Origin of the sequence: Streptomyces sp. P1-3 (assembly GCF_050613155.1) — a bacterium.
Lineage (GTDB): Bacteria > Actinomycetota > Actinomycetes > Streptomycetales > Streptomycetaceae > Streptomyces.
Genome location: NZ_CP192512.1, coordinates 6318920 through 6376590, shown reverse-complemented (window position 1 = coordinate 6376590; position 57671 = coordinate 6318920). Strand labels below are relative to the sequence as shown.

At 70.5% G+C, this 57671-nt stretch carries 43 protein-coding genes and 1 tRNA gene (2 of these 44 running past the window's edge); 19 read left to right on the top strand and 25 right to left on the bottom strand.

Annotated elements, in window-relative coordinates:
* Positions 1–235 carry the 5' end (the start) of a site-2 protease family protein gene (locus tag ACQUSR_RS27205; RefSeq protein WP_431045250.1) on the bottom strand. Its footprint begins 1016 nt before the window's first position, so only the first 235 of its 1251 coding nucleotides appear in the window; its start codon is at positions 233–235; its stop codon lies beyond the left edge, outside the window.
* Between the two features lie 81 nt (positions 236–316).
* Between ACQUSR_RS27205 and ACQUSR_RS27200 the strand changes: the two genes are divergently transcribed.
* Together ACQUSR_RS27200 and ACQUSR_RS27195 are read left to right on the top strand one after the other, a co-directional pair.
* Entirely contained in the window at positions 317–1291 is a 975-nt protein-coding gene (locus ACQUSR_RS27200) for a RecB family exonuclease (RefSeq protein ID WP_431045249.1), read from the top strand.
* Positions 1292–1304: 13 nt separating this feature from the next.
* On the top strand, positions 1305–1976 hold the full coding sequence (locus tag ACQUSR_RS27195) for a response regulator (RefSeq protein WP_431045248.1): 672 nt from the start codon (positions 1305–1307) through the stop codon (positions 1974–1976).
* A gap of 112 nt (positions 1977–2088) precedes the next feature.
* Here the strand turns inward: ACQUSR_RS27195 and ACQUSR_RS27190 are convergent, their stop codons facing one another.
* Complete coding sequence (locus ACQUSR_RS27190; RefSeq protein ID WP_431045247.1) at positions 2089–3693, bottom strand: ABC transporter substrate-binding protein; 1605 nt, start codon at positions 3691–3693, stop codon at positions 2089–2091.
* Positions 3694–3809: 116 nt separating this feature from the next.
* Here ACQUSR_RS27190 and ACQUSR_RS27185 point away from each other — a divergent pair, with 116 nt between their 5' ends.
* On the top strand, positions 3810–4046 hold the full coding sequence (locus ACQUSR_RS27185; protein ID WP_431045246.1) for a hypothetical protein: 237 nt from the start codon (positions 3810–3812) through the stop codon (positions 4044–4046).
* Here the strand turns inward: ACQUSR_RS27185 and ACQUSR_RS27180 are convergent.
* Both ACQUSR_RS27180 and metH read right to left on the bottom strand, forming a co-directional pair.
* Positions 4030–4731: an HAD family hydrolase gene (locus ACQUSR_RS27180; RefSeq protein ID WP_431045245.1), complete on the bottom strand. Its 702-nt coding sequence runs from the start codon at positions 4729–4731 to the stop codon at positions 4030–4032. The genes ACQUSR_RS27185 and ACQUSR_RS27180 overlap by 17 nt on opposite strands.
* Positions 4732–4875: 144 nt before the next feature.
* A complete protein-coding gene (gene metH / locus ACQUSR_RS27175; RefSeq protein WP_431045244.1) occupies positions 4876–8379 on the bottom strand; it encodes a methionine synthase in 3504 nt (1167 codons plus the stop codon).
* 245 nt (positions 8380–8624) lie between these two features.
* On the opposite strand from metH, the gene ACQUSR_RS27170 reads away from it, so the two are divergent.
* From ACQUSR_RS27170 to ACQUSR_RS27150, 5 genes are all read left to right on the top strand, one after another.
* Positions 8625–9389: an IclR family transcriptional regulator gene (locus ACQUSR_RS27170; protein WP_431045243.1), complete on the top strand. Its 765-nt coding sequence runs from the start codon at positions 8625–8627 to the stop codon at positions 9387–9389.
* Positions 9390–9705: 316 nt separating this feature from the next.
* Positions 9706–10497: an MIP/aquaporin family protein gene (locus ACQUSR_RS27165; protein WP_431045242.1), complete on the top strand. Its 792-nt coding sequence runs from the start codon at positions 9706–9708 to the stop codon at positions 10495–10497.
* A 46-nt stretch (positions 10498–10543) separates the two neighbouring features.
* Positions 10544–12091, top strand: a complete 1548-nt coding sequence (gene glpK, locus ACQUSR_RS27160; RefSeq protein ID WP_431045241.1) for a glycerol kinase GlpK — start codon at positions 10544–10546, stop codon at positions 12089–12091.
* A 4-nt stretch (positions 12092–12095) separates the two neighbouring features.
* Positions 12096–13709 carry a glycerol-3-phosphate dehydrogenase/oxidase gene (locus tag ACQUSR_RS27155; protein ID WP_431045240.1) on the top strand — a complete coding sequence of 538 codons (1614 nt, stop codon included), beginning with the start codon at positions 12096–12098 and terminating at the stop codon, positions 13707–13709.
* A 160-nt stretch (positions 13710–13869) separates the two neighbouring features.
* Positions 13870–15417 (top strand): PLP-dependent cysteine synthase family protein, encoded by a 1548-nt coding sequence (locus tag ACQUSR_RS27150; protein WP_431045239.1) that lies wholly within the window; start codon positions 13870–13872, stop codon positions 15415–15417.
* A gap of 28 nt (positions 15418–15445) precedes the next feature.
* Here the strand turns inward: ACQUSR_RS27150 and ACQUSR_RS27145 are convergent, their stop codons facing one another.
* Positions 15446–16444: an NADP-dependent oxidoreductase gene (locus ACQUSR_RS27145; RefSeq protein WP_431045238.1), complete on the bottom strand. Its 999-nt coding sequence runs from the start codon at positions 16442–16444 to the stop codon at positions 15446–15448.
* Between the two features lie 103 nt (positions 16445–16547).
* Between ACQUSR_RS27145 and ACQUSR_RS27140 the strand changes: the two genes are divergently transcribed.
* The 3 genes from ACQUSR_RS27140 to ACQUSR_RS27130 all read left to right on the top strand — a co-directional run bounded on the left by ACQUSR_RS27140 (position 16548) and on the right by ACQUSR_RS27130 (position 19554).
* Positions 16548–17486: a LysR family transcriptional regulator gene (locus tag ACQUSR_RS27140; protein ID WP_431045237.1), complete on the top strand. Its 939-nt coding sequence runs from the start codon at positions 16548–16550 to the stop codon at positions 17484–17486.
* A 39-nt stretch (positions 17487–17525) separates the two neighbouring features.
* A complete protein-coding gene (locus tag ACQUSR_RS27135) occupies positions 17526–18197 on the top strand; it encodes a FadR/GntR family transcriptional regulator (RefSeq protein WP_431045236.1) in 672 nt (223 codons plus the stop codon).
* A gap of 259 nt (positions 18198–18456) precedes the next feature.
* A complete protein-coding gene (locus ACQUSR_RS27130) occupies positions 18457–19554 on the top strand; it encodes a PAC2 family protein (protein WP_431045235.1) in 1098 nt (365 codons plus the stop codon).
* Between the two features lie 255 nt (positions 19555–19809).
* Here the strand turns inward: ACQUSR_RS27130 and mshC are convergent, their stop codons facing one another.
* The 4 genes from mshC to ACQUSR_RS27110 form a co-directional block, all read right to left on the bottom strand.
* Complete coding sequence (gene mshC, locus ACQUSR_RS27125; RefSeq protein WP_431045234.1) at positions 19810–21039, bottom strand: cysteine--1-D-myo-inosityl 2-amino-2-deoxy-alpha-D-glucopyranoside ligase; 1230 nt, start codon at positions 21037–21039, stop codon at positions 19810–19812.
* Between the two features lie 130 nt (positions 21040–21169).
* Positions 21170–22111 carry an SCO1664 family protein gene (locus tag ACQUSR_RS27120; protein ID WP_431045233.1) on the bottom strand — a complete coding sequence of 314 codons (942 nt, stop codon included), beginning with the start codon at positions 22109–22111 and terminating at the stop codon, positions 21170–21172.
* Positions 22081–22665: a DUF3090 domain-containing protein gene (locus ACQUSR_RS27115; protein ID WP_431045232.1), complete on the bottom strand. Its 585-nt coding sequence runs from the start codon at positions 22663–22665 to the stop codon at positions 22081–22083. The genes ACQUSR_RS27120 and ACQUSR_RS27115 overlap by 31 nt, the downstream gene beginning before the upstream one ends.
* A 102-nt stretch (positions 22666–22767) precedes the next feature.
* Entirely contained in the window at positions 22768–23478 is a 711-nt protein-coding gene (locus ACQUSR_RS27110; RefSeq protein ID WP_431045231.1) for a histidine phosphatase family protein, read from the bottom strand.
* Between the two features lie 109 nt (positions 23479–23587).
* Between ACQUSR_RS27110 and ACQUSR_RS27105 the strand changes: the two genes are divergently transcribed.
* Entirely contained in the window at positions 23588–24571 is a 984-nt protein-coding gene (locus ACQUSR_RS27105) for a magnesium and cobalt transport protein CorA (RefSeq protein ID WP_431045230.1), read from the top strand.
* Positions 24572–24598: 27 nt separating this feature from the next.
* Here the strand turns inward: ACQUSR_RS27105 and ACQUSR_RS27100 are convergent, their stop codons facing one another.
* Both ACQUSR_RS27100 and ACQUSR_RS27095 read right to left on the bottom strand, forming a co-directional pair.
* Positions 24599–25387, bottom strand: a complete 789-nt coding sequence (locus ACQUSR_RS27100) for a ferritin-like domain-containing protein (RefSeq protein WP_431045229.1) — start codon at positions 25385–25387, stop codon at positions 24599–24601.
* 328 nt (positions 25388–25715) lie between these two features.
* Positions 25716–26765 (bottom strand): LLM class F420-dependent oxidoreductase, encoded by a 1050-nt coding sequence (locus tag ACQUSR_RS27095; RefSeq protein ID WP_431045228.1) that lies wholly within the window; start codon positions 26763–26765, stop codon positions 25716–25718.
* Between the two features lie 126 nt (positions 26766–26891).
* On the opposite strand from ACQUSR_RS27095, the gene ACQUSR_RS27090 reads away from it, so the two are divergent.
* Both ACQUSR_RS27090 and ACQUSR_RS27085 read left to right on the top strand, forming a co-directional pair.
* Positions 26892–27875 carry an aldo/keto reductase gene (locus ACQUSR_RS27090; RefSeq protein ID WP_431045227.1) on the top strand — a complete coding sequence of 328 codons (984 nt, stop codon included), beginning with the start codon at positions 26892–26894 and terminating at the stop codon, positions 27873–27875.
* Positions 27872–30631, top strand: coding sequence for a helix-hairpin-helix domain-containing protein (locus tag ACQUSR_RS27085; protein ID WP_431045226.1), 2760 nt, complete (start codon positions 27872–27874; stop codon positions 30629–30631). The genes ACQUSR_RS27090 and ACQUSR_RS27085 overlap by 4 nt, the downstream gene beginning before the upstream one ends.
* Before the next feature lie 92 nt (positions 30632–30723).
* Here ACQUSR_RS27085 and ACQUSR_RS27080 read toward each other — a convergent pair whose 3' ends face one another.
* On the bottom strand, positions 30724–31413 hold the full coding sequence (locus tag ACQUSR_RS27080) for a hypothetical protein (RefSeq protein WP_431045225.1): 690 nt from the start codon (positions 31411–31413) through the stop codon (positions 30724–30726).
* A 47-nt stretch (positions 31414–31460) separates the two neighbouring features.
* Between ACQUSR_RS27080 and ACQUSR_RS27075 the strand changes: the two genes are divergently transcribed.
* Positions 31461–31649 (top strand): DUF5703 family protein, encoded by a 189-nt coding sequence (locus ACQUSR_RS27075; RefSeq protein ID WP_018537156.1) that lies wholly within the window; start codon positions 31461–31463, stop codon positions 31647–31649.
* Positions 31650–31857: 208 nt separating this feature from the next.
* On the opposite strand, the gene ACQUSR_RS27070 is transcribed toward ACQUSR_RS27075, so the two are convergent.
* The 3 genes from ACQUSR_RS27070 to ACQUSR_RS27060 form a co-directional block, all read right to left on the bottom strand.
* Entirely contained in the window at positions 31858–32679 is an 822-nt protein-coding gene (locus ACQUSR_RS27070) for a chaplin (protein WP_431045224.1), read from the bottom strand.
* Between the two features lie 165 nt (positions 32680–32844).
* Positions 32845–32964, bottom strand: a complete 120-nt coding sequence (locus ACQUSR_RS27065; RefSeq protein WP_431045223.1) for a chaplin — start codon at positions 32962–32964, stop codon at positions 32845–32847.
* A gap of 134 nt (positions 32965–33098) precedes the next feature.
* Positions 33099–34436 (bottom strand): M20/M25/M40 family metallo-hydrolase, encoded by a 1338-nt coding sequence (locus ACQUSR_RS27060; protein ID WP_431045222.1) that lies wholly within the window; start codon positions 34434–34436, stop codon positions 33099–33101.
* Positions 34437–34661: 225 nt separating this feature from the next.
* Between ACQUSR_RS27060 and ACQUSR_RS27055 the strand changes: the two genes are divergently transcribed.
* A tRNA-Leu gene (locus ACQUSR_RS27055) sits at positions 34662–34746 on the top strand.
* Between the two features lie 866 nt (positions 34747–35612).
* A complete protein-coding gene (locus ACQUSR_RS27050) occupies positions 35613–36281 on the top strand; it encodes a hypothetical protein (protein WP_431045221.1) in 669 nt (222 codons plus the stop codon).
* A gap of 61 nt (positions 36282–36342) precedes the next feature.
* Here the strand turns inward: ACQUSR_RS27050 and ACQUSR_RS27045 are convergent, their stop codons facing one another.
* The 3 genes from ACQUSR_RS27045 to ACQUSR_RS27035 form a co-directional block, all read right to left on the bottom strand.
* On the bottom strand, positions 36343–40479 hold the full coding sequence (locus ACQUSR_RS27045) for a NocE (protein ID WP_431045220.1): 4137 nt from the start codon (positions 40477–40479) through the stop codon (positions 36343–36345).
* A gap of 106 nt (positions 40480–40585) precedes the next feature.
* A complete protein-coding gene (locus tag ACQUSR_RS27040) occupies positions 40586–41038 on the bottom strand; it encodes a hypothetical protein (protein ID WP_431045219.1) in 453 nt (150 codons plus the stop codon).
* Between the two features lie 17 nt (positions 41039–41055).
* Positions 41056–41604 (bottom strand): hypothetical protein, encoded by a 549-nt coding sequence (locus ACQUSR_RS27035; protein ID WP_431045218.1) that lies wholly within the window; start codon positions 41602–41604, stop codon positions 41056–41058.
* 537 nt (positions 41605–42141) lie between these two features.
* Here ACQUSR_RS27035 and ACQUSR_RS27030 point away from each other — a divergent pair.
* Entirely contained in the window at positions 42142–45903 is a 3762-nt protein-coding gene (locus ACQUSR_RS27030) for an AAA family ATPase (RefSeq protein ID WP_431045217.1), read from the top strand.
* 191 nt (positions 45904–46094) lie between these two features.
* Here ACQUSR_RS27030 and ACQUSR_RS27025 read toward each other — a convergent pair whose 3' ends face one another.
* The 3 genes from ACQUSR_RS27025 to ACQUSR_RS27015 all read right to left on the bottom strand — a co-directional run bounded on the left by ACQUSR_RS27025 (position 46095) and on the right by ACQUSR_RS27015 (position 48825).
* Entirely contained in the window at positions 46095–46616 is a 522-nt protein-coding gene (locus tag ACQUSR_RS27025; protein ID WP_431045216.1) for an isoprenylcysteine carboxyl methyltransferase family protein, read from the bottom strand.
* Between the two features lie 7 nt (positions 46617–46623).
* Complete coding sequence (locus ACQUSR_RS27020; RefSeq protein WP_431045215.1) at positions 46624–47706, bottom strand: type III polyketide synthase; 1083 nt, start codon at positions 47704–47706, stop codon at positions 46624–46626.
* Between the two features lie 165 nt (positions 47707–47871).
* Complete coding sequence (locus ACQUSR_RS27015; protein ID WP_431045214.1) at positions 47872–48825, bottom strand: UbiA family prenyltransferase; 954 nt, start codon at positions 48823–48825, stop codon at positions 47872–47874.
* 183 nt (positions 48826–49008) lie between these two features.
* Here ACQUSR_RS27015 and ACQUSR_RS27010 point away from each other — a divergent pair, with 183 nt between their 5' ends.
* Complete coding sequence (locus ACQUSR_RS27010; protein WP_431045213.1) at positions 49009–50028, top strand: NAD(P)/FAD-dependent oxidoreductase; 1020 nt, start codon at positions 49009–49011, stop codon at positions 50026–50028.
* 164 nt (positions 50029–50192) lie between these two features.
* Here ACQUSR_RS27010 and ACQUSR_RS27005 read toward each other — a convergent pair whose 3' ends face one another.
* The 4 genes from ACQUSR_RS27005 to ACQUSR_RS26990 form a co-directional block, all read right to left on the bottom strand.
* Positions 50193–51251: a zinc-binding dehydrogenase gene (locus ACQUSR_RS27005; protein WP_431045212.1), complete on the bottom strand. Its 1059-nt coding sequence runs from the start codon at positions 51249–51251 to the stop codon at positions 50193–50195.
* Positions 51252–51260: 9 nt separating this feature from the next.
* Positions 51261–52949 carry a phytoene desaturase family protein gene (locus ACQUSR_RS27000; protein ID WP_431045211.1) on the bottom strand — a complete coding sequence of 563 codons (1689 nt, stop codon included), beginning with the start codon at positions 52947–52949 and terminating at the stop codon, positions 51261–51263.
* Positions 52950–53014: 65 nt separating this feature from the next.
* A complete protein-coding gene (locus tag ACQUSR_RS26995; protein ID WP_431045210.1) occupies positions 53015–54682 on the bottom strand; it encodes a phytoene desaturase family protein in 1668 nt (555 codons plus the stop codon).
* A protein-coding gene (locus tag ACQUSR_RS26990) for an amino acid adenylation domain-containing protein (RefSeq protein WP_431045209.1) crosses the window boundary here: on the bottom strand, positions 54672–57671 show its end. Its footprint extends 6462 nt past the window's final position; only the last 3000 of its 9462 coding nucleotides appear in the window; the start codon falls outside the window, past its right edge; its stop codon occupies positions 54672–54674. The genes ACQUSR_RS26995 and ACQUSR_RS26990 overlap by 11 nt, the downstream gene beginning before the upstream one ends.

The window sequence follows — 57671 nt, the reverse complement described above, 5'->3', positions numbered from 1 at the left end:
GGTACCGGGCGGCGCCGAGCTCGGGCAGCACGCGGTCGAGCTGGTCGCCGAAGACCCAGGTGATCAGGGCGGCGACGAGGAACCAGCTGGGGGCGACGTAGACCGGGACGCCGAACGGCCGGCCCATGAGGAAGCCGCCGCCCACCTCCCGGGGGCGCTGCGGCCGCTCACCGTGGGGTCCGGCAGCGCGGTCGGCTTCCTCGCTGTCGGGCTGGCGCTGCCCGCTGTTGTCCACGGTGTCCCCTCGTCGGATACATCCCCCCGCACCCGTTTGGTACGGTCCCACGATCATGCAGTGCGAGGGCCTCTGCCGTCGATGGTATGCGGCCCACTGTCAGTGGCGGGCCGTAGGGTCTTCGCCATGGGAACCGTCACCGGGACAGCCGAAGAGCCCTCAGCGGCCGGATCCGCCGCCGCCCGCGCCGCCGACGCCGCGCGGCCTACGTCTCTGTCGCCGTCGCGGGCGGCCGACTTCATACGGTGTCCGCTGCTCTACCGCTTCCGGGTGATCGACCGGCTGCCGGAGAAGCCGAGTGCCGCGGCGACGCGCGGGACCGTGGTGCACGCGGTCCTGGAGAGGCTCTTCGACTCCCCGGCGGCGGAGCGGACGGCGCCGCGGGCCCGCGCGCTGGTGCCGGGCGAGTGGCAGCGGCTGCTGGCGGGGCGCCCGGAGCTGGCGGAGCTGTTCGCGCGGGAGGACGGCGGCCAGGACCCCGAGCGGCTGGCCGAGTGGCTGGGGGACGCGGAGCGGCTGGTCGAGCGGTGGTTCTCGTTGGAGGACCCGACCCGGCTGGAGCCCGCCGAGCGCGAGCTGTACGTGGAGACGGTGCTGGAGTCCGGGCTGACGCTGCGGGGGTTCATCGACCGGGTGGACGTCGCGCCGACCGGCGAGGTGCGGATCGTCGACTACAAGACCGGCAAGGCACCCGCCCCGCAGTACGCGGGAGAGGCGCTGTTCCAGATGAAGTTCTACGCGCTGGTGCTGTGGCGGCTGCGCGGCACGGTGCCGCGCCGGTTGCAGCTGGTCTATCTGGGCAGCGGCGACGTGGTCACGTACGACCCGGACGAGAACGATCTGCGCGGGGTGGAGCGCAAACTGCTCGCCCTGTGGGAGGCGATCCGGCTGGCCACGGAGTCCGGTGACTGGCGGCCGCGCCCGACCAGGCTGTGTGACTGGTGCGATCACCAGGCGCGGTGCCCGGAATTCGGCGGTACTCCCCCGCCGTACCCCTTGGAGATCATCCCGACACCGTCCGGCGGGGCGGGCCAGGGCAGAATGGGGCAGGTCTAGCGAAGGAGACCCCGTGGCTATCCGCGTTCTGCTCGTCGATGACCAACCACTGCTGCGTACCGGCTTCCGGATGATCCTGGAGGCCGAACCGGATCTCGCGGTGGTGGGCGAGGCCGGGGACGGCCTGCAGGCCCTGGACCAGGTGCGGGCGCTCCAGCCCGATGTGGTGCTGATGGACATCCGGATGCCGCGGATGGACGGTGTCGAGGCGACCCGGCAGATCACCGGCCCCGGGCGGGACGGGCCGGCGAAGGTGCTGGTGCTGACCACGTTCGACCTCGACGAGTACGTGGTGGAGGCGCTGCGCGCCGGGGCCAGCGGCTTCCTGCTCAAGGACGCCCCCGCCAACGAGCTGGTGCAGGCGATCCGGGTGGTGGCGGCCGGCGAGGCGATGCTGGCGCCGAGCATCACCCGCCGCCTGCTGGACAAGTACGCGGGTCATCTGCCGTCCGGCGAGGAGCCGGTGCCCGACACCCTGCACACCCTCACCGACCGTGAGGTCGAGGTGCTCAAGCTGGTGGCGCGGGGGCTGTCCAACGCGGAGATCGCCGCGGATCTGTTCGTCAGCGAGACCACGGTGAAGACGCACGTGGGGCATGTGCTGACGAAGCTGGGCCTGCGCGACCGGGTGCAGGCCGCGGTGTACGCGTACGAGAGCGGGCTGGTCCGTCCCGGGGCGCAGTAGCCCGGCCGTCCATCCGCCGACAGCGCGAGGGGCGCGGGTCAGGTGTGTACCGCTTGCGCGGTGTGCACCCGACCCGCGCCCCTGGCGCGTCGGTCAGCCCGTGGCGTGTCCGTCAGCCCTTGACGCCGCGGCTCAGCTCCCACAGCTGGAGCATGGCGGCCGAGTCCAGGGCGTACTCGATCCCGGTGATGTCGTCCTGGGCGGCCACGTACTGCTTGACCTGCCACAGCGGCAGCAGCGGCACGTCCTGCGCGACCAGGTTCTGGATCCGCTGGAGGTCCCGGACGGCCATCGAGCGCTGCGCCTGCTGACGGGTGCGGGGCAGCAGCTGGTTGTCGATGGCGTTGTTGCGGTAGGGCATCTTGAGGAAGTTCTGCTTGCCGACGAACGGCGCGATGTAGTTGTCCGCGTCCGGGAAGTCCGGGAACCAGCCGATGCCGAAGGCGGCGTACTTGCCCTCACCGGCGGCCGGGCGGAACTCGGTCCACTTCACACCCTTGATCTTCACGGAGAACAGGGCGCTGGCGTTGAGCTGGTCCCTGAGGACCGCGTACTCCTTGGCCGTGGACGGGCCGTAGTGGTCGGTGGAGTACGTCAGAGTCAGCTTCACCGGGGTCTGGATCCCGGCGCGGCTCAGCACCCGGCGCGCGGCGGCGATGTCGGGCTCACCGTACTCGTTGTGGAAGGAGTTGGTGTGGGAGAGGGTGCCGGCCGGAACCACTGAGTACAGGGCGTCACTGGTGCGCTTGTGGACGTCGCGGACCAGGTTCTGGCGGTTGATGATGTGGGCGATGGCCTGCCGGACCGCCTTGTTCCGCACGGGTGCGGCCTCGGTGTTGAAGGCGAGGTAGCGGACCGCCTGACCGGCGGACTCGGTGACCCGCACGCCCTCGACCTCGCCGGACTCCAGCTTCTCGATCTGCTCGGGGTTGAGCTCGCGGTTGGCGAGGTCGACCTCGCCGTCCGTCAGCCCCTTCTCCAGCTGGGCGGAGTCGTCGTAGAAGCGCATCTCGATCTTCGCGCTCTTGGGCTCCAGATCGCCCTTGTACTCCGGGTTCTTGGTGAAGACGGCCTTGACGACGCGGTTGTCCTGCTCTTCCGTCTCCACCTGGTACGGGCCGGATCCGGCGATCTCGAAGCCCTTGAGCAGGCTGCCCTTGGGGTAGACCTCGCTGTCGACGATGGCGGCGGCCTGGGTGGTGAGCTTGGAGGGGAAGGTGGCGTCCGGCGCGGAGAGGTGGATGACGACCTCGCGCTCGCTGGGGGTCTCCACCTTGTCGATGCTGGACAGCAGCGTCTCCGGGCCGCTCTCGTGGTGGATGTTCCGCACCCGGTCGAGGGAGAACTTCACATCCTCGGAGGTCAGCGCATGACCGCTGGCGAACTTGAGTCCGGACCGCAGCTTGCAGCGGTACTGCTCGCTCTGCCGGTCCTGGAAGCCGCAGCTCTCCGCGGCGTCGGGGACCGGCTCAGTGCCCGACCGCGGCAGCCGCATCAGCGTCTGGAAGGTGTTGTGCATGACGGACCACGCGGCCGCGTCGTAGGCCTGGGCCGGGTCCAGCGGCGCCGGGCCCCCCGAGGTGGCCTCGATGCGGTCGGTGGTCCCGACGACGATGGTTCCGCCATCGGAGCCTGACTCGTCCGTCCCCCCGCAGGCGGTGAGTACGGATGTCAGCAGGCCCGCTATGGCCGGCAGCACCAACGTCTTGCGCTTCATTGTCGGGAGTCTCCCTGCGGTCGTACAACGTGCTCGCGACGAGATTAGTCGGCGCTGCCAGGACCGCTGGAACACATTGGAGTTGAGGGGAAATCACGCGGCGATAACGTCACCGGATGATCGATATCCGAACGCTGGAACGTTTCGCGCGAGCCGCCACCAATCAGGACACAAAGGGGTACGTCTCCCCCGCCAAAAGGGGTGCGCAGCACATCACGGCCGCCCTGTCGATTCAGAACGCCGTGAGAAACGTCACGGAACCGGGGCGTGTCCCGATCACCGGAATTCGGCCGCCGCATTCCTTCGGCGAATACGGCGGCACGCGCCGTACACGACTCAACACATTAGCGTGATCAGCTCGTGCAGAAAAGGAAGGTCCACTTCTTCCAGTGACCTGACGACCGCACGGCCGGGGGCGGGCTCGATGGGCACCACCGACGGCACCGCGACCACCGGGCAGCCGGCCGACTCCGCGGCCGCCACACCCGTCAGCGTGTCCTCGACGACCACGCAGCGCCCAGGATCCGCGCCCAGTCCCGCGGCGGCCAGGAGGTAGGGGTCCGGATGCGGCTTCGTCCGCTCGACCTCGTCGCCCGCGACCGTCAGGTGGAAGTGCTCGGTGCCGATCGTGCCGAGGATCCGGTCCATGACCCGCCGGTGCGAGGCGGAGACCAGGGCTGTCGGCACGCCGTGGGCGACGAGCTCCGCCAGGAGCCGCCGCGCCCCGGGCAGCAGGGGCACATTGCCGTCGATCAGCTCGGTGAACCGGCTGTTCAGGAGTGTGGTGAGGTCGGCGAGCGCGATGTCCGCCCCGGTGGCCTCGATCAGGTATGAGGCGCTGCGGGTCATCGGGCCGCCGACGACGACCGCCCGGTGCTCCTCGGGCAGCACGTGCCCCAGTTCGGCGAAGATGGCGACCTCGGCGTCCCACCAGATGCCCTCGGTGTCCACCAGGGTGCCGTCCATGTCCAGCAGCACGGCCTGGAGCTCGGAACCTCCGGCCGGGCGGGTGGCGACGGCGGGGATGCTGCTGGTCATCCATGCACCTCCGTGAAGGGACGCGAAGGCCGGCCGCCATTCCACGTACGGAAGGCGACCGGCCTCTACCGGATCGTCCAGTTTACGTCGCGCCCTTCGGTCGCGCCCGTCAATTTCCGCGGGTGCGGCACGGCTGCCGGGCGTTCACCGGGCGTTGAAGTACTTGGCCTCCGGGTGGTGGATGACGATCGCGTCGGTGGACTGCTCCGGGTGGAGCTGGAACTCCTCCGACAGCTTCACCCCGATCCGCTCCGGCCGGAGCAGATCGGCGATCTTCGCGCGGTCCTCCAGGTCGGGGCAGGCGCCGTAGCCCAGGGAGAAGCGCGCGCCGCGGTACTTCAGGTCGAACATGTCCGCCACGTCCTCGGGGTCCTCGCCGCCGAAGCCCAGCTCGGCGCGGACCCGGGCGTGCCAGTACTCGGCCAGTGCCTCGGCGAGCTGGACGGACAGGCCGTGCAGCTCCAGGTAGTCCCGGTAGGAGTCGGCGGCGAACAGCTCGGCGGTGGCCTCCCCGATCCGGGAGCCGACGGTCACGACCTGAAGGCCCACCACGTCGGTCTCGCCGGAATCCTCCGGCCGGAAGAAGTCGGCCAGGCACAGCCGGCGGCCGCGGCGCTGGCGCGGGAAGGTGAAGCGGGTGAGCTCGCCGCCGTCCTCGCCGAGGAGGACCAAGGTGTCGCCCTTGGACACGCAGCGGAAGTAGCCGTAGACGACGGCCGCTTCGAGCAGGTTCTCGGTGTGCAGCTTGTCCAGCCAGCCGCGCAGCCGCGGCCGCCCCTCGGTCTCGACCAGCTCCTGGTAGCTGGGGCCGCCGGTGCGCGCCTCCTTGAGTCCCCACTGCCCCTTGAACAGCGCGCCCTCGTCCAGCCAGGAGGCATAGTCGGCCTGCTGGATGCCCTTGACGACGCGGGTGCCCCAGAACGGCGGCTCGGGGACGGGGTTGTCGGTGGCCACGTCGGAGCGCACCGGGCCCTGGTCGGGCTCCGGCTCGGCGACGACCGCGGCACGCTTGGGCACGCGGCGCTGCTTGAGCTCGGGCAGCGCCGCGCCGGGGACGCCGCGCTTGACCGCGATGAGGGCGTCCATGAGCCGCAGGCCCTCGAACGCGTCGCGGGCGTAGCGGACCTCGCCCTCGTAGATCTCGTGCAGGTCCTGCTCGACGTAGGCGCGGGTGAGGGCGGCGCCGCCGAGGATGACCGGGTAGTCGGCGGCCATCTTCCGCTGGTTCAGCTCCTCCAGGTTCTCCTTCATGATCACCGTGGACTTCACCAGCAGCCCGGACATGCCGATGACATCGGCCCGGTGCTCCTCGGCGGCCTCCAGGATCGCCGAGACCGGCTGCTTGATGCCGAGGTTGACGACGTTGTAGCCGTTGTTGGAGAGGATGATGTCCACGAGGTTCTTGCCGATGTCGTGGACGTCGCCGCGGACGGTGGCGAGCACGATGGTGCCCTTGCCCTCGGCGTCCGACTTCTCCATGTGCGGTTCGAGGTGGGCGACCGCGGTCTTCATGACCTCGGCGGACTGGAGGACGAACGGCAGCTGCATCTGGCCGGAGCCGAAGAGTTCGCCTACGACCTTCATGCCGTCCAGCAGCGTGTCGTTGACGATGTCGAGGGCGGGGCGGTCCGCCAGCGCGTCGTCGAGGTCCGCTTCGAGGCCGTTGCGCTCGCCGTCGATGATGCGCCGCTTGAGCCGCTCTTCCAGGGGCAGCGCGGCCAGCTCCTCGGCCTTGCTCGCCCTGAGGGACTTGGTGGTCGCGCCCTCGAACAGCTCCATGAGCTTCTGGAGGGGGTCGTATGCCTCGGTACGGCGGTCGTAGATCAGGTCGAGGGCCGTCGTCACCTGCTCCTCGTCGAAGCGGGCGATCGGCAGGATCTTCGAGGCGTGCACGATCGCCGAGTCGAGCCCGGCCTTCACGCACTCGTCCAGGAACACCGAGTTGAGCAGGATACGGGCGGCCGGGTTGAGGCCGAAGGAGATGTTGGACAGACCGAGGGTGGTCTGGACGTCCGGGTGGCGGCGCTTCAGCTCGCGGATCGCCTCGATGGTGGCGATGCCGTCCTTGCGGGACTCCTCCTGACCGGTGCAGATGGTGAAGGTCAGGGTGTCGATGAGGATGTCGGACTCGCGGATGCCCCAGTTGCCGCCGAGGTCGGCGATGAGCCGCTCGGCGATCTCGACCTTCTTCTCGGGCGTACGGGCCTGGCCCTCTTCGTCGATGGTCAGCGCGATCAGCGCGGCGCCGTGCTCCTGGGCGAGCCGGGTGACCTGGGCGAACCGCGACTCGGGGCCGTCGCCGTCCTCGTAGTTGACGGAGTTGATGACCGCGCGGCCGCCGAGCTTCTCCAGCCCGGCCTGGATCACGTCCACCTCGGTGGAGTCCAGCACGATGGGCAGGGTGGAGGCGGTGGCGAACCGTCCGGCCAGTTCCTCCATGTCGGCGACGCCGTCCCGGCCGACGTAGTCGACGCACAGGTCGAGCATGTGGGCGCCTTCGCGGATCTGGTCGCGGGCCATCTCCACGCAGTCGTCCCAGCGGCCGGACAGCATGGCCTCCCGGAACTTCTTCGACCCGTTGGCGTTGGTCCGCTCCCCGATCGCGAGGTACGAGGTGTCCTGACGGAACGGGACGGCCTGGTAGAGGGAGGCGGCGCCGGGCTCGGGGCGCGGGTCACGCGGGCCGGGGGTGAGGTCGCGGACCCGTTCCACCACCTGGCGCAGGTGCTCCGGGGTCGTACCGCAGCAGCCGCCGACCAGGGACAGCCCGTACTCGCGGACGAAGGTCTCCTGGGCGTCGGCCAGCTCCGACGCGGTGAGCGGGTAGTGCGCGCCGTCCTTGCCGAGGACCGGCAGACCGGCGTTGGGCATGCAGGACAGCGGGATCCGGGACTGCCGGGCCAGATAGCGCAGGTGCTCGCTCATCTCGGCCGGGCCGGTGGCGCAGTTCAGCCCGATCATGTCGATGCCCAGCGGCTCCAGCGCGGTGAGCGCGGCACCGATCTCGGAGCCGAGCAGCATGGTGCCGGTGGTCTCCACCGTGACCGAGCAGATCACCGGCAGGTCGGCGCCGGTGGCCTCCAGGGCGCGGCGGGCACCGAGGATCGCCGCCTTGGTCTGGAGCAGGTCCTGGGTCGTCTCCACCAGCAGGGCGTCCGCGCCACCGGCGATCATGCCCTCGGCGTTGGCCTGGTAGGCGTCACGCAGGGTGGTGTAGGGGGCGTGTCCGAGCGTGGGGAGCTTGGTGCCCGGGCCCATCGAGCCGAGCACCCAGCGCTGCTGTCCACCGGTCGAGTACGCGTCGGCGGCCTCGCGGGCGATCCTGGCGCCGGCCTCGGAGAGCTCGAAGACCCGGTCGGCGATGTCGTACTCGCCGAGTGCCGCGTGATTCGCGCCGAAGGTGTTGGTCTCCACGCAGTCGACGCCGACCGCGAAGTACTCCTCGTGCACCGAGCGGACGATGTCGGGGCGGGTGACGTTCAGGATCTCGTTGCAGCCTTCGAACTGCTGGAAGTCCTCCATAGAGGGGTCCTGCGCCTGGAGCATCGTGCCCATCGCCCCGTCGGCCACCACCACACGGGTGGCGAGTGCCCGGCGAAGCGCGTCGGCTCGGCTGCTGCTGGTGGACGGCGGCGTCTGTGCGGCCATGGAATGGACTCCCTGAGGTGCGACGGCTGTCGGCTTTGCGGCTCCGCGAGGAGGCGCACCTGGCCAGGGTAGCTGCCAGGGATGCCGCCGGCTCGGGTGTTCCACCACGCGGGACACTTAGGGCCCGCCCCCTTGACTGAAACGCGGCCGACCTTGATCGTCCGCGGCTCTCCCAGCTATCAAGAGGTCGGCATGGACCGATAGTGTTCAGCATTGTCGAACCGCATACCTGGGGAGGTTTCGCGATGGCACGGACCATCCAGTCGCTGGAGCGCGCGGCCGCGATGCTGCGTCTGCTGGCCGGCGGCGAGCGCCGGCTCGGTCTGTCCGACATCGCGTCCGCCCTGGGGCTCGCCAAGGGCACCGCGCACGGCATCCTGCGCACCCTCCAGCAGGAGGGTTTCGTGGAGCAGGACGCGGCCTCGGGCCGCTATCAGCTCGGGGCCGAGCTGCTGCGCCTGGGCAACAGCTATCTGGACGTGCACGAGTTGCGCGCCCGGGCCCTGGTGTGGGCGGACGACCTGGCGCGGTCCAGCGGGGAGAGCGTCTATCTGGGCGTACTGCACCAGCAGGGGGTGCTCATCGTCCACCACGTCTTCCGGCCGGACGACAGCCGCCAGGTGCTGGAGGTCGGCGCGATGCAGCCGCTGCACAGCACGGCCCTGGGCAAGGTGCTGTCCGCGTACGACCCGGTGGCGCACAGCGAGGCGGCGGAGGGCGAGCGGAAACCGTTCACCCCGCGCACGGTGACCGATCTGGAGGAGTTCGAGAAGGTCCTGGACCTCACGCGGGCGCGCGGCTGGGGCGCGGACGTCGAGGAGACCTGGGAGGGCGTCGCGTCGGTCGCGGCCCCCATCCACGATCGGCGGCGAATGCCGGTGGGCGCGGTGGGCGTCACCGGCGCGGTGGAGCGGGTCTGCGTGGCCGGCGAGCTGCGGTCCGAGCTGGTCGCGGCGGTACGGGACTACGCGCGGGCCATCTCGCGCGATCTGGGCGCCAGCCGCTTCTGAGCCCGCACGCCGCCTGGAGCATCCCCTTCGCCCGGTTTCCGAACGGCCTCGACTCTGCTTTCGGCCACCGCTCGGCCTGCTCCGGCCGGATCATCACGGTTGGGTTACCAGCGGGTTTTCGCTTCTCGCGACCCTTGACGCTCTCTTCACGGTGCAGAAAACTGCCGTTCATCGGTCGGCATTGTCGAACACCTGACGACAATATTCGCTATGGTGGACTCGCCGCGGGCCGACCAACGCCCTCACCGAGAGGGCGCGGACCACCGGAGGGACCCGGGGTTCGCCTTCCCCTGGACGAAGGACAAAGGAGTCGCGGGTGTCCAGCTCCGACATCTTCATCGGCGAGACCATCGGTACCGCCATACTCATCCTGCTCGGTGGCGGCGTGTGCGCCGCCGTCACGCTCAAGAGCTCCAAGGCCCGCAACGCCGGGTGGCTCGCCATCACCTTCGGGTGGGGCTTCGCCGTGCTCACCGCCGCGTACATCTCCGCCCCCCTCTCCGGCGCCCACCTCAACCCTGCCGTCACTCTCGGCCTGGCGATAGAGGGCGGTACGGAATGGGGCGACGTCCCCCTCTACATCGCCTCCCAGATGCTGGGCGCGATCGTCGGCGCCGCACTGGTCTGGGTCACCTACCAGGGCCAGTTCACCGCGCACCTGACCGATCAGGAGATCGTCGGCGGTCCGGGCGCGCAGGACACGGCGGCGGCCCTCAAGCAGCAGGCCGGCCCCGGCCCGGTGCTCGGCGTCTTCTCCACCGGCCCCGAGATCCGCAACACCGCGCAGAACCTGGCCACCGAGATCATCGGCACCGCGGTGCTCGTCCTCGCCATCCTCACCCAGGGGCTCAACAACGAGGGCAACGGCCTCGGCGTCCTCGGCGTGATGGCCACCTCGTTCGTCGTCGTCGGCATCGGCCTGTCGCTGGGCGGCCCCACCGGCTACGCCATCAACCCGGCCCGCGACCTGGGCCCGCGCATCACGCACGCCCTCCTGCCGCTGCCCAACAAGGGCGGCTCGGACTGGGCCTACGCCTGGATTCCCGTCGTCGGCCCGCTCGTGGGCGCCGCCCTGGCCGGCGGCCTCTACAAGCTGGCCTTCGTCTGAGCCCGACGCCCCCGTTCCCACAGACTTCGCAGGAGAGCGACACACCATGACCGAGACACACACCACCGGCGCCACCTCGCACGGCCACGGCCCGTTCATCGCGGCGATCGACCAGGGCACCACCTCCAGCCGCTGCATCGTCTTCGACCGCGACGGCCGCATCGTCTCCGTCGACCAGAAGGAGCACGAGCAGATCTTCCCCAAGCCGGGCTGGGTGGAGCACAACGCCACCGAGATCTGGCAGAACGTCCAGGAGGTCGTCGCCGGGGCGATCAGCAAGGCCGGGATCACCGCCGCCGACGTCAAGGCGATCGGTATCACCAACCAGCGCGAGACCACCCTGCTGTGGGACAAGGCGACCGGCGAGCCGGTGCACAACGCCCTGGTCTGGCAGGACACCCGTACCGACGCGCTGTGCAAGGAGCTCGGCCGCAACGTCGGCCAGGACCGCTTCCGCCGCGAGACCGGGCTGCCGCTCGCGTCGTACTTCTCCGGCCCGAAGGTCCGCTGGCTGCTGGACAACGTCGAGGGGCTGCGCGAGCGCGCGGAGGCCGGCGAGATCCTCTTCGGCACGATGGACTCCTGGGTCATCTGGAACCTCACCGGCGGTGTCGACGGCGGTCACCACGTCACCGACGTCACCAACGCCTCCCGCACCATGCTGATGAACCTGCACACCATGGAGTGGGACGACAAGATCCTGTCCTCCATGGAGATCCCGGCGGCGGTGCTGCCGGAGATCCGGTCCTCCGCCGAGGTGTACGGGCACGTCAAGGGCGGCGTCCTGGACGGCGTTCCGGTCGCCTCCGCGCTCGGTGACCAGCAGGCGGCTCTGTTCGGCCAGACCTGCTTCGCCGAGGGCGAGGCCAAGTCCACGTACGGCACCGGCACCTTCATGCTGATGAACACCGGCGAGAAGATCATCAACTCCTACAGCGGCCTGCTGACCACGGTCGGCTACCGGATCGGCGACCAGAAGCCGGTCTACGCGCTGGAGGGCTCCATCGCCGTCACCGGTTCGCTGGTGCAGTGGATGCGCGACCAAATGGGCCTGATCAAGAGCGCGGCCGAGATCGAGACGCTCGCCAGCTCCGTCGAGGACAACGGCGGCGCCTACTTCGTACCGGCCTTCTCCGGCCTGTTCGCCCCGTACTGGCGCTCGGACGCCCGCGGTGTGATCGCCGGTCTGACCCGGTACGTCACCAAGGCGCACATCGCCCGCGCCGTGCTCGAGGCCACCGCCTGGCAGACCCGCGAGATCACCGACGCCATGACCAAGGACTCCGGCGTCGAGCTGGCCGCGCTGAAGGTCGACGGCGGCATGACCTCCAACAACCTGCTGATGCAGACCATCTCGGACTTCGCGGACGCGCCGGTGGTGCGCCCGATGGTCGCCGAGACGACCTGCCTCGGCGCCGCCTACGCCGCCGGTCTCGCCGTCGGCTTCTGGCCGGACACCGACGCCCTGCGCGCCAACTGGCGCCGGGCCGCCGAGTGGACCCCCCGTATGGACGCGGACGTACGCGACCGCGAGTACAAGAACTGGCTCAAGGCCGTCGAGCGGACCATGGGCTGGATCGAGGACGAGGAGTAATCATATGACCACCCTGCAGAGCGCCCCGGCCCTCGGTGCGCACCCGGCTGCCGGCTCGAACCCGAGCCGCGCCGAGACCCGGGAACAGCTGTCGAAGGCTTCGTACGACCTCCTGGTGATCGGTGGCGGCATTCTGGGCATCACCACCGCCTGGCACGCCGCGCAGTCCGGACTGCGGGTGGCCATGGTGGACGCCGGCGACTTCGCCGGCGCCACCTCCTCCGCCTCCTCCAAGCTGCTCCACGGCGGCCTGCGCTACCTCCAGACCGGCGCGGTCAAGCTGGTCGCCGAGAACCACTTCGAGCGGCGCGCGGTCTCCCGTACCGTCGCCCCGCACCTGGCGAACCCGCTCACCTTCTACCTGCCCGTCTACAAGGGCGGTCCGCACGGCGCGGCCAAGCTCGGCGCGGGTGTCTTCGCCTACTCCGCGCTCTCCGCCTTCCGGGACGGCGTCGGCCACGTCATCAGCCCGGAGAAGGCCGCGCGGGACGTGCCGGAGCTGCGCACCGACAACCTCAAGGCGGTCGCGGTCTACGGCGACGGCCAGATGAACGACAGCCGGATGGCGCTGATGACGGTGCGCGCGGCGGTCGAGGCGGGCGCGACCGTCCTCAACCACGCCGAGGTCACCGGGCTGCGCTTCACCGGCGGCCGGGTCACCGGCGCGGAGCTGAAGGACCGTACCGACGGCACCGAGTTCGGGGTCGACGCCCGTCTGGTGCTCAACGCCACCGGCCCGTGGGTGGACCACCTGCGCAAGATGGAGGACCCGAACGCAGCGCCGTCCATCCGCCTGTCCAAGGGCGCGCACCTGGTCCTCAAGCGCACCTCCCCCTGGAAGGCCGCGCTGGCGACCCCGATCGACAAGTACCGCATCACCTTCGCCCTGCCCTGGGAGGACATGCTCCTGCTCGGCACCACCGACGAGGAGTTCGAGGGCGACCCGGCGGACTGCCAGGCCAACGACAAGGACATAGCCCAGATCCTGGACGAGGCCGCGTTCTCCATCCGCGACCAGCAGCTCTCCCGCGACCTGATCACCTACGCCTTCGCGGGCCTGCGGGTGCTCCCGGGCGGCCCGGGCGACACCGCCAAGGCCAAGCGCGAGACGGTCGTCACCGAGGGCAAGGGCGGCATGCTGTCCATCGCGGGCGGCAAGTGGACGACCTTCCGGCACATCGGCCGCACCGTCATGAACAAGCTCGCCCAGCTGCCGGGCCGGCCGCTCGCGGACGACATGGAGCCGCTGTCCCAGCTGCCCAAGCACATGCCGCTGCCCGGCCTGGCCAACCCGCAGGCGGTCGCGCACCGGCTGCTGGTCGACGGCGGTACGCCCGGCCCGCGGATGTCCGCCGACACCGCCCGCCACCTGGCCACCCACTACGGCTCGCTGTCCTTCGACATCGCCCGGCTGGCCAACGAGGACCCAGCGCTGGCCGAGCGGATCCACCCCGACGCCCCGGAGATCTGGGCGCAGGTCGTCTACGCCCGCGACCTGGAGTGGGCGGAGACCGCGGAGGACGTGCTGCGTCGCCGCACCACGCTGACGATCCGCGGCCTGGACACCGACGAGGTCCGAGCCAAGGTCCAGGGCCTGCTGGACGCCCGGCAGAGCTGATCCTCAGCCGAACCCGCCGAGGGGAGGGGCCCGTTCCCGGGCCGCTCCCCTCGCGTTCGTATGACAGCACTGCGGGCGTTCGGAAGGGCGGCACCCCCGATACGGTCAAGTTCAGCGGAACTCCGTCAGCCCTCGCGGAGCCGCTGGAAGAGTTGATCGCATGGACGTGTACGCATCTTTGACCGACGCCGTGGGCGACACCCCGATGGTGCGGCTGAACCGGATCACCGCGGGCCTCACCGCGCCCGTCTACGCCAAGCTCGAGTACGTCAATCCCGGCGGCAGCGTGAAGGACCGGGCCGCGCTGGCGATGGTGCGGGCGGCCGAGGAGTCCGGGGAGCTGCGGCCCGGCGGCACCATCGTGGAGGGCACCTCGGGCAACACCGGGGTGGGCCTGGCGATGGTGGCGGCCCAGCGCGGCTACCGCTGCGTGTTCGCCCTGCCGGACAAGACCAGCGACGAGAAGGTCGCCGTGCTGCGGGCGTACGGGGCGCGGGTCGTGCTGTGCCGCAGCGGCCTGCCACTCGAGCACCCCGGCCACGTGTTCAACACGGCGGTCCGGATCGCGGCCGAGACGCCCGGCGGCTGGCACGCCAACCAGTACGACAACGGCGCCAACCCGGTGGCGCACTACCGCACCACGGGCCCGGAGATCTGGCGGCAGACGGACGGCCGGATCACGCACCTGGTGGCCGGGGTCGGCACCGGGGGGACGATCACCGGGACGGGCGAGTACCTCAAGGAGGCCAGCGGCGGGCGGGTCACCGTGGTGGGCGCCGACCCCGAGGCGTCCCGGTACTCGGGCGGCGACGGCCGCCCGTACTTCGTCGAGAGCATCGGGCACTACCTGCACCCGGAGACCGTCGAGGACCGGTGGCCGGAGTGCTATCGCCGGTCGGCGGTGGACCGCTTCGAGCGGATCGGCGACCGCGAATCGCTGCTGACGGCCCGTCGGCTGGCGCGCGAGGAGGGGTTGCTGGCGGGCGGCTCGGCGGGCACCGCGGTGGCGGGCGCGCTGCGGGTCGCGGCCGAGCTGGGCCCGGACGACCTGGTGGTCGTGGTGCTGCCGGACTCCGGCCGCAACTATCTCTCCAAGGTCCATGACGACGGGTGGCTGCGGCACTGGGGCTTTCTCGACGGCGACGGGACCCGGCCGGTGGTCGGCGACGCCGCGAGCACGCCGCTGGGGATGTCCCTGCGGCCCTCGGGAACCGTCAGGCAGGCGCTGGCGGCGCTGGAGGAGCGGGCTCGGCAGAACGGGTCCGACGGGCACGGAGCTGACGCGGCGGCGCTGGTGACGATGGTTCCGGAGCGCCCGGAGCGACCGGTCATGGGCACGGAGATCGTCGGCAGCGTCACCGCGCGGCTGCTGCGGGAGGCGGTGGCCACGAGTGCGGCGCACCCGGACGACGCGCTGCGCGACCATCTCGCCCCGCCGCCGCCCGCCTTCGGCAGCGGCGAGCCGGCGGCCGACGCCCTGGCAGCGCTGGACGGGCACGCCGCGGAGACCGCCGTGGTGCTGCTCGACGGCCGCGCGCAGGCGCTGGTCGGCCGTGCCGCCCTGGCAGCCCTGGTGCGTTCCCGAGACGCGGCGTCCGGTGCGCGGGACGCCGCGACGGACGACACAACGGAGGCGGCGACGGACACCACGCCAGATGTCGCGACGGACGACAAGAGGGACGCCGCGGCGGCGCCTGTCGGAGCCTGAGACGGCAGGGCGGGGGCGTCGGCGCGGCTCAGACCTCGCCGACCTGGACGATCATCTTGCCGGTGTTCTCGCCCCGCAGCATCCCGAGGAAGGCGTCCACGACACGGTCGAAGCCCGCCACGACGGTCTCGTCGGGCACGAGCCGTCCAGACCGCAGATGCGGCGCCGCGAAGGCCTCCAACTCGCTCTGCACATGGCGGTGGTTGCGCACCAGGAAGCCTTCCATCCGGATGCTCTTGCCCACCACGTCGTACAGGTTGCGCGGTGCGGGCGGCGGTGCACTGCTGTTGTACTGGGCGACCGCCCCGCACCACGCGATCCGGCCGTGGTCGCGCAACGCGCTGATCGCCCCTTCGAGGTGGTCACCGCCGACGTTGTCCAGAAAGACGTCGATGCCGTCGGGGGCGGCGCGCCGCAACTGGTCGCCGACCGGGCCGTCGTGGTAGTCGAAGGCCGCGTCGAAGCCCAGGTCGCGGGTGAGGTGGGCGACCTTGGCGGGCGAACCCGCGCTGCCGATGACGCGCCCGGCGCCCAGCAACCGGGCGATCTGTCCCGCGGCGCTGCCCACGCCGCCGGCCGCCGCGGAGATGAACACCGACTCCCCCGGCCGCAGTTGGGCGATCTTGACCAGCCCGACGTAGGCACTCAGGCCCGTACCGCCGAGCACGCTCAGATACGCGCTCAGCGGAACGCCCGGCAGCGGCCGCAGCACACGCGCCTCCTCGGGCCGTACGAGCGCGTGGGTGCGCCACCCGTGCCGGTGGAAGACGAGCTCTCCGACGGACAGCCGCGCGTCCCCGGACGCCACGACGCGCCCGATGGCCCGGCCCTCCAAAGGCGCGTGCAGCTCCCATTCCCCGTCCATGCCCTCGCGGTGGTACGGGTCGACGGACAGATAGATGTTCTCCACGAGGGCGGTGCCGTCCCTGAGGGACGGCGGGTCCTCCGTGACGAAGGCGAAGTTCGCCGCGGTGGGGAACCCCTGCGGCCTGCTGATCTGGTGCACGGCTCGTGCGCTGCTGGACATGCCCGCCACGCTAGGAGCCGCGGGCGGGTGCCGGGCAGAGCCGCCCGTCACTGGAACACCCCCTTCCATGAGGTGTCTTCATGGAAGGGGATAGGTTGACGGCATGACCGACCTCGCCCCCCAGGAGCTGCGCGTCCTCGTCGCCGTCGACCGCGAGCGTGGCTTCACGGCCGCCGCCGACCGGCTCGGCCTGACCCAGTCCGCCGTGTCCCACACCGTGCGCGGCTGCGAGCGCAAGGTCGGCGCGGTGCTCTTCGACCGCGGCCGGTACGGCGCGCGCCCCACTCCCGCCGGGGAGCGCGTCGTCGCGCACGCGCGGCAGATCCTCCGGCTGCTGGAGTCGATGGGCGCCGAGGCGCGCGCCGCCGCCGGCGGCGAGCCGGAGGAGCTGTCCGGCCCGCTGCGGATCGCGGCGTTCCGCAGCGCCGCGGCGCATCTGCTGCCCGCCGTGCTGGAGCGGCTGACCGCCCGCCACCCGCGGCTCACCCCGCAGGTGCGGATCGTGCGGGAGATCGGGCGCGGTACGGCGGGCGAGGTGGCGGACGGCCACGCGGACCTGGGCATCGCCACGCTCTCGCCCGGTACCGAGCCGGCCGCGGGGCTGCTGGTCGGGGAGCTGTTCGAGGAGACGTACGCGCTGGCGCATCCGGTGGGGCACCCCGATCCGCGCGGTCTGCCGCTGATCGACTGGGACGAGAACTGCGGTTCGTACACCCGGCGGTGGTGGTCCGAGCAGGACTGGCTGCCGAAGGCGACCATCACCGCCGAGGACGACAGCGTCGTGCTGTCCATGGTCGCCCAGGGCATGGGCATGGCTATCGTGCCCGAACTGACCCTGGCCGGGGCCCCGTCCGGGATCGCCGTCGCCTCCCTCGCACCGCGCCCGCCGACCCGGGGCGTCGGCTACGTCACCACGCCCGCGCTGGCCCGCACCCGCGAGGTCCGGGAACTCATACGGGAACTGCGCGCGGCCCGATCGGACCGGTCCGTACCGGCCCAGGCCGGCGCCGACGCCGCGGTCGCGGCACCCACCGGGCCATAATGAGAACCAGACATCGGACGTCTTATGGGGAGGCCCATCATGGCGGTCACCGACGAGGCGATCGAGAAGATCAAGGACATGATCGTCTCGGGTGCCCTGCGGCCAGGTGACCGCCTCCCCAAGGAGAGCCAACTCGCCGCCGAGCTGGGGCTGTCCCGCAACTCGCTGCGGGAGGCCGTACGGGCCCTGTCGCTGATCCGCGTCCTGGATGTACGGCAGGGCGACGGCACCTACGTCACGAGCCTCGACCCCCAACTGCTGCTGCAGGACCTCAGTTTCGTCGTGGACTTCCACCAGGACGACACGGCGCTGGAGTTCCTGGCCGTCCGCCGCGTCCTGGAGCCCGCGGCGACCGCGCTGGCCTGCGCCCGGATCACCGACGCGGAGCTGGACGAGCTGTCGGCCCATCTGGACGCGCTGGGCCCGCGGCCGTCGGTGCGGCAACTGGTCGACTGCGACCTGGAGTTCCACCGCCGCATCGCCCGGGCGTCCGGCAACAGTGTGCTCTGCTCGCTGCTGGACGGCCTGTCCGGGCCGACCACCCGGGCCCGGGTCTGGCGCACTCTGACGCGGAACGGCGCGGCCGCCCGCACCCTGTACGAGCACCGCGCGATCCTGGGCGCGCTGCGCGACCGGGACACGGAGGCCGCCCGCTCGTGGGCGACGGTCCACGTCGCGAGCGCCGAGCACTGGCTGCGCGCCGCGCTGTGATCGAGGCGCCCGGAAGGTCTCCCTGGTGGCCATGGATGAACATCGGACCTTTCACGGTGGTCCGATGTCTGGGCTCCTGTGGGCGCCGGTGTCCCGATGTGAACGAATTCATGGGATAACACGTCCGATGAATCTGCGTCTCCTTCCTGGACAAGGCTGCGGCCGAAGGCCCGGGAAGCCGTAGGCTGGGAGCGCACGCAACGGAACTGCAGCCGGCGGCGGCACGGACCCGTCCGCCCCGGTCGGAAGGAGGCGCTGGGTGATCGAGCTTGAGGGGGTTCCCGAGCTGATCGACCCGGTCATGATCTGTGCCTTCGAGGGCTGGAACGACGCCGGAGACGCCGCCTCCACCGCGGTCGGGCACCTGGACCGGGAATGGAAGGGCGAGGTCTTCGCCGCCCTGGACGCCGAGGACTACTACGACTTCCAGGTGAACCGGCCCACGGTGTGGCTGGACGGCGGGGTCCGCAAGATCACATGGCCGACGACCCGGCTGTCCGTGGTCCGCGCCGGAACCGGCGACAAGCCGCGCGACCTGGTGCTGGTGCGCGGGATCGAGCCGAGCATGCGCTGGCGCTCGTTCTGCAACGAGATCCTGGGCTTCGCCCACGAGTTGGGCGTGGAGATGGTCGTGGTGCTCGGTGCGCTGCTGGGCGACACCCCGCACACCCGGCCGGTGCCGGTCAGCGGTGTCACCTCCGACCCCGACCTGGCCCGCACCCTCGACCTGGAGGAGACGCGGTACGAGGGTCCGACCGGCATCGTGGGCATCCTCCAGGAGGCGTGCACCCACGCCGGGGTCCCGGCGGTGAGTCTGTGGGCGGCGGTACCGCACTACGTCTCGCAGCCGCCGAACCCGAAGGCGACGCTGGCTCTGCTCAACCGCCTGGAGGACCTGATCGGCGTCCGTATCCCGCTGGGCGAACTCGCGGAGGACGCGCGGGCCTGGCAGCTCGGCGTCGACCAGCTGGCGGCCGAGGACAGCGAGGTCGCCGAGTACGTGCAGTCGCTGGAGGAGGCGCGGGACACCGCCGACCTGCCGGAGGCGTCAGGCGAGGCCATCGCCCGGGAGTTCGAACGCTATCTGCGGCGGCGGGACGGGCAGCCGGGGCCGGGCGGGCACGCGACGGAGAGCGGCACGGTCGCCGACGGGCGGGACTCGGGCGCGTACCTGCGCGACTCCACCAGCGGCCGGACCCGGCCGTCGAAGCCCTCCCCCAAGGACGGATCGGCTGACGGGCCGTCAGGGGACGGCGCGGACGGACGAGATGGCGGAGAGAGACCCGGGGGCGACGGGGCGCCGCGTGACAGCGGGACACCGCGCGACGGCGAGACCGAGGACGGCGAAGGGGACTGACCCCGGCCACGCCGGGGAGTGTCGAGGGGCGCTCCCCCGGTCGGGGAGCGCCCCTGCGCTGTCCGGCGGCGCCGGGCGACCGCGCCCGTCAGACGGCGGCACGCGGTGCGGACCACCGCCCGGTGCGGGGCACGCGCCCGGTGCGTAGGCACGTGCACGGGCCCGGCCTGGGTACCGGTGCGTGCCGGCGCCCGGGCACGGCTTCCGCGGCGGGTCCGGCTTACGTGCCCGGTACGACGCGCGTACCGGGCACGGTCACAGCGCCACGCCCAGCAGCGCGTCGACCGCGCGGGAGACCAGGCCGGGCGCCCCCGTGTCCGTACCGCCGCCGGACTCCTGGGCCGCGGCCCAGCGGTCGACCGCGGCTAGCGCCGCCGGAGCGTCGAGGTCGTCGGCCAAGGCGGCGCGGATCTCCTCCACCAGCGCCTCGGCGGACGGCCCGTCGGGCCGGGACACCGCGGCCCGCCAGCGCCCCAGCCGTGCCACGGCCTGGGTGAGCACGTCGTCCGTCCACTCCCAGTCCGACCGGTAGTGGTGCGCGAGCAGCGCGAGCCGGATCGCGGCCGGGTCCACCCCGGCACGGCGCAGCGTGGAGACGAAGACGAGATTGCCCTTGGACTTGGACATCTTCTCGCCGTGCAGGGCGACCAGCCCGGCGTGCACATAGGCCTTGGCGAACGGCCGTTCGCCGGTCAGCACCTGGGCGTGCGAGGCGCCCATCTCGTGGTGCGGGAAGGCGAGGTCGGAGCCGCCGCCCTGTACGTCGAACCCCATGCCCAGGTGCTCCAGGGCGATGGCGACGCACTCGATGTGCCAGCCGGGGCGGCCGGGGCCGAGCGAGGCGCCGTCCCAGCTCGGCTCGCCGGGCCGGGCGGCCAGCCACAGCATCGGGTCGAGCGGGTTCTTCTTGCCCGGCCGGCCGGGGTCGCCGCCGCGCTCCGCCGAGAGCAGACGCATGGCCTCGGCGTCCAGCCGGGACACGCTGCCGAAGGAGGGGTCGGACTCCACGGAGAAGTAGATGTCGCCTTCGAGCTCGTAGGCGGCGCCCGCGTCCCGCAGCCGTTCCACCAGCGGCACGATCTTCGGTATCGACTCGACGGCGCCGATGTAGTGGGCGGGCGGGAGCATGCGCAGGGCGGTCATGTCCTCGCGGAAGAGGTCGGTCTCCCGGTGGGCGAGGTCGGTCCAGTCGTCGCCGTTCGCCGTGGCCCGCTCCAGCAGCGGGTCATCGATGTCGGTGACGTTCTGGACGTAGTGAACCTGCCGCTTGGTGTCGAGCCACACGCGCTGGACGAGGTCGAACGCGTTGTAGGTCGCCGCGTGCCCCAGGTGGGTGGCGTCGTACGGGGTTATCCCGCAGACGTAGATACGGGCGACGGGGCCGGGGTCGAGGGTGATCGGACCCCCGGTCGCTGTGTCGTGGATCCTCAGGTCGCGGCCTCTGCCAGGCAGGGCGGGAACCTCGGAAGCGGGCCAGGCATACATGTCTTGAGCGTAACCGGACGCCTGTTCCGGATACGAACCGGATCGCGCTCTTGGCCGAATAGGCGGTCTTGCGCGAGCAGCCCCGGCGTGCATATGCCAGCTCCCGGCCCGGGGGCACCCGCACGAGCCGTCAGACCGGCGGCCAGGGGATGGCCGGCCACTGTCCGCTGGGCTCGGGGTGCTGCCCGGTGCGCAGCAGCCCCGCGACCCGCGCGCGCACCGCCGCGACCTCGGCCGGGGTGATGAGCTCGGCCAGCCGGGTGGCGAGCGGCTCGCCGTCGGCCAGGGCGGCGGACAGCCGCTCCAGCACCGCCACGGCCTCTTCGGTCAGCGGCTCACCGGCCCAGCCCCACAGCAGGGTGCGCAGCTTGTCATCGGCGTTGAAGGTGACGCCGTGGTCGATCGCGTACACCCCGCCGTCGGCCGTGGGCAGCAGATGGCCGCCCTTGCGGTCGCCGTTGTTGATCACCGCGTCGAGGACCGCCAGCCGGCGCAGCCGTACGTCGTCGGCGTGCACCAGCAGCGCGGTGCCGCCCTCGACCTCGGCGAAGCCGACGGCCTTCCAGCCGGGCTCCGGCTCCTCGCCCTCGACCAGCGCGAGCAGCTCCGGCGCCGCGCCGTCCGCGGGCGGCTCGATCCACAGCTGGCACATGCCGCGCCCGTACGGCCCGTCCCGCAGCACGGTCGGCGGGACCAGCCCCCAGCCGGTGGCCTCGGACAGCTCGTACGCGGCGACCTCTCGCTCGGCGAGGGTGCCGTCGGGGAAGTCCCACAGCGGGCGCTCCCCGGCCACCGGTTTGTACACGCACGCGGCGCTGTGGCCCGCGTACGCGACGGTGCAATAGAGCACCGCGTTGGATGCCGTGCGGATCTGGCCGCGCACCGTCAGCTCGCCGCGTGCCAGCAGTTCGACCGCGGACGGCGGAACCACGGGCTCCGGGACGGAGCCGGGGGTGACGGTCTCCGGGGTCGTGCGGGGAGTGGCGGGCTCGGCGGGCTCCGGGGCCGTGCCGGGCCCGGGCACCGTCGCAGGCGTCCCGCTCAGCGGCGATATCCGTTCTGGCGCGGGCATACGTGTCCCTCCGGGTCGAGCGGCAGGCTGCACAGCGGGCACGGCGGGCGCCCGGCGTTGACGACCTCCAGGGCGCGCTTGGCGAACGCGCGGGCCTGGGTACCGGTGAGCCGGACCCGCAGCATCGGCGGGCCGTTCACCTCGTCCTGCAGCAGCCGCTCCTCGGCCTCCGCCAGGTCCTCCTCGGAGTCCGCGTCCAGCTCGACCAGCGCCTGCGCCTCCACGATCATGCGCTGCTCGTCGCCGTCCCAGGCCAGGGCCATCGTGCCGACCCGGAACTCCTCCTCGACAGGGGTGTCCAGCGGTGCGGTGTCAGTGAGTTCGGTGGGCGCCATCGCGGGCACCGCCGCATTGCCGCCGGTGCGTCGTACGACCTCGTCGAGGAGCTCGTCGATCCGCTCGGCGAGCGCCGCGACCTGGGTCTTCTCCAGCGCGACACTGGTGACCCTGCCGCCCGCCGACGCCTGCAGGAAGAAAGTACGGCGGCCAGGCAGCCCGACCGTACCGGCGACGAACCGCTCCGGCGGGTCGTAGAGGAACACCTGACGGGACAACGTCCTGCTCCATCTTGTTTCGTTCGGGTGCTACGGCTGCTGGTTCACAAGCGCGTCGCTCCGTCGACGACGCCGCCGCACCCACCCTACTGCGCACCGAGATCACGGCGCTCCCGCGCCGCCTCCCACCGGAGCCTCGGGGCCGCGGCGGCCGCCCGCCGCGTCGCCGGAGGCGTCCGGGCGCGGCTCCAGACCGCCGAAGTCGCCGGTGTCGCCCAGCCGTACGAGATACGGCCGCAGCTCGGTGTAGCGGATCGCGGTGACCGAGCAGGGCTCGACCGAGATGCGCTGGAAGAGGTCCAGATGCAGCCCGAGCGCGTCGGCGACGAGGGACTTGATGATGTCGCCGTGCGAGCACATCAGATAGATCGCGTCCGAGCCGTACTCGGCCTCGATCCGGGCGTTCCAGTCGCGTACGGCGTCGACCGCGCGCGCCTGCATCGCCCGCAGCGACTCGCCGCCCGGGAACGCGGCGGCGGACGGGTGCTGCTGGACGACGGCCATCAGCGGCTCGTCGGACAGCTCCTTGAGCTTGCGCCCCGACCAGTCGCCGTAATGGCACTCGCCGATCCGGTCGTCGGTGTGCAGCCGCAGCTCGGGCCGTGCGGCGAGCAGCGGCGCGAGGGTCTCCTGGCAGCGCTGGAGCGGGCTGGAGACGGCGGCGGCCAGCGGGAGCCGCGCCAGCCGGGCGGGCAGCTCGGCCGCCTGCGCGGCGCCGCGCTCGTCCAGGGCGACGCCGGGGGTCCAGCCCGCGAGCACCCCGGCGGTATTGGCGGTGGACCGGCCGTGCCGGACGAGGATCAGCGTGGGCATGCCGCCACCCTACGGCCTGGCGGGGCGGTTGCGGCCGTCCGTGCCGGGGTGCGCTGCGGGCTCGCACGGCGGAAATGCGCTCCCGCCCGGTTGGCGGAAGAATCGCCGCGTGATCGTGGATTGCGCCGTCTACCAGGACGGGCGCCGTGTCGAGGGGCCCGCGGACTTCTCCTCGGCGCTCGCCCGGGCGCGCGCGGCCCGGAACGCCTTCTTGTGGATCGGCCTGTACGAGCCGACCGAGGAGGAGTTCGCCATGGTCAGCAGCGATTTCGGGCTGCATCCGCTGGCCGTGGAGGACGCCCTGTCCGCGCACCAGCGGCCCAAGCTGGAGGTCTACGAGGACTCGCTGTTCCTGGTGCTCAAGCCGGTCCAGTACGAGGACAAGTACAGCTCGGTCACAACGGGTGAGCTGATGGTGTTCGTCGGCGACTGCTTCGTGGTGACCGTGCGGCATGGCGAGGCCAATCCACTGGGGGTGGTCCGGGAGCGGCTGGAGCACACCCCGGAGGTGCTCCGGCACGGCCCGACGGCCGTGATGTACGCGGTCACCGACGCGGTGGTGGACCACTATCTGGAGGTCGCGGACGAGCTCCACATCGATCTCGACGAGCTGGAGGCGGATGTCTTCTCGCCGGAGAGCGGCCGGTTGGCGTTCACGGCCGGGCGGATCTACTCGTTCAAGCGGCAGGTGCTGGAGTTCCGCCGCGCCGCGGGCCCGCTGGACGATCCGATGGCGCGGCTCGCCGGCGGCGGGGTGCCGTTCGTGCACGCGGGCTCCCAGCCGTTCTTCCGCGATGTCGGCGACCATCTCACGCGGGCGAACGAGCATGTGGAGGGCCTGGACCGGCTGCTGTCGGACGTGCTGGCCGCGCATCTCGCGCAGGTGGGCGTGCGGCAGAACGACGACGTACGGAGGATCTCGGCGTGGGCGGCGATGATCGCCGTTCCCACGATGCTGGCGGGGATCTACGGCATGAACTTCGACCACATGCCGGAGCTGGCGCAGCCGTGGGGGTATCCGGCGGTCATCGCGCTCATGGTCGGCTCTGTGCTGCTGCTGTACCGGTTCTTCAAGCGGCGCGGCTGGCTGTGAGACGGGCTCGGTAGTACGGCCCGTCGGCTAGGCGAACTCCGGTGCCGTCGAGGCGGGGCCGCCCAGCGCGTCGAGCCGTTCCGGCATCCGCAGCGACACCATCCGCCGCCACCCGGCGGCGCGCTCGAAGGCGTACACGGCGTGGATGCCCGCGGCCAGCATTGCCGCCTTGGCCCGCGGCCAGGCGAGGATGCGTCCCATCTGGGCCATCACCGCGAGGCTGACGTCGCGGTAGACCGCGATCTCGGTCAGGGCGCTCTCGCGCAGTGTGGCCTGGATGAGCCGGCCGTGCCCGGCGGCGGCCAGGCGCAGCAGTTCCTCGTGGCAGTAGGCGAGGTGGTTGTCCTCGTCATGGGAGATCATCTTGACCGCGCGGCCGATGTCGGGGTGGCTCCCGAAGTGCTTCCGCAGCAGCCGCATCTGGGCGGAGGCGCGCTCTTCGGTGACCCGGCTGTGGGCGAGGTAGATGACGATGTCGCGTTCGGTCAGCGGCTCGTCGCGGCGGAGCTTGTCGTGCGCGAGGCCGATGCCCCGCGCTTCCAGGAGCATCGTGTAGTCGGTCTCGCGCGGCACCTCGACCGGCTCCAGTGCGCGCTTGCGCAGCAGGGCGTTGAAGATCCTGCCGTGCTTGTCCTCGTCCGCCCCGTGTCGCGCGATCTTGGGTGCGAGCGCGCGCTGGCTGTCCGGCACCAGGGCGGCGATCCGGCCGTTCTCCCAACCGCCCTGGGCCTCGCCGCTGGCCGCGATGGAGCAGAAGAGCTGGAACGAGTCGTCGTTGTCGAGGATCTCCTGGAAGAGACTTCTCGCCGAGAGCATCACAGCCACCTCCGTGCATGACGTTCCAGAAGAATCAGTCAAATGCCCGCACGGAGGGGCGGCAACAGGGAGCCCCGCCGGGTCGGCCGAACGGCGGATCCGGCGGGCGGGTGTGCGTAGGGCCCGGCGCGTAACCACGGCGGTCGGACGGCGTTGTGCTGCGTGACGGCCGTGGCGGGGAAGACCCCCGAGCCCCCACCACGGCCGCAGAGCTCGGGCCGCACGGCTTCCGGCCACGGCGCCCCGGTCCGTCGTTCCACCGCGGCGCCCGGTCCGTCATCCGGTGCGCGGCCGCCGGCCCGTCGTCGCGCGCGCGGCCGCTGGCTCGTCAGGCCAGACCGGCACGCTCCAGCGCCGCCACGCCGGCCCGCAGGCCCGCCACCCGCTCCTCCAGCGTGAAGCCCGCCGGGCTCAGCGACAGCGTGGTGACCCCCGCCTCGGCGTACGCCTGCATGCGGTCGGCGACGCGCTCGACCGGGCCGAGCAGCGTGGTGGAGTCGATCAGCTCGTGCGGCACGGCCGCGGCGGCGCCTTCCTTGTCACCGGCCAGGTACTTCTCCTGGATCTCGGCGGCTTCCTTCTCGTAGCCCATGCGCCGCGCGAGCTGGTTGTAGAAGTTCTGCTTGGCGCTGCCCATGCCGCCCACGTAGAGCGCGGTGTACGGCCGGAACTGGTCGGCCAGGGCGCCGACGTCCTCGCCGAGCGCGAGCGGCACGGTCGGCACGAGGTCGAAGCCCTCCAGGTCCTTGCCCACCTTCGCCCGGCCGGCGCGCAGCGAGCCGAGCGTGGTCTCCTCCGCGTGCTCGGGAGCGAAGAAGATGACCAGCGCGCCGTCGGCGATCTCGCCGGTCTGCTCCAGGTTCTTGGGGCCGATGGCGGCGATGTACAGCGGGATGCGCTCGCGCACCGGGTGCACGGTGAGCTTGATCGGCTTGCCCGGGCCACCGGGCAGCGGCAGGGTCCAGTGGGCGCCCTCGTGGGTCAGCCGCTCACGGGACATCGCCTTCCGGACGATCTCGACGTACTCGCGGGTGCGGGCGAGCGGCTTGTCGAACTTCACTCCGTACCAGCCCTCCGAGACCTGCGGGCCGGAGACCCCGAGGCCGAGGCGGAAGCGGCCGCCGGAGAGGGAGTCGAGGGTGGCGGCGGTCATGGCGGTCATCGCGGGGGTGCGGGCCGGGATCTGGAAGATCGCGGAACCCACGTCGATCCGCTCCGTCTGGGCCGCCACCCAGGAGAGCACGGTCGGGGCGTCGGAGCCGTAGGCCTCGGCGGCCCAGCAGACCGAGTAGCCGAGCTTGTCGGCCTCGCGGGCGACCGCGAGGTTGTCCGCGTCCATCCCGGCGCCCCAGTAGCCGAGGTTGATTCCGAGCTTCATGCGCTCCCCTTACCGATCAGTAACGTCCCTGTTCCGGGGACTCTAGCGCGCGGCGTGCGGATACGTCAGTGTCACGTTATCCACAGGCCGCCACGGCCCTTCGGGAGCCAAGTAATCTCAACGCCCATGGAGTCAAGGCACCTCGGCCGTACGGGTCTGCGCGTCTCCCGGATCGGGCTCGGCACGCTCACCTGGGGGCGGGACACGGACGAACACGACGCGGCCGACCAGCTCAAGGCGTTCTGGGACGCCGGCGGGACGCTGGTCGACACCGCCGACGTGTACGCCGACGGCGGCGCCGAGTACCTCCTGGGCCAGCTGCTCGAAGACCTCGTTCCGCGTCGCGACCTGGTCATCGCCACCAAGGCGGGCAGCGTCCCTGATCCCGAGCGGCGTTTCGACGGCTCCCGCGGCCATCTGCTGGACGCGCTGGACGCGTCGCTGGGGCGGCTCGGCACGGAGTACGTGGACCTGTGGCAGGTGCACGCGTTCGACCCGCTCACCCCGCTGGAAGAGACGCTCCAGGCTCTGGACATCGCGGTCAGCAGCGGACGGGCACGCTATGTGGGGGTGTCCAACTTCTGCGGCTGGCAGCTGGCCAAGGCGGCCACCTGGCAACTCGCCGCACCCGGCGCGCACACCAGGCTCGCGAGCACGCAGATGGAGTACTCGCTGCTGCAGCGCGGTATCGAGCGGGAGGTGCTCCCGGCGGCGCTGGACCTGGGGCTGGGGCTGCTGCCGTCCTCCCCGCTCGGCCGGGGGGTGCTGACGGGCAAGTACCGGCACACCACGCCCACCGACTCGCGCGGGGCATCCGAGCATCTGGCGCCGTTCGTGGCCCCGTATCTGGACGAGGAGGCGAGCCGGATCGTCGACGCCGTCGCGACGGCCGCGGACGGCCTGGCGACCACGGCGCTGCAGGTGGCGCTCGCCTGGGTACGCGACCGGCCGGGCGTCGCCGCCCCGATCGTCGGCGCGCGCAACGCCCAGCAGCTCAGAGCGGCGTTGTCAGCGGAGGCGCTTACGCTTCCCCACGAGATCTGCCAGGCGCTGGACGACGTGTCGGCGCCCGTGCACCGCTATCCCGATCAGGACTGGAGCACCCTGTGAGTACCGACCGCCTCGTCGGCGAGGCCGCCACCGCGCCCGAGGAGGAGCCCGTGTCCGCCTCCGGGCCCGAGACCGGAGCCGAAGGCGAGGGCGGATCCGGGGCCGGGGCCGACGTCACGGCGGCGTCCGGCAGCGCGTCGGGCTCCGCACCCGATTCCGCGTCAGGCTCGGCACCGGACTCGGCGTCAGGCTCGGCGTCCGCCGCTGGCGCCGCTCCGGGCCGTGATGGCGCGGAGACCGGCGGCGACGGGCCCGCGGCAGCGCCGGAAGCAGTGGCGGCCGACCCCCGTGAGTCCGCCCAGGGGGACGAGGGCGCCGGCCCTGGCGACGCCGCGGGACGGGCCGGATCGCCCAGCCCTGACGAGGCCGCGGCACAGGCCGGATCGCCCAGGGCTGGCGACGCCGCGGGGCAGGCGGAGGACGCGAGTCCTGCTGAGGCTCCGGTCGGCGGAGCGGGGGCCGCGGGCGGCGGCCGTAAGAGGTCGGCCGCCGCCGAGGCCCTGGCCGCCGCCGTGCGGGCGGTGGAGAGCGGCGAGCGGTCGGCGGCGTCGTTCTTCACTGAGCAGGCGCCGGCTCGGTCCGCCCAGCCCCGGCGCACCGCAGGCGCACAGCCCGGCGGATCCTCCGCCGGGACACCGGGTGGAACAGGCTCCGGCGGCCGGCCCGGTGCCGCGCCGGCCGGTTCCGGTCCGGGTTCCGCCGTGGGCCCGGGTTCGGGCGCGGGTTCCGCCGTGGGTCCGGGCTCCGCCATCGGTCCGGGTTCGGACGCGGGTTCTGGGCGGTCGGCCTCCGGGGGCGTCCTGACCGCGCCGCGTCCGCACGACGGCGGCCCGCTCCCCACCATGGCCACGCCCCCGCGTACGGCAGTCGGCGACACCGCGGGGATCCATGAGGTGCTCGCCGCGGGCGGCGCTCCGGAGCAGCTGGCCGCGCCGGTCGCCGAGGCACTCGGCGAGCACGCCGCCGAGGCGCTTCGCGACGACCCGTGGCGACTGCTCGCCGTCTCCGGTGTCCGTCCCGAACAAGCGGACTCGTTCGCGCGGGCGCTGCTCGGCGCGACCTGCGGACCGGGCGACGAGCGCCGGGCCCAGGCCCTCATCGGCTGGCTGCTGGAGCGGGCCGCCCTCGAAGGACACACCGCGCTCGCGGCCTCCTCGGTGCGCGAGGCGCTGGCCAAGCGGACCGTGCCCGATCCGGACGAGGCGCTGCGTACCGCGATCGGCGACGGCGGCGTCCTGGTCTTCCACGACGCGATCAGCGGCCCTGGAGGCGCCAGGCCGAGCTCGGACGAGGAGGACGAGGCACCGCCGGCGCGGGTGCTGCTCGGGCTGGATCGGTACGCCCTCGCCGAGGAGAGCCTCGCCGACGGCCTGGCCCGGCTGATCAACACCTTCGGGCAAGGCGGCGCGGCCGCACCGGACGGCGGTGCCGCGCCGAGCGAGGACGAGCAGGCGGCGGACCACGGCGATGACACGGCGGGCGCGCAGCGGGGTGACGGCCGACCCGGCGCCCCCGGTCGGCCGGAGGACGCCTGGGCGGCCGCGGCGGCCGCGGCGGCCGCCGCACCGTCCCCATCCGCCGCCGAGCTGATCACTGCGGCCGCCGGCCACGGCCTGGTCGCCCACAGCGGCGGCGAGGCGGCCCGCGCCGAACCCGCCGCGCTGGTCGCCGCGGCCCGCGCGCTCGGCCTGCGGGCGTACGCGGCCGCGCACAGCCACGACGGCAGGCAGCGGCTGGCCGCGGCCCTCGACGGGATGCGCGAGGCGTCGCGGGACCCGGGCCCGCCGGACGCCGACGAGCCGGTGGCACTCACCGTCACCGGACTGCTGTCCGGGCAGGAGGGGCCCGGGAGGGACGAGGACGGCGCGCTCGCCCTCGACCTGCTCGCCGTTCTGGACGCGCCGCAGCTCGATGTGGAGACCTCGGCGATGCTGGTGGAGTCGCTGCCGGACGGCGCCCGGCTGGTGCTCAGCGGGGACCCCGGGGTGCTCGCTTCGGTCGGCCCGGGCCGGGTCTTCGCTGATCTGCTGGCGGCCCGCTGCTGCCCGCAGGTCGTCTCCCGCACGCCGGATCCGGGCCCGATCGGGGAGCTGGTGTCGGGTATCGGCATCGGTGAGCTGAGCCAGGTCGACGCGCCCGGCAAGGAGGTCGTGATCGTGCCCGTGCGCGACGCAGGGGAAGCGGTGCACCGCACGGTGCAGCTGGTCGCGGACTCGGTGCCGCGGGCGCTCGGCGTACCGCCGGAGCAGACCCAGGTCATCACCCCGGGGCACGGTGGGGCGGCCGGGACGCGCTCGCTGAATGCGGCGCTCAAGGAACGGCTGAATCCCGGCCCCGGCCGGTTCGGCGGCTTCGACCCGGGCGACCGTGTGGTGTACGTCCCGGCGCCGGGACGTGCCGTACCGGGCACCGTGGTCTCCGCAGACGCCGAAGGACTCCACCTGGACTGCGCGGGCAGAGCGGTGACCGTGCCGCGCGAGCGCGTCGGCGACGCCGTACGGCACGGCTGGGCCGTCACGGCGCACCAGGCGGTCGGGACGCGCTGGCCCGCGGCCGTGGTGGTGCTGCCGGGCGATGCGGCGGCGGGGCTGACCCGCGCCTGGGTCTACACCGCGTTCAGCCGCGGGGAGCGCCATCTGTCCGTGGTGCACGGTGCGGACGAGGCGCTGCCGCGGGCGGTCGCGCAGATTCCGGCCGCGGACCGGACCACCCGGCTGCGGTCGCTGCTGGAGGCGCAGAGCCAGCCCGCCGAGTGACCGGTCGCGCTCACCGGTCACGCCCGCCGGTCACGTCCACGCACCACGGGCGGACGTGACCGGCGGCGGATGCCGTACGCCCCGGAGGCGGCTCAGCCCCCGGGGCCCAGCATCTCCAGGTCGTCCTCGTCGACGTCGTCGTCCTCGCCGTCGAGTTCCTGGTCGAAGACCTCACTGACGTCGAACCGGCACACGACCCGCTGCGGATCCACCTGGTCGAAGGGTGCCGCCAGCCACTCCCCCGGCTCGGCGAGATCGTCCGCGGCGGCCACCCACAGGGTCGAGTCGCCCTCTTCCAGCCCGAACTCCTTGTGCCGGGAGGCGATCTCGTCCGGCTCGTACTCGCCGAACACCACGCCGAGCGCGGCGTGCACGCTGCTCCCGGCGGAACCCCCCGGACCGCCGGAGGCACCGTTTCCCGGACTCGCGTCCGGATCGAGGTCGGCGACCCGCTGGGCCTGCGACATCAGCCGCTGCGGTTCGAGGACCGCGTAGTCCCGGCGGATCAGCACGCTCACGGCGCTGGGCTCCTCCGGCCCCGCGTAGGCGGGCATGCTGCCGTCGCCTGGGATCTCGAAGGGTGTGACCTCGTCGTAGGCGTCATAGAGCAGCTCGTCATACGCCTCGGCTGCCGCCGCCAGCTCGTTGAACGCGGCGTAGACGGCCGGGTCGTCCTCGCCCGACCGCCGTTCGACAGCGTCGAGGTGGCGGTCCAGCGCGGCTTTCACCGCTTCAGCGGCGGCGCGTACCTCGGCAGCGGATGGCTGCGCAGCATCAGACATAGTGCAGACGCTATCCGTATCGGGGCAGTTCCCGCACAATAGATGCGATGCCGGAATACGAATTCTGTGATGTGTACGTGCCGAGGGGCGTCTCGCGCAAGGCTGCCACTCGCCTGCTGACCGACCACGCCGAGTACGGACACTGGGAGTTGGACCGACTGCGACTGAACCCCGACGGCAGCCGCCGAGTGCGGCTACGACGTCGGATCATCCGCCAGCTGCGTGCCACCTGGTAGGACGCAGCCACCTGGCAGGACGCGCCACCCGGTCCTGGTAAGGGAAGACCGATCGCCGGTATGCGAAGAGCGGGCCCCGCGGATGCGGAGCCCGCTCAGTGCCATGCGGTGGCGGCACACTCAGCGCCGCCGGGCCACGGCGTCGGGCCGGTCTACGGCGCCCCGCCCGGCCGCGGCGTCTTTCCGGGCCGCGGCGCGGCTGCCGCGCCTACTGCTGGTGGGCGCGGGCACGGCGGAAGAGCACCGCGCCGGCCAGCAGCATTCCCGCGCCGGCGGGAACGAGCACGCCCACCGGGCCGGAACCGGTCTCCGCGAGCTGCTCGGTGCCCACCATCTGCGGCCCGGTGCTGCCCGAGTTCCCCGACGCTCCACCGCGACGGCCCTTCGAGTCATCCGAGCCATGCGAGCTGCCCGAGCCGTCCGAGTCGTCGTCCGAGGACTTCGGCGGCATCGGGGTCTTCGGGTGGTGCGGCTTGGGCTTGCCCTTGCCCTTGCCCGGCCCGTGCGAGCCGCCCTTCCCGTTGTTGCTGCAGTCGGCGCCCAGGGCGCTGTTGGCGATCCCGATGACATCGACCTCGTTGCCGCAGACGTTCACCGGAACGTTGATCGGCACCTGCACGGTGTTGCCGGAGAGAACGCCGGGCGAGCCGTGCGCACCGCCCTTGGCCACGGCACCGCCCTGCGAGCCGCCGCCCTTCGAGTGGCCGCCCTTCGAGTGGCCGCCCTTCGAGCCGCCGCCGTGCCCCTTGCCCGGGTTCGACTTTCCGCCCTTGCCACCCTTACCGCCATGGGCTCCGCCGCCCTTGGCCCCGCCGCCGCTGTTGCTGCAGTCGGCCCCTGCCGAGGGGTTCAGCACGCCGATCACGTCGACGGTGTTCCCGCAGACGTTCACCGGCACATTCACCGGGACCTGGATCGTATTGCCGGACGCGACACCCGGCGACTTCGAAGCGGTCCCTTCGGCGCCCGAGCCCGCGTGGGCATAGCCGGCGGCCGCGGCGAGCACACTCCCCGCTGCCGCAACGGTCATCAGACTATTTCTCGCAACCTGACGCATGGGTCGTTCCTCTGCCTTACCTCGTACTGAAATACGCCCGGGCAGAGCGCCCGTGCGTAGAACCTGAGGAGTCCCGGAGCACGCGGCGCGCACTCCGGGACCGCCCGGGATCACACCCCTAGGGGTTGTGACGCAACGTCACTCGTTGGTGCAGGTGTGGCCGAAGGTGGGATTGACCAGCGTGATCAGGTCGATCGTGTTGCCGCACAGGCGCATCGGAACATGTACGGGCACCTGGATGACGACCTTCCTGATCATCAATTCCTCCTTGTCACACGCGCGACCCCACACCTCGGGCCGCACTCCCTGTAACGAGGAGGGATTAATCAGGCTACGAAACGATGCCCCCATTCACCCGTTCCGGCTAATCTCCGCCGAAACGTGAACTTTGTTCAGCAGTTGTCCAGGAACCGGTCGAGCACCCGTACGCCGAACTTCAGCCCCTCGACCGGCACCCGCTCGTCCACACCGTGGAACATGCCCGCGAAGTCCAGCTCCGGCGGCAGCTTCAGCGGCGCGAACCCGAAGCAGCGGATCCCGAGGTCGTCGAAGGACTTGGCGTCCGTGCCTCCCGAGAGGCAGTACGGAACGGCACGGGCGATCGGGTCCTCCGCCTTCAGCGCCGTCTGCATCGCGTCGACCAGCGCGCCGTCGAAGCTCGTCTCCAGCGCCTTGTCCGCGTGCACGTCCTCCCGCCTGACCCGCGGCCCGAGGATCCGGTCGAGATCGGCGAGGAACTCCTCCTCGTATCCGGGCAGGAACCTTCCGTCGACGTGCGCGGTGGCCTGCCCGGGGATGACGTTGACCTTGTACCCGGCGCCGAGCATGGTCGGTGCGGCGGTGTTCTGCAGGGTGGCGCCGATGATCTTCGCGATGCCGCCCAGCTTGGCGAGCGTCTCGTCCATGTTCTCCGGGTCGAGCGGCGTACCCAGCGCGTCCGACAGCTCGTCCAGGAAGGACCGCACGGTCTTGGTGACCCGGACCGGGAACTTGTGCCGCCCGAGCCGGGCCACCGCCTCGCTCAGCTCCGTGATCGCGTTGTCGTTGTTGGTCATCGACCCGTGCCCCGCGGTGCCCTCCACCGTGAGCCGCATCCAGTGCATGCCCTTCTGGGCGGTCTCGACCAGATAGAGCCGCAGGTTCTCGTTGACCGTGAAGGAGAAGCCGCCGACCTCGCCGATCGCCTCAGTGACCCCCTCGAAGAGATCCGGATGCTCGTTGACCAGGTGCCGCGCCCCGTACACCCCGCCGGCCTCCTCGTCGGCGAGGAACGCCAGCACGATGTCCCGCGGCGGCTTGCGACCGCTGCGCAGCCGGTCCCGCACCACCGCGAGGGTCATCGCGTCCATGTCCTTCATGTCGACGGCGCCCCGCCCCCACACGCACCCGTCGGCGATCTCCCCGGAGAAGGGATGATGCGTCCAGTCGTGCGCGTTGGCCGGTACGACGTCGGTGTGCCCGTGGATGAGCAGCGCGGGCCGGGACGGGTCCTCTCCCGCGATCCGCGCCACCGTCGAGGCCCGCCCCCGGTCCGACTCGAAGATCTGCGGCTCCAACCCCACCTCGGCGAGCTTCTCGGCCACGTACTCGGCGGCGGCCCGCTCGCCGGGGCCCGTGCCGTCCCCGTAGTTGCTGGTGTCGATCCGGATGAGATCGCGGCACAGATCGACGACCTCGTCCTCACCCGTGACGGCACCGCTGCGCACTGTGGCCGAAATCGACTCACTCACACTGCCTCCTCATGGTTCGCTCCCGCGGGCCGCGCCCGCCGCGGACCCCAGCGGGGCCCACCCGCCATCCTCCCGTGCCCGCCCACACAGCCCAAGGCAGCAATGCGGGCGCCACGCACGCGACACACAAGATCGTGTACCGCCGATCGCGTGATCGAGCGGGTCCTGAAGTTTGCTATGGTTTCCCACGTCGGAACGGCCAAGGGCCACGACGACAGACACCTGGTCCGGGTGGCGGAATGGCAGACGCGCTAGCTTGAGGTGCTAGTGCCCTTTATCGGGCGTGGGGGTTCAAGTCCCCCCTCGGACACTCACAAAAGCCCCAGTTGACCTGGGGTTTTTCTGTTTCCCGGCCTTGGTCAGGCGCCGGAGTGACCAATATGCGACCAAGCCGTTTGTGATCTTGCTTCCCCGCCAGTCGTGCAGTCGGAACTCCTCCGGTAGATGGAGCTGGTCGCGGACTGCCCGCCAGCGGGCGGAGACCTTTTCCGGGTCCTGGGAGCCGCCGGCCAGGCGGCCCGACTGGAGCTTGAAGCCATCGCGGGCGTACACCGAGCCGTGATCAACCCAGAGCACACAAGGTCGCGCCGCCGCCCGCGAGGCTCCCGGCAGCGAGCGCAGGAGCGTGCGGGCGCGCCCTGTGGGCTTGTGTCATCTGCGGTGGCCGCACTCGACATGCCGCAGCCTTCGTAGTGGCTCGTCGTCATTGCATACGGACGGGCACGGCCCGCCGGTTCGTCCGCGATCAGCACACGATCTGGGCGACCGAGTTGCTCGGCTACGCATGCCTGCACATCGTCGCGGGGTCCGGTTCCCACCGGCATGAGCCGAGCATCCGCTGAAGAGCGTCAGGCGTATCCCATGGCCAGCGTCCCGGGCAAGCTACCAGCCGATTCTCTCGGCCGGGCCGAGCAGTCCACGCACGTAGTCTCGCACTCTCGCCGCGGCTCCCGCGCGCGAAGTAGTTTGGGAGCCACGCGATCGATTCCGGTGACGTGACAGAGCAGAACCTCAGAGCGCTGCTCGGTACCAACGACTGCAGCCTCACGATGGAGGAGGGGTTCGCAGACCGGCACGTGCAGTAGGAGCTGGCCGGCAGCGGCGCTCACCGAGCAGCCGCAGGTACACCAACGGCCGCATTCCATCTGATCGAGGTTGGATCCGGGGGGGGTATTGATGATCCGCAAGTCCGCGTACGCGCTCTTAGCACCTGTCTTTCTTCTCGCCATTTCAGGGTGCACTGAGCAGCAGACCTCGGAGGACGAAGCGCGGAAGATAGCTGTCAGTAGCGACGTGAAGGAAAAAAGAAAAATCGTCGAGGAAGGTGCTCGCAGGAGCATGACCAAGACGGCGAAGAAGTTCGGAGCCAAAGGGCCGTTCCTGTGGCGAGTTGCCGACAGGTGTGATCAGGGGCGCACGCCGAACCTCCTCGAGGGTAAGGACTACGACATGTCCTGCGGCATGTCCATCACCATGCTCTTCGGCGTAGAGAAGCCGTCCCGTGATGCGGTGGAGCGCGTGCTGGATGATTCGCACTGGTCCGAAGCAAGCGTAAGCCTGACACGGCAGTTCTACGATCACTTCGGGCAGAAGGACAACTTCTGGGAGCCTGCACTTGAGGCCGACGGCGGGCTCGGCGAGAAGGTCGTCTGGGATGTTCCTGGAGAGAAAGTGACGAATGAGCTTTCAGACAGGGCGAAGTCTCTGTGCCGGGACGTGAAGAACGCACTCTACGGGCGATGCAAGGAGTGGCCAAGGGGGCTTGACCTCGCGGACATCCGCAAGAACAGCGCTTCCGTCTTCAAAATCACCTATGGTATTGGCTACTACAAGCTGATCAAGTAGGCAGACTCATAGGGAATGGGGTGCCCGCCGCAGATGCCGGGCACCCCATTATGGTTGGGGGCTACAAGTCCCAGTTCCTGATGCCGGATTCGAAAGCGTCGGCGTAGAGCCGGGCTCCGCGGATCTTCGGGTGGAACGACTGGGCCGACACCCCGAGGCCGGTCGCGTCGTGGATCAGCGGCAGGTCAAAGGGCTCGTCACTGCCTACGAGGTCGGTGACGATGCCGTGGACGGATTCCGGACTGCCGCAGATGGCTTTCCCGTGGAACTCCAAGTCGGGATCGACGAAGCGTGCCTTGATCCCCGCACTGGTGACCTCGTCTACGGCGTTGTCCATTTCCATTGCCAGGCGGTTGGCTACGTTGTTGAGCCATTCGGCGGACGCGGGCGACATGCCGATCTGGTCGAAGCCGGTTCGGAGGCAGCCCGCGTCGCCGGTGATGAGTTCCGGGTAGCCCATCAGAAGGATCTTGGCGTTGGGTGCCTTCGCGTGGACCTCCTTCATGGCCTTGACAATGTCGGGGCGGACGATGTTCTGGATCAGCCCGTCACGCTTCGGCCCGCTGGGCTGACTCGTGTCTCCCAGAAGCGCCTTTTCCAGGGTCATGCCTTGGAACGGCTTCTGTCGTGACTCGTCGATCTTCTTATCCACGTCGTCGAACTTGTCGTACCGGCAATCGCCATCGCCGAGCTGGAGAAGACACTTCTGGAACACGTACGTGAACCGCGTGTCGTTACCGCCGACGGACAAGGTGACCAGGGTGGTGTGCTGGTCGAGGTAGCCCTGGTCGATCTGGGGCGCCTCACCGTTCTCGTCAAATTCTCCGTTGCCCTCCGTGTCGTGGACGATGTTGTAGGTGCGTGCTCCAGAGCAGGCGACCAACTTGTAGGAGACGTCCTGGCTGAAGCTGTCCTCCAACTCCCCGATGGACGTGGAGCCCTGGCTGGGGAGGGCGGCCTGACGGGACCAGGCGTCCTTGGAACGGTGGCAGGCGTTGCGAGCCTTCTTGTCCTGGTCGTTCTTGTAATTGGTCTCCGGGTAGTAGGATCCGTTGCCCTCGGAGGCGCCTTCGCCGGAGGAGTAGGAGTCGCCCATGGCGACGATCTGCTGGTCCGGTTTGTCTGCGAACTTCTGGAATGCCACGGCGTCCCAGGCGACGTCTTCCGTCCCCCTGCCGTCTCTGGTGTCGGTGGACAGGGAGACGGTGGGTTTACCGGTGAAGTTGAAGACGCCGATACTGACCCAGGCGTTCTTTCGGATGCGCTGCTGGACGTGGCGTGTCGGGGACTTCGAGTCGGAGCCTCCGACGGTGTAGGCGGCCTGCCGAGTGTGGGCACCGTGGTCGGGGATGTGCACAAGGACACGGGCCCAGCCGATCGCTGACCTGTTCAGGGTCCACTTGCCGGTGATCTTCAGGCGTTTACCGTTCGGGTAGTCTTCGTCTTGCGTGGTGCGGGTGTGGGAGAACCAGAAGTGATTGCCGTATCCGGCGCCGATTTGGTTCAGGTCCATCTTGCCTGGGTACTTGTCACCGTCTTTGGTGAAGGTGAACCCGAAGGTGCCGTCGGAAGCCACCCGTCCGCACGAGCGTGATCCGCTGCCTGCCGGGTCGGCACCGTTCGGCAGGTTGTCGACGATCAGCGCGCCCGACGGCAAACCGGTGTTGTAGCAGGACGGCGGGTAGGAGTTGGCGTCGGGCTGCTCGGGGAAGTTGCCGTCGAACCGGTGGATGGGGTTGCCGCACTGCGCCTTGGAACCGCAGTCTTTCCACTTGACTTCCTTATTCCACCAGCAGTGCAGCCAGTGGTTGCCCTCGGCGTTCCCGGCAAGGTTGCATGCGCCCTTTCCGGGATCGTTGCTGTCGCCGTCGCTGATCTTGCCGGGGTCGCAGTTGTTGGACGCGTCGCAGAACAAGTCCACTGGCGGCTTGGCCGTCGTGCGGTGGGCGATGCCGTTCCACCAGGCGGCGCGGTAGCCGGGCTGCATGTCACCGGGCTTGAAGGCAGCCGCGATGGGGCGGGCGGCCCAGCCGATGACCTTCTCCTCATACGGCCAGTCCTGCGGGTGGGCCGCGTGGCTGTAGTCGTCGCCTCCTCCGGGGCCTTCGAGGAACGGCAGCCGGTTGGCCTTCCACAATGGGTTGGCCGGGTTGTTGGTCCAGCCCAGGCCCCAGTGGGCGCCGCCGTCAGGGTCTTTGCCCTGGGGGTAGAAGCCGGAGTTGTAGGCCCAGAGTGCGAAGAACCAGTTCTCGATGTACTTGGGCTTGCCGCCGTTGACCTTCATGCCAGCCTTGTAGGTGTCATTCCACTTTTCGGAGAGGACCTGGGCTCCGGCTGCGATGTTGGCGGCGTAGTCGAGGGCTATGGCCTCCTGCTGGACGGTCGTCTTGGGCTTCTCGTCAGGCTTCTCCTTGCCGTGCACGCGCATGCCGTCGGTGACCTGGGTGATGCCATAACCGCAGTCGGCCTTGTCCCAGTTGATGCCCCATGGATCGGGCTGCTCGCCATCGGCGGCGTATTTGACCCCGTAGTAGTTGCCGATCTTGCTGTTGGCGGTGACGCCGGGGACAGCGAAGCCCTCGGCCTGCTGCATGTTGGACTCCTGCGCCGTGATGCCCAGCAGGATCTGCGCGGGGATGTGCCACTCCTCCTTGTCGTCGTCGACGACTCCGTTGGGGTCGTCGACGAGGACGATCGGCGGGAAGAGCGTCTGCGGCTTGTACGCCTGCATCCCGGTGTACTTCCAGTTCTCGTCGCGGGAGGCGCTGAGGTTGAGCTTGCCGACGACTGCCTGATCGACAGCCCATTCCGCCTGGCGCGGAGTCGGCTGGAACGCCTGCTTGCGCACGTGGTTGCGCGGGACGGAGCAGTAGCGTTCGGCTTCGACAGGATCGGTTGGCGAAGCCGCCTTCGGTTGGCCTGTTCCGCGACTCCGGCTTTCGGCGTTCTTCGCCTTCAGGGCTGGTGAGAGCGAGTCGGCTGCCTTCTGGGCGGCGGGGCCGCCGATGGGGTCACCAGGGTGGGCGTCGAGGACGGTGTTCTTGCCCGTGGCGAGCAGGTGCAGCCGGGTTCGGGCGGTGCGGGCGGTGAGGGCTTCCTCGGGCCGGATGCGACTGTCCTTGCCGTCCGCCCACGCGGTGGTCGCAGCGGCCTTACCCCGAGTGGAGATCACGGCGTCTTTGGCGATGCCGCCGGGGTTCTTCACCGTGGCTGGAAGTTTGCCGGTGGTCTTGGCTGTGCCGGTGATGTAGGTGGTGCCGGACGCTGAGGTGGCGAGGTCCCAGTCTGTGAGGCGGCCGCCGGCCAGCGTGGTGGGCTTGGCTTTGCCCTTGCTGATCTGGCCTGCGGTGAGGTGCTTGGCCTCGCTGGTGCCGTCGTTCTTGCGGTCAGGCTCGGGGGTGCGGTCGATGAACGTCACGCCCCCGACGTTGTCGGTCTTGAGCTGGAACGGCACGCTGGTGGTACGCGCCAGCTCCGTCATGGTGGAGCCGTGAACCCTGACTAATCGGTTGCCCTGTGCGGCGACGATCCCGTTCCTCGTCGGGATGGCGGAGGTCACCTGTCCAGGCAGCGTCACAGGCTTGGCCGTCTTGCCGGTCTCGGTGTCGACGGTGACCAGCCGGGTCTGCTGCTTCTCGTCGCCGTCATGGGTGAGCTGGGTGAACACCGCGTCCTCACCGTGTCCACAGCCCGGAGAGAAGTAGGTCAACGCGGCCTGGTAAGGCAGCTTGGTGATCTTCCCGGTCTTCAGGTCCACTACAGCGGTGAAGGCTCCACGCACCATCAGCTCAGGCTTGTTGGTGAAGGTGCGCGGCGCGTAGGCGATGGCTGCGTGCTTCCCCGATGCGGTGACGCAGGCGTTGCCGACCCACGTGTCGGTGTTGAATCCATCTTCACTCAGGGTGGCTGCGGTCTTCCACGTGTAGCCGTCTTTCTCGTCGGCGATCAGGAGGTGGAAACCGGTGCTGTCCCCGGAGGTGGTCCAGGCGGTGTCGGGTGACTTGGCGTAATCCTTGCCCAGGACGACAGCGCGGTCCTGAGGCGGTACGGAACCGGGTCTGTCAGTGTCCTTGGTCTTCTTCTGCTGCCAGCCTTGTGCCGCATCCTTGGGCGGTTTGGTGTCGGCGGACGCTGTGGTTGCGGTTAGGGGCAGCAGCGAAGCGCTGACTGCCAGAGCGACACAGGCACGCGCCGCCACATGTTTGTGTATACGCACGTATGTCCTTGTCTGAGTGGTCCGATTCCGGTTCCCCTGCCTCAGGGGCAGCAGGGGAACCAGTGGTCTCACATGAACTGCGACAGGCTCACCGCGGTGTACGAACGACCCTGGTGATCGACACTGTGGCCTTCTTCGGCGTAGCCGTGCCCTTGGTGGTGTCGGCTGCCGTCTGCACCGAAGAGGATGTCTCGCCGGGCTGGATGGCATCGGTATCAACGTCCAGCATGACGAAGTACCCGAGTTCCCCGATGACCCGTACGGTGGCCTGGTACTTTGCTGGCTCGCTGCCGCAGTTGGTTACGGAGATGCCGACCCAGAAGGCGTCACCGCTGTCTTTGAGTACAGGATCCGTGACCTGTACGCCATTCTTCTCAGCCACCACCTTGGCACCCTTCTTGCCTGGCTTAGGGGCGCAGGAGGGGGAAGGGCTGGCGGTGATGCTCCTGGTAGCGGTTACCGTGGGCTTGGCTTCCGTCTTGTCTGCTTCCGTGGTGCACGAAATTGCACCGAGCATCAGAGCCGGGCACAGGACCAGCATTGCTCGATTCCTGATCATCAGTTGCAGATCCCCCGCGCCGCGTTAATGAGGTACCTCGGGGAGCTGGCGCTGTACTTCATCAGCGCGGTCCGCGTCGGGCAGTTGTTCATGCGGACCGGGCCCGCGTGCTGACTGAAGTTGCCTTCGTCGACGTCACAGCGCGGATTATCCACCTTGTTCTCGCATATCTTGAGCTTCATCCACTTGGTGGAGCCGGTGTTGTTGTCGAAGACCGAGCAGATCCAGTCCCTGGGGCCGGCACCGCCGTTGGTGTACGTGAACAGGGTTCCCTTGCGGTCCTCGGCGGTAGGAAGCCGCTCAGCGTTGTAAAGGGTGTAGCGGGAGCCGCAGAGGTTGGCGGTCATCTGGAGAGCAGTGGTCTCCGAGCTGGCGATCCTTCGGGTTTCCTTGTCCGCCTTGGCGTTGATAGCGACGCCGGCGATGGTGACAGGCTCGGGCCCGTCAGCAGCCGGGGCAGCGGTGGCCTGGGGAGCGGTGAGGGCGGTGGTGGCGGCGAGGGCCGCGGTTAACAAAGCCGCACGTATTGCGATCATGGCGCGTGCCATGGAGTGGTCCCCCCTTGTATGTGGTTGTGTGATCACGTCAGCCGGGGCCAACGCAGAGTTCACTCTATATCGAACAGCTGCGCCGCAATGGGATCTTTTTCGTCCGACATGACTTCTGGCGGGCGATCGAGGCGGAATCATAAATTCAGTCGCCTGAATGCATGGAATGAACGCCGCGGTGCCCAAGAATCGCCGTAGAGGGCCTTTTTGATGCCTTTGAGGATGGATGTCGGCACGAGCTCACAACACGTTCAAGGTTGTATTGTCGGAGCCGCCTCCAGAAGATGAGACAGCAGGTGAGGGAGACGAGAGCGTCGTGTGGCTCGATGCCTCTCTAAGCCACGACTCCGGCAACTACCTGGCATTCCTCGGCCTGACCGCACGGCAATCATCCCGACACCGTGGCTCGGCAGACCAAGAAGGCGGCCGACGCCCTTGAGAGGCGACGGCTCGCTGGTCAACGTTGGCTGTCCGTAGCCCGGCAACTGACGTCTAGGCTTGTCGGGCGCAGTCGACACGTGATCTGGGGGGAGAGCGATGGCCTACGTGCAGCATCTGTCGGTGCGTGTCCCGTGGCACGACACGGGTTGGAAGGGCACGGTCTGCGCTGACCCGTCGGCCAACCATGCGTGCGTCATGCTCGGCAACATCGCCAAGGACCGCGACGACCAGCACGAGGCAGCCCATCGCGGACAGGCGTGGAGCACGCTCGGGGAGAAGATCCCGCCGTGCGCCTTGGAACGCGGCAGCTTCATGAGCGACCGCGCCCATACGGTGCAGCGCACCCACCCCTATGCCTGGTCCCTCAAGGAACTGCGGCCCGCCAGCCTTTCGATTCCGGCATATTCCGTCCACGGCATTCCCTACTTCTGGCTCAACCGCAGCAACGCCGAGGAGACCGTCCTCGCGGAGCACCCCGTGCCCCGGTACCGCGCCGACGCCGAAGACGCCATCGCTCGGCACTTCGGCAAGAGGGCGATGCCGTGGGTGATGCACGGCGAGAACCAGCAGGCGATCATCGAGGCGTTCTTCCGGCATGTCACCCCCGACGATTCGCTGGTCTTCTTCTACCTCAAGCACTCCCCGTTCGAGGACCAGCCCCGGCGCATGCTGGTCGGGGCCGCCACGGTGACCGGCAAAACCGCGCCTGAGCCGTGGCCCGGATCCCACGCCGGCATCTTTCCCAGCCACATGTGGGAGACCACGCTCCGGCACAGCCTGCGCCCCGACGGCACTGGCGGCATCCTGCTGCCCGTCCAGGCCCTGGCTGACCTGGCCGCCCGTGGTACGGACGTCGCCGCAGCCCTGGCCGTGGCCCCCGAGTCCGGCCGGAACTTCTCGTACGCCACCGAGCATGTCTCCCCGGACTGTGCGGTGGCGTCCCTGATGGAGCTCCACCGCGCGGCGAGGGCTGCCATCGCCCTGGGGGACCCCGCCATCGGCATCCCCGAGGCGTCGCTCCAGTGGCTGGACGCGCAGCTGGCCCGGGCATGGGAGCGCCGTGGTCCCGCCCCCGGCCTTCCGGCGGTCCTTCCGCGCCTCGGGTTCCGGCATCCCGCCTTCGCCGCTCACCGGCTGCTCTCCGCGGTCGACGACGGCGACGACCCGTGGCCACTGCTGGAGGACATCCTGGAGGGACGCGCGGTCCGACCCGACCTCGCTGAGCTGGTGACCGCGACGCGCCGCGCGATCTGGAGGGGCACGAGCGAGCTCGACCGACGCGCTCTGCGGATCCTGTCCCGCTTCGACCTGACCCCCGAGACGGTCACCCGCGTCCTGGACGGCCACACCGGCGTACCCATCGGCCCCGAGGACTTGCTGGACAATCCCTACGACCTCGTGACCTGCACCGTCGACGACGGCGAACCCATCGCCTTCGAGACCGTGGACCGCGGCCTCTTCCCCGACCTGCAGCTCGCCGAGCACCACCCGCTGCCCGTCACGCAGCCCTTCGACGACCCCAACGACCGCCGCCGCCTCGATGCCGCGATCACCACCGTGCTGGCCCGCGCCCAGGCGGAGGGACATACGCTTCTCCCCTTCGAGCAGGCAGTCGAACGCCTCGCTCTTCTGACCGTCACCGCTCCCCTGGCCACCGAGAAGACGATCCTGATGCCCCTGGGCCTGGTCCCAGGCGCGCTGCTGCCCTCCGACAGCGAGGAAGTACCCGAGCCCTGGAGCCAGCTGCGCTGCGCCGACATCGACGGCGGCGAGCCCGCCTACAAGCTGGCCTCTGCCGCCGTGCGCCGCGACTTCATCCGTGACCGCCTCAACCAGATCCTCAAGGCCCCGCCCCACGCCGTCCCCGCCGACCTGCGTGTGACTCTCGACCAGGCGCTCGGGGACCTGGCGGCCGACGGCGACTCGGACGCCGAGCAGCGAGCGCGTGAGGAGAAGGCCGCTGCGTTCGGGGAGCTGTACAAGCGGCGGGTGACCATCTTGAACGGCCCGGCAGGCACCGGTAAGACCACGCTGATCCACGCGCTGGCCAAGCGGACCGAGGTGCTGGAACGGGATTTGCTCCTGCTGGCCCCGACCGGCAAGGCGCGGGTGCAGTTGGAGCAGAAGGTCGGCCATAGGGCCTTCACGCTCGCCCAGTTCCTGCGGACATGGAAACGCTACGACGATCAGTACGCCCGCTACCTCATGGACCCGGATGCGGACCGGATGCGGGTGGGTACGGTCGTGGTCGACGAGGCGTCCATGCTGACCGAGGACATGCTCGCCGCGCTGCTGGACGCCGTGGACGTCACCGATCGGCTGGTTCTGGTCGGCGATCCGCGCCAGCTGCCGCCGATCGGCGCCGGACGGCCGTTCGTGGACCTCGAACGCCGCCGTCGGCCCAACGACATGCCGTGGCCCCGCATCGCCCCGGGCTGGGCCGAGCTGACGGTACTGCGCCGCCAGCAGGGTCAGGATCGCGACGACCTCGCGCTCGCCCACTGGTACAGCGGCGACGGACGCCCGGACGACGCCGAGGATGTGTGGCGAAAGCTCCTGGCCGGACAGGACATGCCGACCCTGCGGGCGGTTGCCTGGGACGGCCGCGAACCCACCGACGTCCTCAAGGACGTGCTGCGCGAAGAGTTCGGCGTCCGCGACGAGCTCACCTTCGCCCATTCCTACGGCGCCGGCACGTGGACGAGCGCAGGCGGCAGGCAGTACCCCGACTACTCCACCGCCCCGGCCGCATGCGACCGGTGGCAGGCGCTGTCGCCGACTCGCGGCAGGGCGCACGGGACGACCGATCTCAACCGCCGCCTCAAGCAGACCTTCCGTCAGCAGGCCCTGGCACAGGCACAGGCCCGCCGCTACGAACGGCGAGTTCCCGAGCCGCTCGGTCCCGAGCAGATCGTCGTCGGCGACAAGGTCGTCAACACCCGCAACCAGCTGCTGTACGCCTACGAGCCGCAGAGCCGGACGAGAGAGAAGAAGTACGTCGCCAACGGCGAGCTGGGGGTGGTCACCGGCCAGCTGACCTCGAAGGCGTCGCGTACGCCACCTTGGCAGACGCACGTCGAGTTCTCCTCGCAGCCGCGCCTGAGGTTCACCGCCGCGGGGGTCGGCTGGGACGACGACCCGGCCATGGAACTGGCCTGGGCACTGACCGTCCACAAGAGCCAGGGCAGCGAATTCGGCACGGTCATCCTGATGCTGCCCGCCAACCTGCGGGCCGTCTCCCGCGAGCTGCTCTATACGGCGCTGACCCGCCAGACCGAGAAGGTGATCATCTGCCACGAAGGGCCGTTGAACGAGCTGCGGGAACTGGCCCGGCCCACAGCATCGGACACCGGCCGCAGGCTGACCGACCTGACCAGGGCGCCCAAGCCTGTCCCGGTGGTCGACCAGCAAGGTCGCCGGATCGGGCTCTTCGACGCCAACGTGATCCACATCACTCACTTCGGCCTGCCGGTCCGCAGCAAGAACGAGGTCATCATCGCCGACCTGCTGCAGCGCCACGCGCAAGGGCGCTTCACGTACGAGCAGCCCCTGATCGGACGTGATGGCACAAGGAGATTCCCCGACTTCACCATCACCACCGACAACCCGAACAGACCCATCTACTGGGAGCACTTGGGCATGCTCAAGGACCCGGAGTACGCGCGCAATTGGGAGGAAAAGAAGGCCTGGTACGCCGAGCAGGGCGTCTTCCCCGGCGGTGGGCCGCGGGGGGTGCTGCTGGTCACCGACGACCTGCACGGCGTGAAGGAGGACCAATGGGAGGCCGACTTCAAGAAGGTCTTCGGGGCAGCGGCCAGTATCAGACCGCGGCGGATCACCCGGAGGCCACGCCCGTAGCAGCGGTCCGCGCCTGGGAGAAGCGGTCCGCCCGGCGGGCACGAGGCCCGGTGCGCGGACCGCGGTATGAACCGCGGCCATGAGCGCGACGGGCGACACACGCGGCCGCTACGGCGAGGACGCGTACGGGAGCACCGTTGATTCCGGCCCGGCCGGAGCGGTGGCGCTGCGCTATTCATGAGGCCGACGGGTCAAGACGGAGCGAGTCCCAGGGCGGTGTTCTCGACCCGCAGGCGTACCGCGAGCACGGCGGCGTTGGCCGCGGTGAAGGCGATGGCCGTCAGCCACGCGGTGTGGACCATGGGAAGGGCGGCGCCCTCGACGACGACGGCGAGGTAGTTGGGGTGGCGCAGGAACCGGTACGGGCCGGTCGCGATGAGGGGCAGGTCGGGGACGACGATGACGCGGGTGTTCCAGCGCTTGCCGAGGGTGCCGACGCACCACCAGCGCAGTGCCTGGGCGCCTGCCGCGAGGGCGAGTGCGGTGCATCCCGCGTACGGCAGGAACGGCCGGTGGGCCAGGCGGACTTCGGCGAGCATGCCGACGAGCAGTCCGGTGTGGACGGCGACCATCGCGGGGTAGTGGCCGGGGCCGTGCTCGACGCCGCCGTGGGCTCGTGCCCAGCGGGTGTGGCGAGTGGCGACCGCGAGTTCGGCGAAGCGTTCGGCCGCGACGGCGGCGGTGAGGAGCGTGAACCACATCTGGCTGGTCATGGCGTGTTCACCACCGCAGGAGGACGAGTTCGGAGCTGAAACCGGGGCCCATGGCCATCATCAGTGCGGGACTGCCCGGAGGCGGCGGCCGGTGGGCCATCGTGTCGCGGAGGACGTGCAGCACCGAGGCAGACGACAGGTTGCCGATCCGGGCCAGGGACGCGCGCGTGCGGTCGAGCGCGCCGGTGGGCAGGTCCAGGCAGGAGGTGATGGCGTCGATGACCTTCGGTCCGCCCGGGTGACACAGCCAGGTGGCGATGTCGCCGATGGCGAGGCCGTACTCGTCGAGGAAGGCGTGCACCTCCTTGGGGAGGAAGTTCCCGACGATGGCGGGGACATCGGACGACAGGACGACGCGGAACCCGTTCGCGCCGATGTGCCAGCCCATCACATGCTCGCTGTCGGGGTACAGGCGGCTGCGGGTGGCGAGCACCCGCGGCCCTTGGACGTCGTTCGCGCGGTCGGCGCCGACGGCCACGACGGCGGCGGCGCCGTCACCGAAGAGGCTGGTGGCGACGTAGTTCGCGATCGTGGTGTCGCGGGGCTGGAAGGTCAGCGAGCACAGCTCGACGGAGAGGAGCACGGCCACCTGGTCCGGCCACGCCCGGAGGTAGTCGTGCAGACGCGCGATGCCCGCGGCGCCCGCGACGCAGCCGAGGCCGAACAGCGGGAGGCGCTTGACGTCCTCGCGCAGCCCGACCCGTCGCGCCAGGCGGGCGTCCAAGGACGGCACGGCGAGGCCGGTGACCGTCGTGGTCACGATCAGATCGACCTCGTCGGCGTCGATGCCCGCGGCGCGCAGCGCGCCGCGCAACGCCCGCTCACCGAGGTCGAGGGCGTTCGCGATCCAGATGTCGTTGCTCTCCGTGAAGTCGTCGAGATGGGGGTAGCGCTCGAGAGGCAGGGTGAAGTGGCGGGTGCGTACGCCCGCGTTGTCCGCGATGCGCGCCATCGTCCGGCGGCCGGGATGCCCGGCGGGCAGGCAGTGCTCGACGAATCTGGCGGTGATGTCCCCCTGCCGGTACACGCGTGGGGGGAGGGCTGTGCCCACTGCGGCGAGGCGCGGGGACGCTGAGGTCAGGGGGAGCATGCGGGGCCTTTTCTGACGGGTCGAAGAGCCGAAGCCTAGACAGTGCCGCCCGCGCTTCCCGTGGGTTCTCCGTCGTCCGGGTGAAAGAAGTGATCAGCGGAGCGCCCGCGAGCGTCCTCGTCCCGCCGCCGTGCGTGCCCGCGTGCCGGTTCCGTGACGGGGGGATCACGTCATCGCCGCGGCACGGGAGAACGCCAGGGCCACCGCGATCGCGGCCACCGCGATACCGGTGAGGAAGGGGGCGTGGCTTCGGCTGTCGCGCGCCGGGCGCACGATCCCGGCGGCGGTGAGCGCGGCACCCGCGGCGAGCGCGGACCAGCCGACGGCGCCCGCGGGGCCCGGCGGTGCGAACACGAGGACGGCGATGCCCGCCAGGAGGGGCAGCGGAGCGAGCAGGCGTACGCCGGTGGCGCCCAGGCGTTGCGGAAGGCCCCGTACCCCGGTGGCCAGGTCGTCCGGGATGTCGGGCAGGACGTTGGCGAGGTGCGCCCCGATGCCCAGCAGGGCGCCGGCCGACAGGGTCCACCAGGCGGGCCAAGGGTGGCCGGGCAGCGCGAGGACGACGAACGCCGGCAGCGAGCCGAACCCCATCGCGTAACCCAGCCACGACCCGATGGTCCGTTTCAGGCCGAGGTTGTAGAGCCAGCCTCCCCCGACGCCGAACAGGTGCGCGGCGGCGGACGGGAGGCCGGTGGCCAGGGACAGCGGGACGCAGGCGGCCAGCGCCGCGGCGGAGGCGCACGCGACCGCGCGCGGGTCCACGCGACCGGTCGCGACGGGCTTGTCGGTTCGGCCCGTGGCGAGGTCCCGGCGCGCGTCCAGCCAGTCGTTGCTCCAGCCGATCGACAATTGGCCGGACAGGACGGCCAGGCCGACCAACGCACAGGCCTGCCAGGAGTGGCCGCACGCGACGCCCAGGGCGGTGCCCATGGCCGTCACGGCGGCGGCGGGCAGGGGGTGGCAGGCGCCCAGCAGGCCCTGGACGGCGGTGGGACGCCGACCCGGGAGGGGCGCGCTCGCGGAGGCAGCCTCCGTCCTGGTCTCCATCCCGGCCTCCGCCCCGGCCGCTGTTCCTGTCGCCGTCCCCATCTCCATCCCGGCCTCCGTCCTCGTCGCCATCCCGGCCTCCGCCCCGGCCCCTGTCCCCGTCGCCGTCCCCATCTCCATCCCGGCGGAGCGTACGGAACGGCACGTTCGACGGCCCTGGAACGGCGCACCGGCGGACTCGGTCGGATGACGGAATACCCCGAATGGGCACATGGCGTCGGGAGCGAGGCCGGACAGCCCCTAGAGTCGGCGTTCGTGATCGACCTGCTTGTCGTCGGCGGCGGCCCGGCCGGGCTGGCCTGTGCGATCGGAGCGGCGCGGGCCGGGCTGGACGTCGCGGTCCTCGAACCGCGTCCCGTGCCGATCGACAAGGCCTGCGGTGAGGGCCTGATGCCCGGGGCCGTGCACGCCCTGCGTGCCCTCGGCGTGGAGGCCGCCGGCCGGCCGCTGCGCGGCATCCGCTACCTCGACGGCAGGCATACCGCCGAAGCGGCGTTCCCGGCCGCCACCGGCCCGGGGCTCGGCGTACGGCGCACCGTCCTGCACAGCGCCCTCGCCGCCCGCGCCGCCGCCCTCGGCGTCCCCGTCCTGACCCGGCCCGCGGGCACCGTCGTCCAGTGCGGCGACCGCGTCACGGCGGCCGGCATCGCCGCCCGCTACCTGGCCGCCGCCGACGGGCTGCACTCGCCCGTCCGCCGCGTGCTCGGCCTCCAGTCCCCGGCGCCCTCCCCCGCCCGTTACGGGCTCCGCCGGCACTACGAGGTCGCGCCGTGGAGCGAGCACGTCGAGGTCCACTGGGGCGCGGACGCCGAGGCCTACATCACGCCGGTCGGCCGGGAACTGGTCGGTGTCGCGGTCCTGACCACCCGGCGCGGCGGTTTCGACGAGCAACTCGCCCGCTTCCCGCACCTGGTCCGGCGCCTCGCCGCGGGTGCGCCCGGGCCGGTGCGCGGGGCCGGGCCGATGCGCCAGACCGCCCGGCGCCGGGTCGCGGGCCGGGTACTGCTGGTCGGAGACGCCGCCGGTTACATCGACGCCCTCACCGGCGAGGGCATCGCCCTCGCGCTCGCCGGTGCGGCCGCCCTCGTGGAGTGTGTGCGCCGCGACCGCCCCGAGGAGTACGAGGCGGCGTGGCGGCGGGCGTCCCGCCGCCACCGCCTCCTCACCACGGCCCTGTTGCGGGCCCGCCATCACCCGCTGCTGGCCCCCCGCATCGTCCCCGCGGCGGCCCGTTGGCCCGCCGTCTTCCGTCAGGCCGTCGGCGCGCTCGCCTGAGCGGCCGCCGACGGGTCACGGCGGACGCCCCGCCCCGCATCTGCCCGGCGAACCCGGCCCGGTCCCGCACGCCGCCCCGCTCGGGGACCGCCGCGCTCGGGGACCGCCGCGTGCGCTGAGCCGCACCGTACGGGGCTGCGGTACGGGGTGCGGTACGCCCCGCGCTAGACCTGGACGATCACCTTCCCCTTGGTCGCCGCCCGGTCCACGTACAGGCTCTGGTAGGCGGCGGGGATGTTGGCGAAGCCCTGGTGCATCGTCTGGTGGTAGGCGATCTCGCCGCGGCGGACCAGGTCTCCCACCTTCGCGTGGAGCGCCGCGAAGTCCTCCTCGGTGTACCAGTCCTGGGCGTAGATGCCTTGGATGGTGGTACGCGGGCGCAGGATGTGCTCCAGCAGACGCGGGCCGTACCGGTCGCCGCCGACGGTGGTGTCCCACTGCCAGGACACCGCGACCTGGCTGTACCGGTTGAGCATGGTGAACACCGCGTCCGTGATGCCGCCGCCCATGTTGTCGAAGTACTTGTCGACGCCGTCCGGTGCGGCGTCCCGGAGCTTGGGGAGGACCTTCTCGACGTCGTCCCCCTGTTGGTAGTCGATGACCGCGTCGAAGCCCAGCCCGGTGAGGTAGGCCTCCTTCCGCGGGGTTCCGGTGGTGCCGACCACACGGGCGCCTGCGCGCTTGGCCAGTTGGCCGACCAGGCTTCCGATGGCGCCCGACGCGCCGCTGACCACGACCGTGTCACCGGGGCGAACGGTGAAGAACTTCGTCATCGTGCCCCAGGCGGTCAGCCCCGCCACGCCCAGGATGCCCAGCGCCGTCGTGATCGGCAGCTTGTCGTCGTAGGCCCCGGGATCCAGCCGGCGCATGGGGGTCACGTCGAACCGGAACCAGTCGTTGGGCTCCCACACATACCCTGTGCCGTCGCTGACGACGTGACTGCGCCAGCCGCCGAACCCCTCCACCACATCGCCGGGGCGGAAGCGGGCGCGGGGGCCCGCATCCAGCACTTCCATGATTGAAAGCCCCCGCGCCCATTCGCCGAGCGGCGTCATCTGGGCGAGGCCGTTCAGATAGGGGTCGAGGGAGACGTAGCGGGTCTTCAGGAGCATCTCGTCGTCCCTGAGCCGGACGTCGACGTCCTCGACCACCTTCTCGTAGACCTCGCCGACGTCAGGCGCGCCTTCTACGTGCTTGCGGACCACCCATTTCTCGAACTTCATTCTGTCCTTTCAGCGCGCCGTGGACGAAAGCGGCTCGCGGTGATGGTGGGGGACCTTCTGCTCTCCCACGGGGATGACGACATGGGTCGGCGGAGGCGCGCTGTCGTCGATGGTGGCGGTGAACTCCTTGCCGTCGTCCCGGCAGACGAAATGCATGACGTGACGCCCCGCGGCGGCGGCCCGGATCAGGCCGCCGGTGGTGGCCCATACGCCGGAGACATAGAAGTTCGCCAGGCCGGGCAGCGCCGGCCCGTGCTTCTTGATCTCCTCTTCCATCGTCTCGCCGCTCTCCACGAACGGCTGCCAGCCCAGCACCGTCCCGTCGTAGTTTCCCGTGTAGCGGACCTGGGTGAGCGGAGTCGAGAGGTCGCGCACGGCGATCGCGTCGCGCAGCCCCGGGAATCGCTTCTCCAGGAACGCCACCATCGCGTCGCGCACTTGATACTTGGCCGCGTAGTACTTGCGGCCGTGCCGCATCGGGAGCGTGTGCACCTGTTCTCCCCGGTGCCGGCGGGTGCGCTGCTCCGGCATTCCCTCGTTCAGGGCCCGCCAGGGGGCGATGTCACAGAAGTACGTGACGTACGCGACGGTCGTCTCGCGCGGCGACAGCTCAGGGTAGTGGTTGCTGCGGAACTGCACGTTGATGCTGGGATGGCGAATACCGACCAGCTCGGCCGCCATGGCTTCGTCCAGCAGGTAGGTGGTGCAGGGATCCCCTTGCGGGAAGGGCCGATTGAGGCCGAGGAACAGCATGACGTAACCGGGGAACACCATGCCCGGCTCGTCGATGGTCTTCGTGTACAGCCGCCGGTAGCTCTCGTTGAGGTAGCGGCCCTTGAGGAATTTCATCATCGTGGTGTGTCCGTCACAGGCCGAGACCACGATGTCGGAGCGGACCTCACGCCCGTCGCTGAGCCTGACGCCCACCGCCCGGTCGTTCTCGACCAGTACCTCTTCGACCTTGGCGTTGTAGGTCACCTGTCCGCCCAACCGCCGGTAGCGCTGCTCTATCGACGTCGCCAGCCCGAGCGAACCGCCCTCGGGCACGCCGGCCGACAGGTTCGCGTGCGAGGCCAGTTGGAAGTAGAACGGCAGTACCGGAAAGGCCGAGTGCTTCTCGTAGAGGATGAAATTGAACGCCTCCCGCAGGAGCGGGTCCTTGAACCTGGCCGAGTAGTCCGTCATCAGGGTCGCTATCGACTTGCGGATGACGTTGAAGTACGGGGCGAAGGAGGCGAGCATGCGCCACCGCTCGAACCGGCCCATCAGCCCGACCGGCTTCAGGAACGGATAGACGGCCAGGCACTTGCGGAACTTGCGCAAGCCGCCGCAGAATTCGCGGATCAGTTTGGCGTCGGCCGGTGAGAGGTCGAGCAGATGTGCTTCCAGCCGGTCCGGGTCGGAATAGAAGTAGACCGCCCGGCCGTCACGTCCACGCACGATGTTGAAGACGTCGAAGTGCCGCATCTGCTTGCCTTGCAGTGCGCCGAGTTCCAGCCAGATCTGGTGCATCTCGTTGCCCGGCCCGTTGCCGAGCAGCCAGCTGATGCAGCAGTCGAAGGTGAAGTCACCCCGGTCCCACGCGGTGCAGCAACCTCCGGGGATTTCGTGCATCTCGAAGATCTGGCTCCGGTATCCGTTCATCTGCGCGTAGCAGCCGGTGGAAAGGCCGCCGAGGCCGCCGCCGATGATGATCATTGACTCTCTGGTCTGCCGCGCCCGCGACATTGCCGTTGGCCTCCTCAGGTCCGTGTGATGGTCGGCTAGCTGACGGGCCACATGTCCAGCTGCGGCAGATGCCCGAGCTTGTCGCGGCTCCACGGCCGGCCGCCGGGGCTCTCCCAGGCCTGGAACTCCAGCCCCAGCTCCTCGCAGACGAACTGGGCGGTGTGCCGGCCCGCGGACGCGACCCTGATGAGACCGCCACCGCCGATCCACTGCCCGGTCATGGAGAAGCCCCGCAGGCCCGGCAGGCGCATCCGGTCCTTGTTGACCAGCTTGTTCGCCAGGTTCTCCGCCTTGGTGAACGACTTCCAGGCGAGGATGGACCCGTTGTAGTTGCCGGTGTAGCGCAGGGTGGTGGCCGGAGAGGCCACGTCGACCGCCTCGATGCGCTCGCCGATCCCCGGGTAGTGCCGCTCCAGGAACCTCCGTACGAAGTCGACGACCTGCCGCTTGCGGGCCCAGTACTCCTTGCGGTCGGTGCCGCGCAGCGTCTTCCAGTACTCGAAGTCGCTGAAGTAGGTGCAGTGGATCACCGACTTGCCGGGCGGGGCGAACCCGTCGGAGTAGCGCGAGCGCAGCTGCACCACCAAGCTGTTCTGCATCACCGACGGCAGTTCCTTGCTGTCCTCCTCCGACAGCAGGTAGGTGGTGGCGTGCCGGGCGTCGGGGTCGACGTCACCGTTCAGGCCGACGAACGCGGAGACCACCCCCGGATACAGGATGTCCGGTTCGTGGAGCATCTCGTTGTAGAGCGTGTCGATCGTGGGGCTGGTGTACCGCCCGCCGAGCATGCCGTAGATCGTGGTGTGGCCGTCGATGGCCGAGACGATGTGGTCGGCGTAGTGCCGGGTGCCGTTCTTGAGTTCCACACCGATCGCGCGCCCGTCCTCGACGAGGATCCTGGCGACGCGGGCGCGGTAGTCGATACGGCCGCCGAGCGAGGTGTACCGCTCCTCGATGGACCGTGCCAGCCCCAGCGATCCGCCCTGCGGGAAACCGGCGTTGCCGTGGTACGCGCTGGCCATGTTGAACAGGTACGGCAGCAGCGGGAAGACCTCGTGGTCCTGGTAGAAGATGTTGGGGAACGCCTTGCGCAGCAGGGGGTCCTGGAACTGGCCGCACCACTTCTCCATGGAGGTGGCGGCGGTGCGCCACAGCAGGCGGAAGGCCGGGAGCACCGTGCGCAGCATGCCGAGCTTCTCGCGGGTCGTCCGCAGCGGCGGTGGCGTGAGGAACGGGTAGAAGTTGACGCCGATGAAGCGCCGCAGGTCCCGGCAGAAGCCCCGGATCAGCGGTGCGTCCACAGGCGAGACCTCCATCAGGTGGCGCTCCAGCCGATCGGGATCGTTGTAGAACGTCACCGAGCGGCCGTCTTCCCCGACGACGGTGTTGAACACCTCGAAGTTCGTGATCGTCTTGCCGTCGAGCGCGCCGAGCTCGCGCCATATCCGAGCGGCGTCGTTGTTCCGGCCGGTGCCGGTCAGCCACTCGATGCAGTAGTCGAAGACGTAGCCGTCGCGCGCCCAGGCCGTGCAGCAGCCGCCGGGCAGTACGTGCTTTTCGAGGATGCGGGTCTCCATCCCGCTCATCTGGGAGTAGCAGCCGGTGGCCATGCCGCTGACGCCGGCGCCGATGATGATGACCCTGGGCTTGCTGCCGGGGGCGCGGTCCCGGCGGTCCCAGACCGGTCCGGTGTCACGCGGCACGCGTCTCACCTCCGGTGAGGGCGTCGCGGAAGAGGTCGGCGTTGTGCGCGATGTGCTCCGGGTCGAGCATGTCGGCGTGCCGGCCGAAGCCCTGGAACACCGCGGTGGAGGTGGTGGAGCTGCCGTGCCAGGTGCCGCGCTCGCCCGCGGCGTAGAACGCCGCCTTCTCCTGGTCGGAGATCACGCTGACCGGGGCGCTGATCGCGCCCAGGTTCGGGGTGCGGCTGCAGAAGTAGATGTACTCCCTGGCCTGGTCGAGGGTCTCCTTCGCGACGATGTCCGAGCCGGTGTGCTTGCGCAGGTGCTCGCTGAGCTCCTGCTCGAAGGCCGCGAAGTGCTCGCTGCCCAGCTCGAATGCCTCGGCGATGCGGTACGAGTCCATGATGACGACGTTGGGCACGTGCCGGCCGCGCTGTTCCAGCTCCTTGGCGACCTCGAAGGCGAGGTTGCCGCCGAGCGAGTAGCCGAACAGGACGCAGGGTCCGTGCGGCTGGAGGGACTCGACCAGGTCGGCGTAGCGGGTCACCTTGCGGTCGCCGTCGAGGTAGTTGAAGGCGACGAAGTCGAACTCCGGCAGATGGGCCGCGAACTGGCGGTAGACCAGGCCGTGTCCGCCGGCGGGCGGGAACCCGAAGATGGTCCGGGTGCCGCCGTCCCGCTTCTCTGTGGCGTTGAACCGCAGGTAGGGCTGGGCTCCGGCGATCCTGCCGGTGATGATGTGCTCGACGGTCTTGGCCATGCCGTGCAGGGTCGTCGCCTTGAACAGGTGGCTGACCGGGATGGTGATGTTGAACTCGCCCTGCAGGTTGTAGATCAGCTCGATCAGCTTGATGGAGCTGCCGCCGACCTCGAAGAAGTCGTGGCCCAGGCCGACCTGCTCCAGGCCGAGCAGCCCCTGCCAGTGGTCGGCCATCCGGATCTCGTACAAGGTCACCGGCGGTTCGTGGGTCCGGTCGTCGGCGTCGGCGCGCGGGGCGGGCAGCGCGGCGGTGTCGACCTTGCCGTTCGGGGTGAGCGGCAGAGCGGGCAGCTCCACGAACCGGGCCGGGATCAGATACGTCGGCAGATAGCCGGCCAGGTGCCGGCGCAGCGCCCGCCGGTCGAGGGTCTCGCCGGGGGCCGGGACGCAGTAGGCGCACAGCGTGTTCTCGCCGCTCGCGTCCGGCCGTACGGTGACGACGGCCTGGGTGAGCGCCGGCCACAGCGCCAGCCGCGATTCGATCTCGCCGATCTCGATGCGGTGGCCGCGTACCTTGATCTGGCTGTCGGCGCGGCCCAGCAGCTCCACGCCACCCTGGGCGTCCCAGCGGGCGAGGTCGCCGGTGCGGTAGAGGCGTAACGGCGTGCTGTCGGCCCCGTCGCCGAGTGCCAGGGTCACGAAGCGCTCCGCGGTCTGCTCCGGGTCGCCCGCGTAGCCGAGTGCGACGCCGTCGCCGCCGACCCACAGTTCGCCGGGGACGCCGGCGGCGACCGGTCGGTGCTGTCCGTCGAGGATGTACAGCGTGCTGTTGGGGAACGGCCGTCCGATGGGCACCATCCGGCTCGGCTCCAGGTGGTCGGCCGGGCCTTCGAAGTAGGTGCTGTCGATGGTGGCTTCGCTGAGCCCGTAGGAGTTGATCACACGGGTACCGGGCCCGCACAGGTCGCGCAGCCGCTGGTACTCCTCGACCTTCCAGGCGTCCGAGCCGACGATCAGCAGCCGCATGAAGTCCAGGCGCTGGTCCTCGCGGGCGCAGTGGGCCATCAGGCCGCGGACGACGGCGGGCACGAACTCGGCGCAGTCGACCCGCTCGGCGAGCATGGTCTCGTACAGCGTGACCGTGTTGAAGAGCAGCTCACGGCCGATGAGGACCAGGGTGCCGCCGGAGCACAGGGCCCGGACGAGGTCTCCGGTGAAGACGTCGAAGGAGAAGCCGGCCATCTGGAGGTGGACGCCGGGGGCGCGGTCCAGCCCGTACTCCTGGCGCCAGGCGGCGTAGGCCGAGGCGAGGTTGCGGTGGCTGACCTGGACGGCCTTGGGGCGCCCGGTGGAGCCGGAGGTATGGATGACGTACGCCGGGTCGTCCGGGCCGGTCGTGACCGGGAGGTCGGGTGCCTCGGTGGCCGCGTCCTGCGGCCGGTGCAGCTGGGTGAGGGTGACGACGTCGGCGGGCAGCCCTGTCAGCCGGTCGCGCCCGGAGCCGTCGGTCACGACCAGCGCGGCACCGGCGCCGCGGACCATGTCCGCCAGCCGGTCGGCCGGATGGTCGGGGTCCAGCGGGAGGTAGGCACCGCCCGCCTTGAGCACGGCCAGCAGAGTGACGATGAGTTCGGGCGACTTGTCCAGGCACAGCGCCACCACCGCCCCGTCGCGGATGCCGCGCTCGCGCAGCCGCAGGGCCACATGGCGGGCGCGCCGCTCCAGTTCGGCGTAGTCCATGCGCCGGGTGGCGCCGGACTCGGCGGGCGCGGAGACCGCGATGGCCTCGGGGTGTTCGGCCGCCGCCCGGCTGATGAGCTGGTGGACGGGGGTGCCGTGGTCGACCGTGCGCGTGGCGCCGCTCCAGATGCCGAGGATGTGCGCGCGCTCCTGGGGGGCGAGCATGTCGAGCTGCCGGACCGGCCGGTCCCCGGCGGCCCGGGTCAGCTCGTCGAGGACGTTGACGTAGTGCGCGACCAGGCGCCGCATGGTCGCGGGCAGGAAGAGGTCGGTGTTGTACTTGAAGACGCAGTGGAAGCGACGCTCGGCCTCGTCCTCGTAGGCGGACAGAGTGAGGTCGAACTGGCCTTCTTCTTCAGGCAGTTCGATGTACTCCAGGCGGTAGCCGTACTTCTCGGTGGCCACCTTGTGGGTGAGCAGGATGAACATCGCCTGGAAGACCGCCGAGCGGCTGGGGTCGTGCTGGAGGCCCAGCTTCTCCACGAGCAGCACGAACGGGTACTCCTGGTTGTCCAGACCGCCGAGGACGGTCTCGCGGACCTGCTGGAGCAGTGCGGTGACGGTGGGGGC

Bases quoted from the DNA above. Each gene is read 5' to 3' on its own strand.
- ACQUSR_RS27200 (WP_431045249.1), top strand. From the start codon at position 317: ATGGTATGCGGCCCACTGTCAGTGGCGGGCCGTAGGGTCTTCGCCATG.
- ACQUSR_RS27190 (WP_431045247.1), bottom strand. From the start codon at position 3,693: ATGAAGCGCAAGACGTTGGTGCTGCCGGCCATAGCGGGCCTGCTGACA.
- ACQUSR_RS27185 (WP_431045246.1), top strand. From the start codon at position 3,810: ATGATCGATATCCGAACGCTGGAACGTTTCGCGCGAGCCGCCACCAAT.
- ACQUSR_RS27180 (WP_431045245.1), bottom strand. From the start codon at position 4,731: ATGACCAGCAGCATCCCCGCCGTCGCCACCCGCCCGGCCGGAGGTTCC.
- metH (WP_431045244.1), bottom strand. From the start codon at position 8,379: ATGGCCGCACAGACGCCGCCGTCCACCAGCAGCAGCCGAGCCGACGCG.
- ACQUSR_RS27170 (WP_431045243.1), top strand. From the start codon at position 8,625: ATGGCACGGACCATCCAGTCGCTGGAGCGCGCGGCCGCGATGCTGCGT.
- glpK (WP_431045241.1), top strand. From the start codon at position 10,544: ATGACCGAGACACACACCACCGGCGCCACCTCGCACGGCCACGGCCCG.
- ACQUSR_RS27155 (WP_431045240.1), top strand. From the start codon at position 12,096: ATGACCACCCTGCAGAGCGCCCCGGCCCTCGGTGCGCACCCGGCTGCC.
- ACQUSR_RS27150 (WP_431045239.1), top strand. From the start codon at position 13,870: ATGGACGTGTACGCATCTTTGACCGACGCCGTGGGCGACACCCCGATG.
- ACQUSR_RS27145 (WP_431045238.1), bottom strand. From the start codon at position 16,444: ATGTCCAGCAGCGCACGAGCCGTGCACCAGATCAGCAGGCCGCAGGGG.
- ACQUSR_RS27140 (WP_431045237.1), top strand. From the start codon at position 16,548: ATGACCGACCTCGCCCCCCAGGAGCTGCGCGTCCTCGTCGCCGTCGAC.
- ACQUSR_RS27135 (WP_431045236.1), top strand. From the start codon at position 17,526: ATGGCGGTCACCGACGAGGCGATCGAGAAGATCAAGGACATGATCGTC.
- mshC (WP_431045234.1), bottom strand. From the start codon at position 21,039: ATGTATGCCTGGCCCGCTTCCGAGGTTCCCGCCCTGCCTGGCAGAGGC.
- ACQUSR_RS27120 (WP_431045233.1), bottom strand. From the start codon at position 22,111: ATGCCCGCGCCAGAACGGATATCGCCGCTGAGCGGGACGCCTGCGACG.
- ACQUSR_RS27110 (WP_431045231.1), bottom strand. From the start codon at position 23,478: ATGCCCACGCTGATCCTCGTCCGGCACGGCCGGTCCACCGCCAATACC.
- ACQUSR_RS27100 (WP_431045229.1), bottom strand. From the start codon at position 25,387: ATGCTCTCGGCGAGAAGTCTCTTCCAGGAGATCCTCGACAACGACGAC.
- ACQUSR_RS27095 (WP_431045228.1), bottom strand. From the start codon at position 26,765: ATGAAGCTCGGAATCAACCTCGGCTACTGGGGCGCCGGGATGGACGCG.
- ACQUSR_RS27090 (WP_431045227.1), top strand. From the start codon at position 26,892: ATGGAGTCAAGGCACCTCGGCCGTACGGGTCTGCGCGTCTCCCGGATC.
- ACQUSR_RS27080 (WP_431045225.1), bottom strand. From the start codon at position 31,413: ATGTCTGATGCTGCGCAGCCATCCGCTGCCGAGGTACGCGCCGCCGCT.
- ACQUSR_RS27075 (WP_018537156.1), top strand. From the start codon at position 31,461: ATGCCGGAATACGAATTCTGTGATGTGTACGTGCCGAGGGGCGTCTCG.
- ACQUSR_RS27070 (WP_431045224.1), bottom strand. From the start codon at position 32,679: ATGACCGTTGCGGCAGCGGGGAGTGTGCTCGCCGCGGCCGCCGGCTAT.
- ACQUSR_RS27065 (WP_431045223.1), bottom strand. From the start codon at position 32,964: ATGATCAGGAAGGTCGTCATCCAGGTGCCCGTACATGTTCCGATGCGC.
- ACQUSR_RS27050 (WP_431045221.1), top strand. From the start codon at position 35,613: ATGATCCGCAAGTCCGCGTACGCGCTCTTAGCACCTGTCTTTCTTCTC.
- ACQUSR_RS27040 (WP_431045219.1), bottom strand. From the start codon at position 41,038: ATGCTGGTCCTGTGCCCGGCTCTGATGCTCGGTGCAATTTCGTGCACC.
- ACQUSR_RS27035 (WP_431045218.1), bottom strand. From the start codon at position 41,604: ATGGCACGCGCCATGATCGCAATACGTGCGGCTTTGTTAACCGCGGCC.
- ACQUSR_RS27030 (WP_431045217.1), top strand. From the start codon at position 42,142: ATGGCCTACGTGCAGCATCTGTCGGTGCGTGTCCCGTGGCACGACACG.
- ACQUSR_RS27025 (WP_431045216.1), bottom strand. From the start codon at position 46,616: ATGACCAGCCAGATGTGGTTCACGCTCCTCACCGCCGCCGTCGCGGCC.
- ACQUSR_RS27020 (WP_431045215.1), bottom strand. From the start codon at position 47,706: ATGCTCCCCCTGACCTCAGCGTCCCCGCGCCTCGCCGCAGTGGGCACA.
- ACQUSR_RS27015 (WP_431045214.1), bottom strand. From the start codon at position 48,825: ATGGCGACGAGGACGGAGGCCGGGATGGAGATGGGGACGGCGACAGGA.
- ACQUSR_RS27005 (WP_431045212.1), bottom strand. From the start codon at position 51,251: ATGAAGTTCGAGAAATGGGTGGTCCGCAAGCACGTAGAAGGCGCGCCT.
- ACQUSR_RS27000 (WP_431045211.1), bottom strand. From the start codon at position 52,949: ATGATCATCATCGGCGGCGGCCTCGGCGGCCTTTCCACCGGCTGCTAC.